The sequence below is a fragment of the Cellulomonas sp. RIT-PI-Y genome, from assembly GCF_025642745.1.
In the GTDB taxonomy this organism is placed as follows: domain Bacteria; phylum Actinomycetota; class Actinomycetes; order Actinomycetales; family Cellulomonadaceae; genus Cellulomonas.
The window spans coordinates 57,672-112,329 of record NZ_JANZKP010000005.1; the positions used below are offsets into that span (position 1 = coordinate 57,672).

49 protein-coding genes and 1 riboswitch (1 of these 50 running past the window's edge) are annotated in these 54,658 nt (G+C 73.4%); of the genes, 16 read left to right on the forward strand and 33 right to left on the reverse strand.

The window, feature by feature from the left end; translation table 11 throughout:
- Positions 1–1,647, forward strand: the end of a protein-coding gene (locus OGL89_RS03155; protein ID WP_263118416.1) for a LamG-like jellyroll fold domain-containing protein. The gene continues 2,247 nt to the left of window position 1, outside the view; 1,647 of the gene's 3,894 nt are visible here — the last part of the coding sequence; its start codon lies off the left edge, out of view; the stop codon is at positions 1,645–1,647.
- A gap of 49 nt (positions 1,648–1,696) precedes the next feature.
- Here the strand turns inward: OGL89_RS03155 and OGL89_RS03160 are convergent, their stop codons facing one another.
- On the reverse strand, positions 1,697–3,061 hold the full coding sequence (locus tag OGL89_RS03160; RefSeq protein ID WP_263118417.1) for a glycoside hydrolase family 30 beta sandwich domain-containing protein: 1,365 nt from the start codon (positions 3,059–3,061) through the stop codon (positions 1,697–1,699).
- A 113-nt stretch (positions 3,062–3,174) separates the two neighbouring features.
- Here OGL89_RS03160 and OGL89_RS03165 point away from each other — a divergent pair, with 113 nt between their 5' ends.
- The gene (locus tag OGL89_RS03165) at positions 3,175–4,368 is read left to right on the forward strand and encodes an MFS transporter (protein ID WP_263118418.1); all 1,194 of its coding nucleotides are present in this window, start codon (positions 3,175–3,177) and stop codon (positions 4,366–4,368) included.
- Here OGL89_RS03165 and OGL89_RS03170 read toward each other — a convergent pair.
- The 4 genes from OGL89_RS03170 to OGL89_RS03185 all read right to left on the reverse strand — a co-directional run bounded on the left by OGL89_RS03170 (position 4,365) and on the right by OGL89_RS03185 (position 7,229).
- Positions 4,365–4,709, reverse strand: coding sequence for a YciI family protein (locus OGL89_RS03170; RefSeq protein ID WP_263118419.1), 345 nt, complete (start codon positions 4,707–4,709; stop codon positions 4,365–4,367). The genes OGL89_RS03165 and OGL89_RS03170 overlap by 4 nt on opposite strands.
- Positions 4,710–4,726: 17 nt before the next feature.
- The gene (locus tag OGL89_RS03175; protein ID WP_263118420.1) at positions 4,727–5,431 is read right to left on the reverse strand and encodes a DUF1361 domain-containing protein; all 705 of its coding nucleotides are present in this window, start codon (positions 5,429–5,431) and stop codon (positions 4,727–4,729) included.
- A gap of 25 nt (positions 5,432–5,456) precedes the next feature.
- Complete coding sequence (locus OGL89_RS03180; protein WP_263118421.1) at positions 5,457–5,867, reverse strand: ATP-binding protein; 411 nt, start codon at positions 5,865–5,867, stop codon at positions 5,457–5,459.
- A gap of 75 nt (positions 5,868–5,942) precedes the next feature.
- Entirely contained in the window at positions 5,943–7,229 is a 1,287-nt protein-coding gene (locus OGL89_RS03185; RefSeq protein WP_263118422.1) for a hemolysin family protein, read from the reverse strand.
- A 191-nt stretch (positions 7,230–7,420) separates the two neighbouring features.
- Between OGL89_RS03185 and OGL89_RS03190 the strand changes: the two genes are divergently transcribed.
- Entirely contained in the window at positions 7,421–9,277 is a 1,857-nt protein-coding gene (locus OGL89_RS03190) for a penicillin-binding transpeptidase domain-containing protein (RefSeq protein ID WP_263118423.1), read from the forward strand.
- A gap of 85 nt (positions 9,278–9,362) precedes the next feature.
- Positions 9,363–9,437: riboswitch (cyclic di-GMP riboswitch) on the forward strand.
- Between the two features lie 15 nt (positions 9,438–9,452).
- On the forward strand, positions 9,453–9,587 hold the full coding sequence (locus OGL89_RS03195; protein ID WP_263118424.1) for a hypothetical protein: 135 nt from the start codon (positions 9,453–9,455) through the stop codon (positions 9,585–9,587).
- A gap of 1 nt (position 9,588) precedes the next feature.
- Here the strand turns inward: OGL89_RS03195 and OGL89_RS03200 are convergent, their stop codons facing one another.
- Entirely contained in the window at positions 9,589–12,096 is a 2,508-nt protein-coding gene (locus tag OGL89_RS03200; RefSeq protein ID WP_263118425.1) for a lysylphosphatidylglycerol synthase transmembrane domain-containing protein, read from the reverse strand.
- A gap of 200 nt (positions 12,097–12,296) precedes the next feature.
- On the opposite strand from OGL89_RS03200, the gene OGL89_RS03205 reads away from it, so the two are divergent.
- Positions 12,297–12,899, forward strand: coding sequence for a DUF308 domain-containing protein (locus OGL89_RS03205; protein WP_263118426.1), 603 nt, complete (start codon positions 12,297–12,299; stop codon positions 12,897–12,899).
- Here OGL89_RS03205 and OGL89_RS03210 read toward each other — a convergent pair.
- The 11 genes from OGL89_RS03210 to OGL89_RS03260 all read right to left on the reverse strand — a co-directional run bounded on the left by OGL89_RS03210 (position 12,892) and on the right by OGL89_RS03260 (position 23,778).
- The gene (locus OGL89_RS03210; RefSeq protein ID WP_263118460.1) at positions 12,892–13,683 is read right to left on the reverse strand and encodes a CPBP family intramembrane glutamic endopeptidase; all 792 of its coding nucleotides are present in this window, start codon (positions 13,681–13,683) and stop codon (positions 12,892–12,894) included. The two genes, OGL89_RS03205 and OGL89_RS03210, sit on opposite strands and share 8 nt — an antisense overlap.
- An 86-nt stretch (positions 13,684–13,769) precedes the next feature.
- Complete coding sequence (locus OGL89_RS03215) at positions 13,770–14,510, reverse strand: copper homeostasis protein CutC (RefSeq protein WP_263118427.1); 741 nt, start codon at positions 14,508–14,510, stop codon at positions 13,770–13,772.
- A 69-nt stretch (positions 14,511–14,579) separates the two neighbouring features.
- On the reverse strand, positions 14,580–16,991 hold the full coding sequence (locus tag OGL89_RS03220) for a heavy metal translocating P-type ATPase (protein WP_263118428.1): 2,412 nt from the start codon (positions 16,989–16,991) through the stop codon (positions 14,580–14,582).
- Positions 16,988–17,218, reverse strand: coding sequence for a heavy-metal-associated domain-containing protein (locus OGL89_RS03225; RefSeq protein WP_263118429.1), 231 nt, complete (start codon positions 17,216–17,218; stop codon positions 16,988–16,990). The genes OGL89_RS03220 and OGL89_RS03225 overlap by 4 nt, the downstream gene beginning before the upstream one ends.
- Before the next feature lie 25 nt (positions 17,219–17,243).
- On the reverse strand, positions 17,244–17,525 hold the full coding sequence (locus tag OGL89_RS03230) for a metal-sensitive transcriptional regulator (RefSeq protein WP_263118430.1): 282 nt from the start codon (positions 17,523–17,525) through the stop codon (positions 17,244–17,246).
- Between the two features lie 45 nt (positions 17,526–17,570).
- A complete protein-coding gene (locus OGL89_RS03235; RefSeq protein WP_263118431.1) occupies positions 17,571–19,286 on the reverse strand; it encodes an ATP-binding protein in 1,716 nt (571 codons plus the stop codon).
- Positions 19,283–19,531 (reverse strand): hypothetical protein, encoded by a 249-nt coding sequence (locus OGL89_RS03240; RefSeq protein WP_263118432.1) that lies wholly within the window; start codon positions 19,529–19,531, stop codon positions 19,283–19,285. Before OGL89_RS03240 ends, OGL89_RS03235 begins: the two co-directional genes overlap by 4 nt.
- Positions 19,528–21,024 (reverse strand): glycosyltransferase, encoded by a 1,497-nt coding sequence (locus OGL89_RS03245; protein WP_263118433.1) that lies wholly within the window; start codon positions 21,022–21,024, stop codon positions 19,528–19,530. The genes OGL89_RS03240 and OGL89_RS03245 overlap by 4 nt, the downstream gene beginning before the upstream one ends.
- A complete protein-coding gene (locus OGL89_RS03250; protein WP_263118434.1) occupies positions 21,021–21,743 on the reverse strand; it encodes a PHP domain-containing protein in 723 nt (240 codons plus the stop codon). The genes OGL89_RS03245 and OGL89_RS03250 overlap by 4 nt, the downstream gene beginning before the upstream one ends.
- Positions 21,740–22,732, reverse strand: coding sequence for an ATP-grasp domain-containing protein (locus OGL89_RS03255; RefSeq protein WP_263118435.1), 993 nt, complete (start codon positions 22,730–22,732; stop codon positions 21,740–21,742). The genes OGL89_RS03250 and OGL89_RS03255 overlap by 4 nt, the downstream gene beginning before the upstream one ends.
- Positions 22,729–23,778: a response regulator gene (locus OGL89_RS03260; protein ID WP_346770664.1), complete on the reverse strand. Its 1,050-nt coding sequence runs from the start codon at positions 23,776–23,778 to the stop codon at positions 22,729–22,731. The genes OGL89_RS03255 and OGL89_RS03260 overlap by 4 nt, the downstream gene beginning before the upstream one ends.
- A gap of 244 nt (positions 23,779–24,022) precedes the next feature.
- Between OGL89_RS03260 and OGL89_RS03265 the strand changes: the two genes are divergently transcribed.
- Positions 24,023–24,700 carry an excalibur calcium-binding domain-containing protein gene (locus OGL89_RS03265; RefSeq protein WP_263118437.1) on the forward strand — a complete coding sequence of 226 codons (678 nt, stop codon included), beginning with the start codon at positions 24,023–24,025 and terminating at the stop codon, positions 24,698–24,700.
- Positions 24,701–24,737: 37 nt separating this feature from the next.
- Here OGL89_RS03265 and OGL89_RS03270 read toward each other — a convergent pair whose 3' ends face one another.
- The 14 genes from OGL89_RS03270 to hemE all read right to left on the reverse strand — a co-directional run bounded on the left by OGL89_RS03270 (position 24,738) and on the right by hemE (position 42,051).
- On the reverse strand, positions 24,738–26,420 hold the full coding sequence (locus tag OGL89_RS03270) for an ABC transporter ATP-binding protein (protein WP_263118438.1): 1,683 nt from the start codon (positions 26,418–26,420) through the stop codon (positions 24,738–24,740).
- The gene (locus tag OGL89_RS03275) at positions 26,417–27,427 is read right to left on the reverse strand and encodes an ABC transporter permease (protein ID WP_263118439.1); all 1,011 of its coding nucleotides are present in this window, start codon (positions 27,425–27,427) and stop codon (positions 26,417–26,419) included. Before OGL89_RS03275 ends, OGL89_RS03270 begins: the two co-directional genes overlap by 4 nt.
- Positions 27,427–28,515: an ABC transporter permease gene (locus OGL89_RS03280; RefSeq protein WP_263118440.1), complete on the reverse strand. Its 1,089-nt coding sequence runs from the start codon at positions 28,513–28,515 to the stop codon at positions 27,427–27,429. The genes OGL89_RS03275 and OGL89_RS03280 overlap by 1 nt, the downstream gene beginning before the upstream one ends.
- A gap of 63 nt (positions 28,516–28,578) precedes the next feature.
- Complete coding sequence (locus tag OGL89_RS03285) at positions 28,579–30,240, reverse strand: ABC transporter substrate-binding protein (RefSeq protein WP_263118441.1); 1,662 nt, start codon at positions 30,238–30,240, stop codon at positions 28,579–28,581.
- 193 nt (positions 30,241–30,433) lie between these two features.
- The gene (locus OGL89_RS03290; protein WP_263118442.1) at positions 30,434–32,170 is read right to left on the reverse strand and encodes a choice-of-anchor G family protein; all 1,737 of its coding nucleotides are present in this window, start codon (positions 32,168–32,170) and stop codon (positions 30,434–30,436) included.
- The gene (locus OGL89_RS03295) at positions 32,167–33,522 is read right to left on the reverse strand and encodes a signal peptidase I (RefSeq protein WP_263118443.1); all 1,356 of its coding nucleotides are present in this window, start codon (positions 33,520–33,522) and stop codon (positions 32,167–32,169) included. The genes OGL89_RS03290 and OGL89_RS03295 overlap by 4 nt, the downstream gene beginning before the upstream one ends.
- A gap of 7 nt (positions 33,523–33,529) precedes the next feature.
- Positions 33,530–34,225, reverse strand: coding sequence for a SipW-dependent-type signal peptide-containing protein (locus OGL89_RS03300; protein WP_263118444.1), 696 nt, complete (start codon positions 34,223–34,225; stop codon positions 33,530–33,532).
- Positions 34,226–34,451: 226 nt separating this feature from the next.
- Complete coding sequence (locus tag OGL89_RS03305) at positions 34,452–35,042, reverse strand: sigma-70 family RNA polymerase sigma factor (protein WP_263118445.1); 591 nt, start codon at positions 35,040–35,042, stop codon at positions 34,452–34,454.
- A gap of 190 nt (positions 35,043–35,232) precedes the next feature.
- Entirely contained in the window at positions 35,233–36,546 is a 1,314-nt protein-coding gene (gene hemL / locus OGL89_RS03310) for a glutamate-1-semialdehyde 2,1-aminomutase (protein WP_263118446.1), read from the reverse strand.
- Positions 36,543–37,583: a porphobilinogen synthase gene (hemB, locus tag OGL89_RS03315; protein WP_263118447.1), complete on the reverse strand. Its 1,041-nt coding sequence runs from the start codon at positions 37,581–37,583 to the stop codon at positions 36,543–36,545. The genes hemL and hemB overlap by 4 nt, the downstream gene beginning before the upstream one ends.
- Entirely contained in the window at positions 37,580–38,407 is an 828-nt protein-coding gene (locus tag OGL89_RS03320) for a uroporphyrinogen-III synthase (RefSeq protein ID WP_263118448.1), read from the reverse strand. Before OGL89_RS03320 ends, hemB begins: the two co-directional genes overlap by 4 nt.
- Positions 38,404–39,396, reverse strand: a complete 993-nt coding sequence (gene hemC / locus OGL89_RS03325; RefSeq protein ID WP_263118449.1) for a hydroxymethylbilane synthase — start codon at positions 39,394–39,396, stop codon at positions 38,404–38,406. Before hemC ends, OGL89_RS03320 begins: the two co-directional genes overlap by 4 nt.
- Positions 39,397–39,410: 14 nt before the next feature.
- Entirely contained in the window at positions 39,411–40,844 is a 1,434-nt protein-coding gene (locus tag OGL89_RS03330) for an FAD-dependent oxidoreductase (protein WP_263118450.1), read from the reverse strand.
- Between the two features lie 85 nt (positions 40,845–40,929).
- Positions 40,930–42,051, reverse strand: coding sequence for a uroporphyrinogen decarboxylase (gene hemE, locus OGL89_RS03335; protein ID WP_263118461.1), 1,122 nt, complete (start codon positions 42,049–42,051; stop codon positions 40,930–40,932).
- Between the two features lie 46 nt (positions 42,052–42,097).
- On the opposite strand from hemE, the gene OGL89_RS03340 reads away from it, so the two are divergent.
- The gene (locus OGL89_RS03340) at positions 42,098–43,360 is read left to right on the forward strand and encodes a glutamyl-tRNA reductase (RefSeq protein ID WP_263118451.1); all 1,263 of its coding nucleotides are present in this window, start codon (positions 42,098–42,100) and stop codon (positions 43,358–43,360) included.
- Positions 43,361–43,479: 119 nt separating this feature from the next.
- On the opposite strand, the gene purB is transcribed toward OGL89_RS03340, so the two are convergent.
- Positions 43,480–44,910: an adenylosuccinate lyase gene (gene purB, locus OGL89_RS03345; RefSeq protein ID WP_263118452.1), complete on the reverse strand. Its 1,431-nt coding sequence runs from the start codon at positions 44,908–44,910 to the stop codon at positions 43,480–43,482.
- A gap of 157 nt (positions 44,911–45,067) precedes the next feature.
- On the opposite strand from purB, the gene OGL89_RS03350 reads away from it, so the two are divergent.
- Entirely contained in the window at positions 45,068–46,630 is a 1,563-nt protein-coding gene (locus OGL89_RS03350; RefSeq protein WP_276581906.1) for a GAF domain-containing protein, read from the forward strand.
- A 24-nt stretch (positions 46,631–46,654) separates the two neighbouring features.
- On the opposite strand, the gene OGL89_RS03360 is transcribed toward OGL89_RS03350, so the two are convergent.
- Positions 46,655–47,038 (reverse strand): phage holin family protein, encoded by a 384-nt coding sequence (locus tag OGL89_RS03360; RefSeq protein WP_263118453.1) that lies wholly within the window; start codon positions 47,036–47,038, stop codon positions 46,655–46,657.
- A gap of 26 nt (positions 47,039–47,064) precedes the next feature.
- Here OGL89_RS03360 and hisC point away from each other — a divergent pair, with 26 nt between their 5' ends.
- From hisC to OGL89_RS03400, 8 genes are all read left to right on the forward strand, one after another.
- On the forward strand, positions 47,065–48,129 hold the full coding sequence (gene hisC / locus OGL89_RS03365) for a histidinol-phosphate transaminase (RefSeq protein WP_263118454.1): 1,065 nt from the start codon (positions 47,065–47,067) through the stop codon (positions 48,127–48,129).
- A gap of 116 nt (positions 48,130–48,245) precedes the next feature.
- Entirely contained in the window at positions 48,246–49,463 is a 1,218-nt protein-coding gene (locus tag OGL89_RS03370; protein ID WP_263118455.1) for a SpoIIE family protein phosphatase, read from the forward strand.
- Positions 49,460–51,034 (forward strand): ATP-binding protein, encoded by a 1,575-nt coding sequence (locus tag OGL89_RS03375; protein WP_263118456.1) that lies wholly within the window; start codon positions 49,460–49,462, stop codon positions 51,032–51,034. Before OGL89_RS03370 ends, OGL89_RS03375 begins: the two co-directional genes overlap by 4 nt.
- 2 nt (positions 51,035–51,036) lie before the next feature.
- Complete coding sequence (locus OGL89_RS03380) at positions 51,037–51,471, forward strand: response regulator (protein WP_263118457.1); 435 nt, start codon at positions 51,037–51,039, stop codon at positions 51,469–51,471.
- Between the two features lie 26 nt (positions 51,472–51,497).
- The gene (locus tag OGL89_RS03385) at positions 51,498–51,761 is read left to right on the forward strand and encodes a DUF805 domain-containing protein (protein WP_263118458.1); all 264 of its coding nucleotides are present in this window, start codon (positions 51,498–51,500) and stop codon (positions 51,759–51,761) included.
- Positions 51,762–51,953: 192 nt separating this feature from the next.
- Complete coding sequence (locus OGL89_RS03390) at positions 51,954–53,081, forward strand: thiamine pyrophosphate-dependent dehydrogenase E1 component subunit alpha (protein WP_263118459.1); 1,128 nt, start codon at positions 51,954–51,956, stop codon at positions 53,079–53,081.
- Positions 53,082–53,143: 62 nt separating this feature from the next.
- The gene (locus OGL89_RS03395; protein WP_263118463.1) at positions 53,144–54,085 is read left to right on the forward strand and encodes an alpha-ketoacid dehydrogenase subunit beta; all 942 of its coding nucleotides are present in this window, start codon (positions 53,144–53,146) and stop codon (positions 54,083–54,085) included.
- 27 nt (positions 54,086–54,112) lie between these two features.
- A partial coding sequence (locus OGL89_RS03400) for a biotin/lipoyl-containing protein (protein WP_346770665.1) occupies positions 54,113–54,658 on the forward strand: 546 nt, incomplete at its 3' end.

The following is a 54,658-nucleotide window of genomic DNA, read 5'->3' on the forward strand; positions in this document are numbered from 1 at the left end:
CTGGTGGTCACCCCGGCGGGCTCCGGCGCGACCACCACGGCCACCCCCGACCTGTGGGAGGCCAGCTACGAGGCGGAGGACGCCGCGCACTCCGGCACCGGCTACAGCCGGAACGGCCCGGAGGGCTCCCCGCAGGACGTCGGCAAGTTCTACACCTCCGGCGGCTACGACGTCGGCGGGCTGCGGACCGGGTCGGACGTGGTGCTGGACTTCACCGTGGACGTGCCGCAGGACGGCAGCTACGACCTGTCGGTGTTCGCGAACAGCCTGAACACCTACGGGCTGGTGCAGGACCAGGGGCCGACCAACGTCTTCCTCCGGGTGGACGGCGCGGCCGAGCAGGAGCTGTTCCTGCCCCTGGGCTACAAGTGGGTGGTCTGGGACCACACCGACACCACGGTCGACCTGACCGCCGGGACGCACACGATCAGCCTGGCCGCCCGGGGTCTGGACGGCGGGGCCACCGTGGGCGACGCCATCGTGGACCGGATCACGCTCGCGCTGGCGAACCCCGACGCGGGCACCTCGGTGTACGAGGGCGAGCTGGCCCAGCTGGCCGACGCGCGCACCGACTACACGGTGGGCGACTCCGGTGCCGGTGTGGCCGACCTGGCCGCGGGTGGGACGGCGACGTTCTGGGTCTACGGCCCGGAGGACGCCGAGGCCGCCCTCGGGGTCGACCTGGCCGGGGACGGTGCGGGCACCCTCGCGGTGAACGGCTACGACGTCCTGGACCTGGCCACCGGGGACACCGTGGCCGCGCACCTGCGCGGCGGGGTCAACAAGGTCACCGTCACGGCGGGGGCGGACGGGCTGCGGCTCGACCGGCTCACCGTCGGCGCCGGCGAGGGCCTGCTGACCGGCACCGAGTACCAGGCGGAGGACGCCGCGCTGTCCGGGGAGGCCCAGGTCGTCGACCTGTCCCTGGCGGAGGGCGGCCAGGCGGTCGCGGGCATCGGCGGGGAGCCGGGCAACGACTCCACGCTCACGTTCACCGTGGCGGCCGAGGAGTCCGGTCCGCACGCGGTGGTGGTGCGGTTCTCCAACCCGGAGCAGGTGGACGGGACGCACTACAACCCGAACCCGGTCGCCCGGCACGCCGACATCTCGGTCAACGGGGGCGAGGCGCAGCGCGAGCTGTTCGTGCCGACCTTCCACCAGAACAACTTCTGGGAACGGACGATCGTGCTGGACCTGGACGCGGGGGAGAACACGATCGCCCTGCGCTCCGAGGAGGCCACCAACTGGGACGGCGTGACCTACGCGTCGCAGACCTGGCTCGCGGACTACAACCTGCGCGCGGACGAGGCCCCGATCGTCGACCGGATCACCGTCTCCCCGCTGGCCGCGACCCCGATCGTCGTCGAGGCGTGGCAGTCCGGCACGGTCTACGACCGGGGCGACACCGTGCGCCATGCCGGGGCGACCTGGCTGGCGAGCTGGTGGACGCAGGGCCAGACCCCGGGGGACCCCTGGGGGCCGTGGCAGGAGATCGCGGCGACCGGTGACGGCACCGCGGTGTGGACGGCGTCCCGGATCTTCACCGGCGGCGAGATCGTCGAGCACGACGGCCAGCGCTACACCGCCCGGTGGTGGACCCGGAACCAGGTGCCCGGGGACCCGAACGGCCCCTGGGCGCCGCAGTAGGGCGGACGGCGGTGGGGACGGTCGTCGCGGCGGCCGTCCCCACCGGCGCTCACACCTCGATCACGAAGCTGTTCAGCGAGTCCGCGGGCAGCACCGGCTCCACCACCTGATCGCCGACCGTGATCTGCACCGGCATCTCCTCGGAGGTGTCGTTCTGCATCACGACCACCAGGGAGCCGTCCGGGTTCCGGAACGCCAGCTGGTTCTCGTAGCCGGAGTAGCTCAGGGTCGGCACCAGGCGGGCGCCCGGCTGCACGTAGTGGCTGACGTGCTTGAGCACGACGTACTCGTGCGTGTACTCAAAGCTCGCGGTGGCCGGGTCGACCACGATCAGGGAGTTCTGCGACCAGCCCCACCGGCTGACCCCGCCGCTCTCGAGCGACAGGTTCCAGTACTGGTAGGCGCTGGCGCCGTTGTTCAGGAAGTCACGCATCAGACGCCAGGAGTAGCGGGCGTAGCGCCAGTCGTTCCTGCCGTCGCCGCACTCCTGTTCGGTCTGGTAGATCCGCAGTTCGGGGTGGTCGCGGCGCAGGAACGGCACGATCGACTTGCCGTGCCACTGCACGCCGATGCCGGTGATCGCCGCGGCGGCCTCGGGGTCGGCCAGCACACCGTCGACCAGGTCGACGTCCGGGCGTTCGACGGTGCCGAGGAAGACCTCGACGTCGCGCTCGCGCATCCTCGGCCCGAGGTGGCGGATGAAGGCGGCCAGGCCGGCGGGGGTCCAGGTGCACGACGGGTAGGGCTGCGCCGAGTTGAACTCGTTCTGCGGCATCACCATCCGGATGTCGATGCCGAGCGCGGCGTAGGCGTCCACGAACCGGGCGAAGTACTCCGCGTAGGTGGCCAGGTGCCGCTCGTCCTGGATGAAGGAGTCGGTGCCCTCCTGCTGGACCTGGTCGGCGCGCAGCCCGTTCTCGACCCCGTCGACCCACGGCTGGGCGGAGGCGTAGTGCCCGTTGGTCTTCATCCACTGCGGCGGCACCCACGGCGAGGCCCACAGCCTGAGGTCGCCCTGCTCGGCCTGCGCGGACCGGATGAACGGGATCAGGGTCTCCCGGTCGTTCTCGATGCTGAAGTGCTCCAGTGCGAAGTCACCCGGCACGTCGTCGTAGGAGTAGTAGTCCCGGGCGAAGTCGTTGGCGCCGATCGGCATCCGGCCGATCGTGAAGTTGCCGCCGACACCCGGCGCGTAGAGCTCGCGGAAGATCCCGGAGCGCTGCTCGTCGTCCAGGTGCGCGAGCGAGGTCCAGCCCAGCTCGTTGAAGGTGGCGCCGAAGCCCTCGATCTCCTGGCGTTCGTCGTCGAGCTGGACGAAGACGTCCGGGATGCGGGTGATCGGCCCGGGGTCGACCGTGCCGAGGTCCCGCCAGCGCTCGCGCTCGGTCGTGCTGGTCCAGCTGGTGATCTTCATCGAACACTCCCACGTCGTCGTCGGACCCCTGCTACCTACTGGTCGATAGGTAACGGTAGCCCCGATCCCGACCAGGCGGAAACCTGCTCACGGGCATGTGTACGCTCGTACACATGTCCGTGACGACCTCCCCGGCCACCGTCGACCGCCGGGCCCGCGCCGCCGTCGCCGCGCTGTTCCTCACCAACGGCGCCCTGTTCGCCAACCTGATCCCGCGCTACCCGCAGATCAAGGCGGAACTCGGCCTTGGCAACGCCGCGTACGGGTTGGCGGTCGCGGCGTTCCCCACCGGGGCGATCGTGGCCGGCCTCGGTGCGGCGTGGGCGATCCGGCGTCTCGGCTCCGCCCGGGCCGCGGTGCTCGGCACCCTGGTCACCGCGCTGGGGGTGTGCGCCGCCGCCGTCGCACCGACCGTCGGACTGTTGATGGCCGCCCTGTTCCTGGCCGGGGCGATGGACGCGATCACGGATGTGGCGCAGAACGCCCACGGTCTCCGGGTCCAGCGCCGGTACGGCCGGTCGATCATCAACTCCTTCCACGCGGTGTGGTCGATCGGCGCCGTGATCGGCGGGTCGATGGCCGCCGGTGCGATCGCGCTGGACGTCCCGCGCGGAGTGCACCTGGCCGTCTCGGGCGCGCTGTTCTCCGTGGTCGCCCTGGTCGCGCTCCGGTTCTGCCTGCCCGGCACGGACGGCGACGACGACGCGACGGCCGGTCCCGGCCAGCACGGCGATCGGGTCGGGGCGTCGCGGGGCAGGATCGTGCTGGTCCTCGCGGCACTGGTGCTGATCGCGACCGCCGGGACCCTGGTCGAGGACTCCGGCAACTCCTGGGCCGCGATCTACCTCTCCGGCTCGCTGGGCGCCGCCGCCGCGGTGGCCGCGACCGGCTACATCGCGCTGACCGGCGCGCAGTTCATCGGCCGACTGCTCGGCGACCGGTTGGTCGACCGGTTCGGTCAGCGTGCGGTCGCCCGGACCGGCGGCGTCCTGGTCGCGCTCGGCATGGGCTCCGCACTGGCGTTCCCGTCCGTGCCCGGCACCGTCGCCGGGTTCGCGGTCGCGGGGTTCGGTGTCGCGACCCTGGTCCCGGCCGCCATGCACGAGGCGGACGAGCTCCCCGGGTTGAAGCCCGGCACCGGACTGACCGTGGTGTCCTGGCTGATGCGGCTCGGGTTCCTGGCGTCACCGCCGCTGGTCGGACTGGTGGCGGACGCGAGCAGCGTCCGGGTCGGACTGCTGGTGGTGCCGATCGCCGGACTGATCGTGGTGCTGACCGCGGGGGTGTTGCAGGGCCGTCGCCGCTAGCGGCTCTCCGGGTCGTCGCCGAAGGCGCGGACCTCCTGCTTGCAGCGGCAGGAGTCGGCGATCCGCGCCGCCCAGTGCAGCGCGGTCTCCCGGTCCGGGACGTCGAGCACGGTGTACCCGCCCTCGAGTCGTGCGGTCTGCGGGTAGGTCCCCTCGGTGACCACGCCGTCCTTGTCGACCAGCACGGGTGGGATGCTCTCGTCGATGCCCCCGCCGAACACCCAGACGCCGGCCGCCTTCGCCTCCCGCACCACGGCGTGCGACGCGTCGACGACCGCCTGGAACTCGCCGTCCGGGATGTCCATCTCCCCGCTCGGGAAGGAGATCAGGTAATGGGTCATGCGCCCATCGTGCTCCGCTACGCCAGGATCTGCACCGCGCGGATCAACGGCCCGATCACGACCAGGTACATCAGCCCGAAGAACACCCCTGCCGTCACCGTGTATCCCGCCGCGGTCGCCGGTGCACCGGGCTGCCGCAGGTGGGCCACCAGCTTCAGGACGATCCGCCACGGCCGCAGCACGTCCCAGCTGTTCAGGCGCAGATTCCGCCCGAGGTAGATCCCGAACGCGGCCAGGAGCAGCACCAAGCCGGTGACGATCCGCACCTCCGCGCTGGTCAGGGGTTCCACCGCGTCGAACCGCACGGCGACGTAGCCCAGCTGCACCAGGAACACGTTGAACAGCATGTTCAGCACGCCGGACATCGCCAGCGACAGCACCAGCAGCAGGTCGAACCACTCCGGCACCCGCTCGCCCGGTCGGCGATGGTTGAGGTTCAGCTCGGTGATCAGGTAGCCGGCATTCGGCAGGAGCAGCAGCCAGACGCCGAGCAGGATCGCGCCCAGGACCACGATCAGCGCCGGCGGCGCACTCGCGGCGAGCAGCACCGCCAGCACCAGCACGGCCGCCAGCAGGACCAGCACCGGGGCCACCGACAGACCGACGTTCAGGAGCATCGGGCGGTAGAGCCGGGTGCGGAACAGCCAGGATCGCAGCAGGACCAACGCCACGGCCAGCACGTTCATCCCGACGATCCCGACGATGCTGTCGTTGAGGAGCATCCGGCCATCGTGCCGGAGGGCGGGACTACGCGCTCAGCAGCGCCGCGCCCGCGCGGCTGCCCACCAACGCCTCGAACCACACGGTCTTCCCCACGCCGGGATGCAGGTCCACACCCCAGGTCGACGACAGCATGTCCACGATCCGCATCCCGTTCCCGCCGGGTCGCCCCGGACTGGTGGGCCGGACCACCGGGAGCGTGGTGTCCGTGTCGGTGACCGCGACGCGCAAGGCGTCGTCGTGCATCCGGGCGCAGACCGAGATCGGCGCATGGTTGCCGGTGTGCACCACAGCATTGGTGAGGAGCTCACTGGTGAGCAGCTCGACGGTGTGCTCGGTGGCGGGGCCTGCGTGCACCCGACGGGCGAGGGAGGCGGCCCAGTGCCGGGCACGTGCGATCGAGGAAGGGTCTGCGGGCAACAGCAGTCGCTCGGACATTCTGGCTCCTTTCGCGGTCGCAGTGCTCTCCCAGGGTGACGCCGATCCGTCGGGTGTGCATCCCGGCGCCCGGGCTCAGAACCCTTCGGGGGGCGGGGCGACCCGGATCCGCGTGATCCGACGCCCGTCGACCTGCACGATCTCCAGTCGGTGACCGTCGATCGGCACGCTGTCGCCGATCTGTCCGAGTCGGCCGAGCCGGGCGATCAGGAACCCCGCGACGGTCTCGTAGGGGCCGTCCGCCAGGGCGACGCCGGTGAGCTCGGCGAACTCCTCGATGCTGAGCCCGGCGTCGTAGGTGCCCGGGGCGCCCTCGTGGTGCTCGGGGCCGGAGGACCCCGCGATGTCGTACTCGTCCCGGATCTCCCCGACCAGCTCCTCGACCAGGTCCTCCAGGGTGACGATGCCGTCCGTGCCCCCGTACTCGTCGACCACCACCGCGATGTGCACGCCCTCGCGGCGCATCCGGGACAGCGACGGGAGGATCTTGTTCGTGCCGGGCAGCGCGACGATCTCCCGCATCGCGTCCCGGACGGTCCGTGCGGGGTCGCGGGCGTCGATCAGGTCCCGGATGTGCAGGAAGCCGAGCACGTCGTCGAAGTCCTCACCGATGACCGGGTAGCGGGACCACGGCTGGTCGCGGACCTCGTCCAGGGCGTCGCCGAGCGTGAGGCCGCCGTCCAGGAACCGGACCTCGCCACGGGGCCGCATCACCTCGGCGACGGAGCGGTCGCTGGCCTCGAACACATCGCCGAGGATCCGCCGCTCGTCCTCGGGCAGGCCCTGATGGGCGATCACCAGGTCGCGGAGCTCGGCCTCGGACATCTCCTCGCTGGTGGCGGAGGGGTCGCCGCCGAACAACCGGACCAGCAGATTGGTGGACCGGGACAGCAGCCAGATCACCGGGCGCATCAGGGTCGCGAACCGGTCCAGCGGTGGTGCGACGGCCAGGGCGACCTTGGCCGACGACTGCAGGGCGATCCGCTTGGGCACCAGCTCGCCGAGCACCAGGGACAGATAGGCGATCACCAGGGTCAGCAGCACCAGGGCGATCGTGGCCGCGGGTCCGGCCGGGACGCCCAGCGACTCGATCACCGGGGCGAAGTCGGGCGCGATCGTGGAGGCGCCGTACGCGGCGGAGAAGAAGCCCGCGACCGTGACGCCGATCTGCACGGCGGCCAGGAAGCGGTTCGGGTCCCGCGCCACGGCGGCCACCCGTGCGCCACGGGTGCTCTGCCGCTCCATCCGGTTGATCTGGCTCTCCCGGAGCGAGACCAGCGCGATCTCCGTCCCGGCGAACACGCCGCCGATCAGGATGAAGAGCAGGACCAGGGCGATGTTCGCCCATGTCTCGGAGTCCATCAGCGGTGCGCTCCCCCCGGTCGGGCGGCGCACCGCACGGGACTGAGAGGCGGTGAGGTCGACATGCACCGATCCAAGACGGTCCGCACCGGATCTGCACGCCGAATCACCCCCGTGCGACACAGCCGGTTCCTAGGCTGCGGATGTCGGCGACGCCATCGGTGGCGGCGCCCCGGTCGTCAGGGGTCTGGATGCGGTCTCGGGTGGTGGCGGTGCTGGTGGCCGTCGTTCTGGTGGGGTCGGTCGCTGCGTGCGGCGGGGACGACGGCGACGACCGGCAGCAGGTCGCCGAGGCGCTCGCGGCGGCGCTCACCGACGGGGACTTCTCCGACGTGCCGCTGGCGGGTGCGACCGGGCAGGAGGCCGCCGAGCGCCGGGAGGCCGTGATCGGCGGGATGACCCCGTGGCAGCCGACGGTCACGGCCGGGACGGTCGTCGACGGTCAGGACGACGACAGCGCGGGTGTCACGCTCCGCTACACCTGGGACCTGGACGGAGCGGCCTGGACCTACGACACCCACGCCGGGCTGACCCGGGTCGACGACGAGTGGCGGGCCACCTGGAGCTCCATGCTGCTGGCCCCGGACCTCAGCGACGCCGAGGTGCTGACCGTGCAGCGGGCCTACCCGGAGCGGGCGCAGGTGCTCGGGGCCGGGGACGCCGTCATCGTGGAGAACCGCCCGGTGAACCGGGTCGGGATCGACAAGACCCGGCTGACCGCCGACCAGTGGGACGGCGCCGCCCGCCAGCTCGCCACCGCCCTGGAGATGGACCCGGACGCCTACGCCGCCCAGGTGGCGGCCGCCGGGGAGAAGGCGTTCGTCGAGGCGATCGTGATCCGGGACGGCGACCCGGACTACTCGACCGGTGAGCTGACCACGCTGCCCGGGGTGATCGCCACCACCGACACCCTGCCGCTGGCGCCCAGCCGGACGTTCGCGCGGCCGGTGCTCGGATCGGTGGGCCAGGCGACCGCCGAGCTGATCGAGCAGTCGGAGGGCGCGCTGGCCGCCGGGGACCTCACCGGGCTGAGCGGGCTGCAGCGGCAGTACGACGACCAGGTGCGCGGCACCCCCGGCGTGACCGTGCTCGCGGGCGAGCGGCTGCTGTTCAGCACTGAGCCGCAGGCCGGCGAACCGCTGCGCGTGACCCTCGACCCGACCGTGCAGACCATCGCGGAGAACGTGCTGTCCTCGACGACCGAGGGCGCCTCGGCGCTGGTCGCGATCCGGCCGTCCACCGGGGAGATCGTCGCGGTGGCCAGCGGCCCGGGCGGGGACGGCACCTCGACCGCGACGCTCGGGCTGTACGCGCCGGGATCGACCTTCAAGGTGGCGAGCTCGCTGGCCCTGCTACGGGCGGGGCTGACACCGGACAGCCCACTGGAGTGCCCCGCCACGCTCACCGTCGACGGGCGTGAGTTCCAGAACGTGCCCGGCTACCCGACCGACCGGCTGGGCACCGTCACGCTGCGCACCGCGGTGGCGAACTCCTGCAACACCGCGTTCCTCGGCGCCCGGGACACCGTGGACCAGGCGGCGCTCGCGAGTGCCGCGCAGTCGCTCGGGATCACCGAGGCCGACCTCGGGTTCGCGGCCACCCTCGGGTCGGTGCCCACCGAGTCCGACGGGACGGATCACGCCGCGTCGCTGATCGGGCAGGGCCGGGTGCAGGCCACGCCGCTGGGGATGGCGACGGTCGCGGCGTCGGTGGTGGCCGGGCACCGGGTGGTGCCGCAGCTGGTGGTGGGTGCGGGCACCGCGCCGGCCGACTCCGCCCCGCCGCTGACCGCGGAGGAGGCCGAGGCGCTGCGGTCGATGATGCGGTCGGTGGTGACCGAGGGCGGGTCGACCTTCCTGCAGGACGTGCCGGGCGCCGAGGTGATCGCGAAGTCCGGCACCGCGCAGTACGGCGACGGCGAGCAGGCGCACGCCTGGATGATCGCGGGCCAGGGCGACCTCGCGGTGGCGGTGTTCGTGGAGACCGGCACGTCCGGCGTGGACACCGCGGGGCCGCTGCTGGAGGCGTTCCTGACCGCGATCGCGTGAGGATCGGCGCCGGTCACGCGGCGAGCGGGTGAAATCGGCGCCGACCCCTCCCGTCCGGCCCGGCCCGCTCCTACAGTCAGATCCGTCAGCGACAAGGCAAACCCTCCGCAAGGCGGGGACGCAAAGCCACGGGACCCACGGGGTCAGCCGGGCTGCCGAACGAAGGATGTGCCCCATGGACCCGCGCGGATACTCCGAGCCGATCGACGGCGACCTGACCGAGCGTCTGGCCTCGCGCCTCGGCTCCTGGAGCCGCCTGGCCGCCGGTCGCCTGGCCGAGGTCCCGGCCCAGGGCCCCGCCCGCGCCTGAACTAGAGCTCGCCGACCTTGCGCAGGTAGCGCATCGCGGCCCAGCCCACCGGGATGCGCAGCCAGTAGGTCAGCACCCGGAACAGCACCGCCACCGACGTGGCCACACCGGGGTTGACCCCGACCACCGCCAGCGCACCGCCGAGCGCGAGCTCGGTCGTCCCCACACCACCCGGGGTCGGGGCGACCGACCCTGCCGTGTTGCCGACCAGGAACACGATCGCGACCTGCACCAGCGACAGGTTCTGCCCGAACGCCCGCAGGCAGACCTCGAAGGCGAGGACGTAGCCCAGCGTGGTGAGGGCGTTCCCGGCGATGCCGAGCAGCAGGCGGCTGGGCTGGCCGACGACCTCGATCAGGCGCGGCCAGGTCTGCTGCAGGGTGGGCACCGTCTTGGCCGCCACCCACTGCCGGACCCGGGGCACCAGCATCAGCGCGGCGATCAGGCCGACCAGGATCCCGATCGCCAGCACCACGGTCGGGGAGATCGTGAACCGCTCCAGCTGGTTGGTGCCCGACGCCACCGACAGCACCAGCAGCATCAGCAGCGTCACCACGAACTGGGAGACCTGCACCAGCGCCACGGTCGCGGTGGCCAGCGCGCCGGACACCCCGCGCTTGGTCAGCAGGCGCAGGTTGAGCGCCGCCGGACCGATGCCCGCCGGTGCCGCCAGGGCGACGAAGGTCGCGGCGGACTGGGTCACCGTCGCGCGCCAGAGCGGGATCTTCTGCGGGGCGAACGCGACCAGGGTCAGCGCTGCGCCGAACAGCGTGCTCATCCCGAACGCGAACGCGAGCAGGCTCAGCCGCCAGTCGGTCTCCGCCAGCGCGTCCAGGATGGTCTGCAGGTTGATCGTGGTGAGCAGCACGATGACCGCGGCCACGGTCAGCAGGATGGTGATCAGGGTGCGCGCCCCGAAGCGGTTCAGCGCGACCGGCTCCACGTCGGCCTGCGGCAGCCGGGCGACCAGGGCGGACCGCAGCTCGGCCAGCACCTGCTTGTGCGCGCGCAGCTCCTCCCGGGTGCGCTGGGGCAGCGCCACGGTCTGCAGCAGGGGGCCGATCGCGGCGATGTCGCCCTCGTCCAGCACCGCGACCGCGGACTCCAGCGCCCGTGCCGGGCCGACCCGGAGTGCGAGCAGCGCGACCATCTGGGTCCGGTCCATCCGCTGGGCCAGCTCGGAGGAGGCGACGTCGCCCTGCTCCCAGCCGATCAGCCAGACCTGGGGCGCGCCGTCGGCGTCCCGTCCGAGCAGCACCACGTCACTGGTCAGCGCGCGGTGCGCCAGCCCGGCCTCGTGCGCGGTGCCGAGCTGCGCCCAGATCGCGCGCAGCGCCTCGTCGTCGATCGCGTCCGGATCCAGGTCGGCCAGCGGCACCGCGTCCGCGACCCGGTCCTGGACCAGGATCATCGACGCGTCGGCCTCGGAGACCGCGTGCAGCTGCGGTGCCCGGACCCCGGCGGCGGAGGCGGTGTAGCTCAGCAGCGCCGAGCGCTCGGCGGCCTGGCGCAGGGAGACCGTCGACCGGCCGTCCAGCCCGCGCAGCCGGATCGAGCGCCACAGCCGGGACAGGAAGCCGATCACCTGACGGTCGCCGTCGTAGATCAGCACGTCGTACTGCGACCCGGTGACGGTGGTCATCTCGTACACGCGATGGTCGGAGTACCGGGCCATGCCGCGGGCCGCCGGGGTGCCCGGCTCGTCGTCCGGCACCGGGGAGTCGTCGGTGGGCACGGCGTCCGGCACCCGCACCAGGAGCTCCGGGTCGAACCCGGCCCGGCGGATACCGGCGACGAGACTGCTGCCGTACGCGCGCTCGGACCGGACCCCGGACACGTACCGGGTGGCGAGGCCGCCGGCCCGGCCGATCAGCAGCGAGAGGCCGATCCCGGTGATCGACACCGACCCGGTGATCACCATGATCCCGATCGCGACCCACACCAGGTTCCACGACCACAACACGGTCCGGCGGCGGGTGCGCGGCCCGGTCGCGGTCAACAGTCCGGCGATCAGGGCGATGTAGCCCGGGACGGTCACGGTCCAGGTGCCGCCGAGCCGCACCGACAGCCCCGCGACCAGCTCGTCCGATCCCAGGTGCTCGACCAGCCAGAGCACGGTGGAGGACGCCAGCACGGAGGCCACCGCGGCGGCCACGCCCTCCAGCATCTGCCGGCCGAGCCGCCGGAACGCCAGCTCGATCAGCACCGCCGTCGGCACGAAGAACGTGACGACGCTCTCCAGCAGCGCGGTCGGTACCACCAGCAGGTCCTGCAGCAGTGAGGCGACGCCCTCGACGTCCTCGGCGACGCCGGAGGTGGTGTTGTGCGCGTAGGTCGCCAGCACCATCACCAGCACCGCACCGACCAGGCTGAGCACCACGCCCAGCAGGTCACTGGGATGGTGGACCCGGTTCTCCGGGGTGTCGACGATGCGTGTGTGCGACGCCGGGGCGGCCTCGCCGTCGGACCGCCCGGGCGCCGCCGGCGCGCTGGTCGGTGCGTCGGACATGGTTCGGAGTGTAGGCAGCCGTCGGCCGCGGCGAGGGGAGGACGGTCCGCTCGCGCGCGATTCCGTCCTTGCGACGGAGTTCCCGCCCCGCCGGGGTCATCCCCGAGGAGGATGCGCCGTCCCCGTGGTGCCCGGAACCGTCCCGGGCTAGCGTGACCAGCGCAGGGAGCGCCCGCTCCCGGCGGACAGGAGGCACTCAGGTGGACGTGAACGGACGGATCGCGACCCTGCTCGGCCGGGTCTGGTGGATGCCGGTCCTGCGCGGGGTGCTCCTGGTCGTGCTCGGTCTGCTGATGCTGGTCGAGCCGCTGCGCACGCTGAGCGCCCTCGGCTGGATCTACGGCATCTTCGCGGTGGCCGACGGCCTGGTGGTGCTGGCCCAGGCGTTCCTGGTCCGCCGCCGTCCCGGCCTCGGCTGGTGGGTGGCGGAGGCCCTCGTGTCGATCGCCTTCGGCCTCCTGATCATGGCGTGGCCCGGCCTGACCGCCCTGGTGCTGTTCTACCTGCTCGCGCTCTGGGCGCTGGTGGTCGGCGTGATGGCGCTGATCGTCGCGGCCACCCAGTTCCGCGCCCGCGACCTCGGCTGGGTCGGCACCCTGATGTTCGGGCTGATCGCCTTCCTGTTCGGGGCGATGCTGGCGATCCAGCCGCAGGAGTCGCTGACCGTGGTGGTCGCGATGTTCGGGCTGTTCGCCCTGGTCGGCGGCGCGGTGATGATCGTGGCGGGGTTCGTGACGCGGTCCTTCGGCCGGCAGCTGCGGGCGTTCACCGAGTCCGCGGAGTCGGCGGGGACGGTCAGCTGATCCCGAGCGCCGCCAACCACGCCGCGGGGATCAGCGCGTAGCCCACGAAGGCGACCACGTCGAGCAGCGTGTGCGCCACCACCAGCGGCATCACCCGCCGTCGGCGCCGGTAGTACTCGGCGAACACCACACCCATCACGGCGTTCCCGATGAACGGCCCGATGCCCTGGTACAGGTGGTACGAACCGCGCAGCAGCGCACTCGCGGCGATGATCGCCACCGGCCCCCAGCGGAGGTCGCGCAGCCGCTCCATCAGGTAGCCGACCACGATCACCTCCTCCAGCAGCGCGTTCTGCAGGGCGGAGAGCAGCAGCACCGGAACGGTCCACCAGGCGCTGTTCAGGGCCGAGGCCTGCACCTCCACCGTGATCCCGATCGCGCGGCCGATCGCGTACAGCGCGAGGCCGGGGATGCCGATCACGGCGGCCAACCCGACGCCGACCCCCAGGTCGCGCAGCGGGCGCGCCCGGTCCAGTCCGATCCGGCGCAGCGAGCTCCGGCCGTTCTGGGACAGCAGGTACAGCGCGAGGGCGACCGGGATCAGCGCGAAGCCGATCGACAGCAGCTGGTAGGTCAGGTCCAGGTACGGACGGGACGACTGGCTGGTGTTCAACGCGGTCGACTGCTCGCGCAGCGACGTGTCCGCGGTCAGCCGCGCGACGATGTTGACCAGGGCGTAGACCCCGGACTTGCCGAGCGACAGACCCAGGACGATCCAGATCTCCACCCCGATCCGGCGTCGGCGGGCGCGCTCGGAGGGCTGCGGGACGGCGGTGGTCGTCACGGCCGGTGCGACGGCGTCGGGCTGGGACACCTGGGCAGGGTACGACCGGATGCTCGGAGTTCGCTGGACGGACGCCGGAAGGCCGCTCAGCCGCGCAGCGCCGCCGCGGCCGCCTGCACCAGCGCCGGATCGGTGACCGTGTACCCGGCGTCCCCACCGCCACCGGGACCGCCGTCGGCCTGCACCGACCGGCTCGCCGACAGGTGCACCGCGTGCACCCCCGCCCCGACCAGCGCGGGGACGTCCCCCGGCCGCACGCCGCCCCCGGCCATGATCTGCACCCGGCCGGCCGCGTGCGCCACCAGTGCGGCCAGTCGGTCGATCCCGTCGGCGGCACGGGCGGCGCCGCCGGAGGTCAGCACCCGGGTCACGCCGGCCTCGGCCAGCAGGTCCAGGGCGGTCAGCGGGTCGGCGACGGTGTCGATGGCGCGATGGAAAGTGACCGGGAGTCCGTCGGCGGCCTCGGTCAGCCGGCTGAGCAGCGGGAGGTCGATCTGCCCGTCGGCGGTGAGTCCGCCGACCACGACGCCGTCGGCCCCGGAGGTGCTCACCAGACGGATGTCCCGGATCAGCACCTCGGCCTCGTGCTCGGCGTAGGTGAAGTCGCCCGGTCGGGTCCGGATCAGGACGTGGATCTCCGGGGCGGGGCGGGCGGCACCGCGCAGGAACCCGCGTTCGCCGAGCACCGTGCCGAGCATGCCGGCTGAGGGGGTGAGCCCCCCGGTGGCGGCCAGCCCCGCGCACAGCTCGACCCGGTCGGCCGCGGACTCGGCGGCGATCCGGTAGCCGACGGGGTCCTGTACGGCGATCTCCAGGGCAACGGTCACGGGGGTCCTCCAGCAGCGGGTCGACGTCGACTGTTCGACATCATGCCGCAGCGGGAGGACCCCGTGGGGTCAGCGGAACCGGCGCAGCCGCAGCGAGTTCGTGACCACCAGCACCGAGGAGAAGGCCATCGCGGCCCCCGCGATCATCGGGTTCAGCAGTCCCAGCGCGGCCAGCGGGATCGCCGCCACGTTGTAGGCGAAGGCCCAGAACAGGTTCTGCTTGATGATCCGGAGCGTGCGCCGGGACAGCCGGATCGACTGGGCCGCCGAGCGCAGGTCACCGCGGACCAGGGTGACGTCGGCGGCCTCGATCGCCACGTCGGTGCCGGTGCCCATCGCCAGGCCGAGGTCGGCCGTGGCCAGGGCGGCGGCGTCGTTCACGCCGTCGCCGACCATCGCGACCCGGGCGCCCGCACGCTGGAGGGCGGTGACCCGGTCGACCTTGTCGGCGGGCAGCACCTGGGCGATCACGTCGGTGTCGTCGATGCCGACCTCGGCGGCGACCCGGCGGGCGGCACCGGCGTTGTCGCCGGTGAGCAGGACCGGGCGCAGGCCGAGCGCCCGCAGGTCATCGACCGCCTGCGCGGAGGTCGGCTTGAGCGGGTCGCGCAGCACCAGGGCCGCGCGGGCGGCACCGTCCCACGCCGCCATCACCGCGGTGGCGCCGTCCTGTTCCGCGGCGGCGAACCCTGCGGCCAGGCCGTCATCCACGGTGATGCCCTGCTCGGACAGCCAGCCCGGCCGGCCGACCAGCACCCGGCGGCCGAGCGTGATACCGGTGTGCGGCGCGCGCACGACGCCCTCGACGCCACGGCCGGCGTGGTTGGCGAACTCGTGCACGTCCAGATCGGCGGTGTCCGCGGCGCGGGCGATCGCCTGCGCGATCGGGTGCTCCGACCGCGACTCGACGGCCGCGGCGAGGCGCAGGAACTCGTCGCGGTGCTCGTGGCCGCCGACCGCGATCACGTCCACCAGCTCCATCCGGCCCTCGGTGAGGGTGCCGGTCTTGTCCAGCACGACGGTGTCGATGGTGCGGGTCTGCTCCAGTGTCTCCGGGCCCTTGATCAGGATGCCCAGCTGGGCGCCGCGCCCGGTGCCGACCAGGAGGGCGGTCGGGGTGGCCAGGCCGAGGGCGCACGGGCAGGCGATGATCAGCACGGCGACCGCCGCGGTGAACGCCGCCTGGGCCGAGCCGCCGGACAGCAGCCAGACGGCCAGCGTCCCGACGGCCAGCACCAGCACCACCGGCACGAAGACCGCGGAGATCCGGTCCGCCAGTCGCTGCACCGGCGCCTTGCCGGTCTGGGCCCGGGTGACCAGGCGGCCGATCTGGGCCAACCGGGTGTCCTCGCCGACCCGGGTCGCCCGGACGACCAGATGGCCCGAGGTGTTGAGGGTGGCCCCGGTGACCTCGTCGCCGGGGGAGACGTCCACCGGCACCGGCTCACCGGTCAGCAGGCTGGTGTCCACCGCGCTGCTGCCCTCGACCACGATCCCGTCGGTGGCGACCTTCTCCCCGGGCCGGACCGCGAACTCGTCGCCGGCGGACAGCTGCCCGATCGGGACCCGGCGTTCGGTGCGCCGGCCGTCCGCGCCGGTGACCAGCAGGGCGACCTCCTTCGCGCCCAGGTCGAGGAGCGCACGCAGCGCGTCCCCGGCCCGGCGGCGCGAGCGGTGCTCGGCGTACCGGCCGGCCAGCAGGAAGGTGGTGACCACGGCCGCCACCTCGAAGTACAGCTCCGGCATCCCGCCGTGCGAGTCGGCGGCGGGCCAGAGCGTCGGGGTCATGGTCATGCCGAGCATCCCGGCGCCGCCGAACAGCAGCGCCCACAGCGACCAGCCGACCGCCGCGATGATCCCGATCGACACCAGGGTGTCCATGGTCGAGGCCCCGTGGCGTGCGGCCCGGGCGGCGGCACGGTGGAACGGCCAGGCCGCCCAGGTCGCCACCGGGAGCGCCAGCACGGTGACCAGCCACTGCCATCCGGTGAACTGCAGCGCCGGGATCATGCTGAGCAGCACCACCGGCACCGACAGCACGGTCGCGACCCGCAGCCGGCGGCGCAGGTCCGTGCCGCGCTCGTCGGTGGGGGCGGAGGTGTCCTCGTCCGGGTCCATCTCGTGACCCGGGGCCATGGTGTGACCGGACAGCGCGTGCTCGGCCGGGTCCATCCCGGGCATGGCTCCGTCGTGGTGGCCGTCGTGCGCGGGGGCCGCCGAGCCGGTGCCCCCGGTGACGGTGGCCTCGTAGCCCGCCTTGCGGACCGCCTCGACCAGCGCCTCGGCGTCCGGCGTCTCGCCGTCGACCGGACGCAGCTCGACGTGGGCCGACTCCAGCGCCAGGTTCACCGTGGCCTGTGCGCCCGGCACCCGGTTGAGCCGCTTCTCCACCCGGGCCACGCAGGACGCGCAGGTCATGCCCTGCACCGCCAGGTCGACGGTCCCCGTCGGTGCGACGGGGAAGGGTGTCCCGGCTGTCACAGCAACGATCCCTTCGGGGTGACGGCGTAGCCCGCCTCGTCGACCGCCGCGGCGATCGCGGCGTCGTCCAGCGGGCCCTCGGACGTGACGGTGACCGGCGACGAGCCGCCCGCGACCAGGTCGACCCGGACGTCCTGCACGCCGGGCAGCGCGGTCAGCTCCTCGGTCACGTGCTTCACGCAGTTGCCGCAGGTCATGCCGTCGACGGAGAAAGTGGTGGTGGTCATCTCGATGTCCTCTCGGGGTGGGATGTCAGCTGCGGACCAGGCGGGCGATGGCATCGGCGGCCTCCTTGACCTTGGCCTCGCCCTCCTCGGGCGACGTCCGCGCCGCGTCCACCACGCAGTGGCCGAGGTGGTCCTCGACCAGCGCGATGCTCACGGACTGCAGCGCCTTGGTCACGGCGGCGACCTGGGTCAGGACGTCGATGCAGTAGACGTCCTCGTCGATCATCCGGGCGATGCCGCGGACCTGGCCCTCGATCCGGCGCATCCGCTTGGCGTAGTCGTCCTTGTTCGGGGTGTAGCCGTGCATGGGTGCCTCCTGGCTGCCGGGTCGACAGCAGGAACGCTATACCCCCTAGGGGTATTCCGGCACCCCGCCGGCGGAGGTCACCGGCAGGTGCAGCGTGAACGTGGTGCCGACGCCTTCGGCGCTGGTCACCGTGACCCCGCCGCCGTGTGCCCGGACGATCGCCCGGGTGATGGTGAGCCCCAGACCGACCCCCGGCACCGCGTGGCGGACCGCCGTGGACGCGCGGAAGAACCGCCCGAACAGGCGATCCAGCTCCTCGGCCGGGACACCGATCCCGGTGTCGGCGACCGCCACGGTCACCTCGTGGTCGCCGGAGTCGTGTGCGGGGCCGGCCGACAGCGTGACCGTGACCGAGCCCCCGGACGGAGTGAACTTGACCGCGTTGGAGATCAGGTTGTCCACCGCCTGCCCGAGCCGGCCGGTGTCGCCCCGGACCAGCGGCACCCGCTCCGGCACGTCCGCGACGATCGCGACCCCGGCCCGTCGACCGGCCGGTGCGGCCGATTCCACCGAGGCGGCGATCACGGTCCGGAGGTCGACGTCGCTCAGGTCGAGCGGCACACCGCCCGCGTCCACCTGCGCGGTGAACAGCAGGTCGTTGACCAGGCGCAGCAGGCGGCGGGCATTGCGCTCGGCCACGTCGATGTACCGGTCCTGATCCTCGGTGAGCGGGTCGTCCCGCAGCAGGTCGAGGTGGCCGAGGACGGCACTGACCGGGGTCCTGAGCTCGTGGGAGACTGTGCCGACGAATTCGTTCTTCACCCGCTCGGCCTCGTGGACCTGGGTCTGGTCGGCCGCGACGAACAGGTATCCGACCACCCGCTCGTCCTCGTCCTGCCGGGCGGTGCACGCCACGAGCACGGGCACCGTCGAGCCGTCCTGCCGCAGCCAGGTCCACTCGCGCACCTCGGCCCGCCCCGGCCCGACCGCACCGATCAGCGCGTCGAACGCGGTGCCGCCCGCCGGGCGGGGGCGTGCGGCGATCTCCTGCGGGTCGATGAACTCCAGCACCGAGCGCCGGCCCTGGGTCTCGGCCGGGGCCGGTCCGAGCAGAGCGGCCGCGCCGGGGTTCCAGACCTGGATCAGGCCGGAGCCGTCGGTGCCGATGACGGCCTGCTCGGTGACGGCGTCGAGCACGCTGCGGGTCAGGCGATCGGCCGCCCGGAGCCGGGCCTCGCCGGCACGCAGCGACACCACCGTCGACCGGACCTGGCGGGCGACCTCGTTGATCGCCAGTGCTGCGAGCGCGTAGACGAACGGGCCGAAGATCGTGCGCCACACCTCCCGGCCGCCCGGCTCGGCGCGCCCGAGGAGGAAGGGCAACGCCAGGGCGAGCGAGGTGGCCAGCGCGGCGACCGCGGCGAACCGGCGGCCGGGCTCGGTCGCGATCCACACCACGGGCAGGACGAGCATGGGCGTGAAGACCGAGGTCGCCCCGCCGGTGCCCACCCGGAAGAACCCGATCGCGAGGACCGACAGCAGCGGCACGACCAGCACCCAGGAATCCCCGTCCAGGGCCGGGTCGTGCCGCGGATGGCGGCGGGTGGACCACGCGGCGATCACGGTCGCGACGACCTCGATGCCGACCCCCGCCAGCAGCGAGGGGGTGTGATCCAGGTGGGTCCCGGGTGCGGCCGCCACGATCGTGGTCGCTGCGGCGAAGGCGATGACCGTGGGCAGGTGACGGGTCATCACCGACAGCGTGAGCCCCGCGGTCGACCCGGTGGCCGCGGATCCTGCGGCCTCGGCGCGGCCGCTCATGACAGCACGCGGCCCACCAGCACCACCAGCGCGGTGGCCAGCGCCGCCACGAGCGCCTGGACCGGCAGCCGTCGCTCCAGGCGCCGGTCGCGGTCGAGCTCCCGCTGGAGCTCGAGGTCGAGCTCGGGAGCGGGCGCGGGGGCGAGCGGGCCGGCCGTCGTCGGACGGGTGGGTCCCGGCCGGGGCTCGGGGTCGGTCCCGGCCGGCGTGACCCGGACGTGCCGTCCGGTGTGCGGTGTGGTCATCCCAGTACCCTCCCGATCTTCTCGGTCTTCTCCCAGGCGGTCGACGCGCCCCGGATCTCCCGGTAGAACGCGTCCACCGCGACGGCGCACTGCAACGGCCCGTACCCCACCAGGTAGACCAGGACCGGGGTCAGGAAGCGGCCCACCCGGGTCGGCTCGATCAGACGTGCGATCCAGGCGCCCACCATCGCCAGCGAGACCCACAGGTAGACCACCACTGTCCAGATCACGTGCCCGGCCGGCGTGAGCTGCAGGCCGAAGACGCCGGGAAGCCGCTCCTCCAGCAGTCCGGGGAAGAACGCGGTGACCATCACGGCCACCGACAGCAGCCCGGGGAAGAGCAGCGCCTGCCACCAGCTCGCGCGGGCGACCACCGGGTCGAGCTGCAGGCTGAAGACCACCGCGAACAGGTAGAGACAGGCGGCGCTGATCCACAGCGCGCGGAAGGCGACCTGCGCCAGGGGGTGGTCGAGGGCGAACAGTCCCAGGAAGGCCAGCGGCACGACCACCATGACCAGCGGGAGCACCAGAATGCTGAACCACTGCAGGGCGAAGGTGGCGCGGCCGAGCCCGGGGTGCTTGCCGTGCCGGAACCACAGCCACCGGTAGCGCCGGGTGACCTGGAGGTTGCCGCGGGCCCAGCGCAGACGCTGTCGCCACAGCGCGTCCACCCCCTGGGGTTCCTCGGCGAGGACGACGGCGTGCGGCTCGAACACCGCCCGCCGGCCGTGCAGCTGGGTTTCGAAGGTCGTGATCGTGTCCTCGGCGAGGGTGTCGGTGTCGATCAGGCCGCCCAACGCCTCCAAATTCGCGCGGGAGTGCAGTTGAGCGCCTCCGGCCAGGCAGGCCATCGCCGACACGACGTTCTGCGCGCGCCGGGCGGCCAGCTGGCCCAGGACGTATTCGAAGGCGATGAACCGGGTCAGGTAGTTCTTGTCCCGGCTGCCCTCCCGGATGTAGGCGGTGACCGCACCCACGGCGGGATCGGCCAGGTGCCGGGTCATCTTGCGCAGGGCGTCGCGCTCGTAGATCACGTCGGCGTCCATGACCAGCACCGCCTGCATCCAGTCGTCCTCCAGGGCGGTGCGCAGGCCGTGGTTGAGGGTGTGCGCCTTGCCCTCACCGCCGTTCTCGCGCCGGAGGTGGCGGACCGAGCCGGGGTAGAGCCGCTCGCGGTCGCGCACCACGTGCGGGGTGTCGTCGGTGCTCGCGTCGTCCACCACGTAGATCCGGAGCGCCTCGCGCGGGTACTCCAGCTGCATCAGCCGGTCGATGGACGCTCCGACCACGGCGCCCTCGTTCCACGCCGGGATCAGCACCACCACCCGGGGGAAGAACGGCGCGGCCTTCCGGTAGTGGTTGACCCGGCTGTGCAGGGCGACGAGCACGAACTGCACCGCGGTCGACACCACCGGGATCAATCCGGCCGCGATCACGGCGAGCAGCAGCACCGCCAGGATGGTGCGGAGCGTCTCTGTGGTCCCGGGGCTCACGCCAGCACCTCCGTCAGCGTGCGCCGCACCCAGGCGTAGCGTCCGACGTCGGTGGCGATGTGACTGTCCGTCGCCGCCACCAGCGCGATCCCCGCGGCATCGGCGATCCGGAGGGCACGGGGTGCCGGGCAGCGCCACTTCTCGTTCACCTCGAGCACGGCACCGGAACGCGCCAGGGACGACGCCCAGCGGTCGAGCTGCGCGTCGTCGAGATCCGCCTCGGACAGGCCGACCTTGGGCAGGATCGAGAAGCAGTGCGCGACCTGCACGTGGGCGGCCCGTCCAGCCGCGTGCACGACCGCCCGGTCCAGGGCGTCCAGCAGCCGGTCGAGCAGGCGGTGCGGGTCGCCGCCCTCGGCCAGGTGGCGTGCCGTCCGGTGCGGCGTCCAGGGGCCGTCCGGGCCGGGGAACTGGTGGTCGGCCACCAGGACCGCGTCCACCCCGAGGTCGCCGGCTGGGAGGCCCAGGGTCCCGCGCTCGTCCAGGATCTTGGTCTCCACCCCCGTGGACACCCGCAGTCCCTCGGGTGGGTCCAGCTCCCGGACCGCCCGGACGAACCCGGGCAGCCAGGTGGTGGTCGCGCGGACGTGCTCGACCATCCGCAGCTCGGTCAGACCGAGCGCGGCCGCGGCCGCGAGGTTCCCGGCCGGCGTGCTGTGCGCGTCGTCGGAGAAGGTCGAGTGCACGTGGTGGTCACCGGTCAGCAGGTCGGCGCTCACGGCTCCTCCTGGTGGGCGGCGTACGCCGAGCGCAGGATCTCGCCCGGCGGGCAGAACACGTCCTCGAGGAAGCGGACGCCGGCGATCTCGTGGAACGGGAGCCGGGCGGGCAGCGGACGACCCAGGGCGAGGTCCAGCGCGAGGGCCGGCAGATCGGCGCCGGCCGCGATCGTCAGGGGCAGCGCACCCGGGAACCTCGGGTTGACCTCGAGCAGCGCAGGTCGGCCGGCGACGTCCCGCCGCAGCTGGACGTTCGCGACCCCGACCAGCCCGATCGCCTCGGCCGTGGCAGAGGCGGCCTGTTCCAGGTCGTGGTCGCGCACGGTCATCCCCGCGATCGAGACGCCCGAGTCCACCCGGGAGCGGGTGCGGGGCACGGCGGTCACGACCCGACCCGAGGCGTCGGCCAGGACGTCCACCGAGTACTCCTCGCCCGGCAGCAGCTCCTGGACGATCAGGGTGGGATCGGGGGCCAGGGCACGCAGGGTGTCGCGGTCGGGCACCTGGCGGACCCCCCGGGAGCCCGATCCGCTGCGCGGTTTCACGATCACCGGGAACCGCCAGTCGGCCTCCGCCGCCGACCCGTCCAGCACCCGGGTCTCCGGCACCCGCACCGAGGGCGCACACCGCGCGGCGAGTGCGGCCTTGTCCAGGCAGAGCCGCAACGTCTCGGTGGCCGGCGCGGCCAGGGTGGTGCCCGCCGTCCGGAGGTCCTCCCGGGTGTCGGCGAGCGGGAGCAGTTCGGCGTCGACGGTCGAGAACAGCACGTCGATCCGGTCCACGGCGCAGAGCTCGCCGATCGCCTGCGCGAAGCCGGGCTCGGCACCGGGCGGCACGAGCCGGCGGCGGTCGGTCGGCACCAGGTAGAGCCCGGCGGCCCAGCCGTCCATGTCCGCCGCGTACACCTCGACCCCGGGCCGTCGCAGCAGCGAGCGCAGCACCGCCACCCCGGCCGGCCCGCCGACGCCGGTGACCAGGACGCGGGTCATCCCCGGTCCTCCAGCTCGGCCCGCCGGCTCGCACCGGTGGCCTGGCTGCCCTCGGCGCGCGCGACCTCCACGGCGTCCCGGACGATCTCCAGGGGCTCGACCGACGTCCCCTCCCCGAACCGCGACCAGTAGCGCGCCGTGGCCAGGACGAAGTCGGGCGCCAGGTAGCCGCGGATGCCGGACTGGGTCGCGAAGCAGTCCAGGAGGGCGAGCTTCGCGTCGGTGAAGCCGTCGATCGGCACGAAGCGGCTCGGCCGGAAGTCGACCGTGGCCGACGGACTCTGATAGCACGCCACCGTCCGCACCCGCCGGGTGGCCACCATGGTCGCGTCGTGCACCGCCCGGTGGTCCTGATGACGGTCGTGGTGGCTGTGGGTGTAGACGATCCCGGGCTCCACCTCCGCGACCACCCGTTCGATGATGCCGACCGTCGGCTCCGCCCCGGGGATCTCGGTGTCGGTCAGGTCCTCCAGGAACAGCCGCGCCCCGAGCTGCTCGGCGGCCGCCAGGGATTCGTGCTGGCGATCGGCGGCCGCACCGCCGCGTGCGCCGTGGGACAGGGTGAGCAGCACCAGGGCGTCCCCGGCGGCGTGGTGCGCGGACAGGATCCCGCCGACGCCGATCTCCACGTCGTCGGGATGCGCCCCGATCGCCAGCACGACCTGTCGCGGGCTGGCGGAACGGGCGGCACGGCTGCGGAGCGCCAGACGCTGCACCACGTCGACCAGGTCCGCGCCGGGCACCGGTTTGGTCAGGAACTCGTCAGCCTGCTGCCGGAGCGCGGCGACGGCGTAGTCCACCGAGACGTGGGCGGTCATCACCACGACGGCCAGCGCGGGACTGCGGGAGCGCAGCAGGGCCAGCAGCTCCAGCCCGGTCATCCCGGGCATCTGGATGTCGGTGACCACCACGTCCGGGTCGAACCGCGTGACAAGGTCGGGCGCCTCGGCGGGATCGCCCAGCGCCACCACCTCGCATCCGGCGCGCTTGCGCAGGACCGTCGCGGTGTACGACAGGACGTCCGGGTCGTCGTCGATGACGACCACGCGTACTGGATCCATCATTCCCCCTGCACCGCCGGGTACGGCCGACGGTCGTCTCGACCGGCAGCGGACGGAGCCGATCGATGTGGCGTCATCGTGGCCCGATGCGGCGTGGACCGCATCCGGGGTGCTCTGCGCCGAAGGGGTGGACCTCGGCGCCCCGGGCTCACGCGACAGTCCCGGATGCCGATGTCACGGGCGGAGCCGGACACCCGGTCCGCCGCACCCGGACGAAGGAACTTCTGCGATGACGCTGCGTCGAGGCGCTCCCCCCGTCGGCACGACCCCGCCGCCCGCCGCCCGGGAGAACGTGGTGGCCGCCCAGTTCCGTCCCGAGCGCCGGGGCGTGACCTTCGGCCTGCTGGGGATCGGGGCGGCCGCGGGCCTGCTGGTCGGCGCCGTCTGCGGGGTCGGCAGTGCCACGGCCGCCCAACGGGCCGACCGGGACGCCGTGCACGCGGAGAGCGTGCGGGTGGCCGAGCTGGACAGCGCGGTCGGCGAACGCGCCGATCGGCTGGACGACCGGGAGGCCGACCTGGACGCACGCGAATCCGATCTGACCGAGCGGGAGACGACGGCCCAGACCGCCGAGGACGCGGTGAGGGCCGCCCAGCAGCAGGTCGACGAGCAGCAGGCGACCGTGGACGCGGCCACCGCCGCCGTGACCACCCGGGAGAACGACGTCACCGTGCGGGAGGACGACGTGACCGCCCGGGAGGCCGCCGTGGCCGCCGCGTCGACCCGGACCGGGAGCGGCGCGTCCACCACGACGACGACCCAGGCGGCCGCACCGGCGGCCGGGGCGTCGACCTACTACAAGAACTGCGACGCGGCACGGGCCGCCGGTGCGGCTCCGGTCCACAGCGGCGACCCCGGATACCGCGCCGGGCTGGACCGGGACGGCGACGGGATCGGCTGCGAGTAGGGCCACGACCGGCGCAGGACCGGCCTCGGCCCACGGCTCAGGCCAGCGCCCGCCACTCCTCGCGCCGCCGCTCCTGCTCCGCCGGGTCCGGCACCGGCAACGAGGCCAGCAACCGCCGGGTGTAGTCCTCCCGGGGCGCGCCGAGCACCTGCGCCCCGGTGCCCTCCTCGACCAGCCGGCCGTGGTGCAGCACCGCGATCCGGTCGGCCAGCAGGTCCACCACGGCCAGGTCGTGGCTGATGAACAGGCAGGCGAAGCCGAGCGACTCCTGGAGCTCGGCGAACAGCTCCAGCACCCGGGCCTGCACCGACACGTCCAGCGCACTGGTCGGCTCGTCGGCGATCAGCAGCTCCGGGTCGAGGGCGAGCGCCCGGGCCAGGGAGGCGCGTTGCCGCTGTCCGCCGGACAGCTCGTGCGGGAAACGGTCGCCGTAGGAGCGGGGCAGCTGCACCGACTCGAGCAGATCGTCCACGGTGGACCGCGCCTCGTCGACCGTGCGGGCCCGGCCGTGCACGATCAGCGGCTCGGCGACGCACTGGGCGATGGTGAGCAGCGGGTTGAAGCTGGTCGCCGGGTCCTGGAACACGAAGCCGATCCGGCGGCGGATCGGCCGGAACGTGCGCTCGCGGACCCCGTTCATCTCGGTGCCGAGCACCCGGAGCGAGCCGCCGGACACCGGGGTGAGCCCGGCGATGGCGCGACCGATGGTGGTCTTGCCGGAGCCGGACTCGCCGACCAGGCCGAGCACCTCGCCGGGCCGGATGGCCAGGGAGACGCCGTCGACCGCGCGGAATCCGGGCCGACGGAACCGGCCGGGGTAGACGATCTCCAGGTCGGCCGCCTCGACCACCGGGGTGCTCGCCGCCCAGTCGGCGGGCCGGGCGGCGGCGCGGGCCTCGGCGTGCGCGGTGCCGGTGCCGATCCGGGGGACCGCGTCCAGCAGGCGGCGGGTGTACTCGTGCGCGGGGGCGCTGAACAGCTGCCGGACCGGCGCCTGCTCGACGATCTCGCCCTGGTACATCACCGCGACCCGGTCGGCCAGGTCCGCGACCACGCCCATGTTGTGGGTGATCAGCACGATCGCGGTGCCGAACTCGTCCCGGCAGCGGCGCAGCAGGTCGAGGATCTCCGCCTGCACGGTGACGTCCAACGCGGTGGTCGGCTCGTCGGCGACGATCACGCCGGGGTCGAGCACCAGGGCCTGGGCGATCACGATCCGCTGCTTCTGCCCGCCGGAGAACTCGTGCGGGTACTGGTCGATCCGGTGCTCCGGGTCGGGGATGCCCACCCGGCGCAGGATGTCGATCGCGGCGGCCCGGGCCGCCTGGCGGCCGAGCTTCCGGTGGGCGCGCAACCCCTCGATGATCTGCCAGCCGACGGTGAACACCGGGTTCAGGGCGGTGGACGGCTCCTGGAAGACCATCGCGGCGTCCCGGCCGCGCACCTGGCGCAGCGCGCCGCCGCGCAGGCTGACCACGTCGTGCTCGCTGGAGCCGTCCTTGCTGGTCAGCACGACCGCGCCCCGCGTGGTGGCGGTGGACGGCAGCAGGCCGAGGATGGTCTTGCTGGTGACGGTCTTGCCGGAGCCGGACTCGCCGACCACGGCCAGCACCTCCCCGGCACCCACCTGCAGGCTGACGTCGTCGACGGCGCGGACCGTCCCGGCGTCGGTGGCGAAGGAGACCGACAGGTTCTCGATCCGGACCACGGGGCCGCTCATCGGGCTCCCCCTTCCAGTTCGGCCGCGTGCCCGGGCAGCGCACCGCCGGGGACGACGGAGGTCTGTGCCGTGCTCGCGGTGTCCCCGGACACCTCGGCGGCGCGGCGGCGGGTGCGCAGTCGCGGGTCCGCCAGGTCGTTCAGCGATTCGCCGACCAGGGTCATGCCGAGCACCACCAGCACGATCGCGATGCCCGGGAAGGTCGCGGTCCACCAGACGCCGGAGCTGACGTCGGAGATCGCCTTGTTCAGGTCGTAGCCCCACTCGGCGGCGGCGGTGGCCTCGATGCCGAAGCCGAGGAACCCGAGCCCGGCCAGGGTGAGGATCGCCTCGGAGGCGTTCAGCGTGATGATCAGCGGCAGGGTGCGGGTGGCGTTGCGCAGCACGTGCCGGAACATGATCCGGCGGTGACCGGCGCCGATCACCCGGGCCGATTCCACGAAGGCCTCCGCCTTGACCCGCACCGTCTCGGCCCGCACCACCCGGAAGTACTGCGGGGTGAACACCACGGTGATGGACAGGGCGGCCGCCAGGACCCCGCCGATCATCGACGACTGGCCGCCGCTGATCACGATCGCCAGCACGATGGCCAGCAGCAGGGACGGGAAGGCGTAGACCGCGTCCGCGATCACGACCAGCACCCGGTCCAGCCAGCCGCCGAAGTAGCCGGAGACCAGGCCGAGCAGCACGCCGATGAACAGCGACGCGGTCACCGCGATCACGATCACCAGCAGTGCGGTGCGCGATCCCCAGATCACCCGGGACAGCACGTCGTAGCCGCCGACCGTGGTGCCGAGCAGGTGCTCCGACGACGGCGGCTGGGTGGCGCCGAACAGGCCGGTGTCCGGACTGCGCAGCTGGCCGTAGCCGTAGGGCGCGAGCAGCGGGGCGAACAGCGCGGCCAGCAGGAAGATGCCGGTCAGGATCAGCCCGGCGACCAGCATGCCGCGCTGCAGGCCGACGCTCTGCCGCAGCTGATGGACGACGGGAAGCTTGTTCCAGCGCATCAGTACCTCACCCTCGGGTCGATCAGCGCGGCGATCACGTCGACCACGAAGTTGCTCAGCGCGACCACGATCGCGAGCATCACGACGATGCCCTGCACGGCCACGAAGTCGCGGGCCTGGAGGTACTGCGACAGCTGGAACCCCAGACCGCGCCACTCGAAGGTGGTCTCGGTCAGCACCGCGCCGACCAGCAGCATCGCCACCTGCATGCCGACCACGGTGATGATCGGGATCAGCGCCGGGCGGTAGGCGTGCTTGCGCAGCAGCCGGGACTCCCTGACGCCGCGGGACCGGGCGGCCTCCACGTAGCCGGAGCCGAGGGTGCCGATCACGTTGGTGCGCACCAGCCGCAGGAACACCCCGGCGGTCAGCAGGCCGAGGGCGATGGCGGGCAGCACCGCATGCTGGAGCACGTCGGCGACGATCTCCCCGTTCCCGGTGCGGAGGGCGTCGATCAGGTAGATGCCGGTGGGGTGGTCCAGGCGCCGCATGGCGAGCTCGGAGCGGTTGGACGCCCGCCCGGCGACCGGGAGCCAGTCCAGCTGCACCGCGAAGATCAGCTTGAGCAGCAGTCCGGCGAAGAACACCGGGGTGGCGTAGCAGGCGATCGCGAACACCCGGAGCAGCGCGTCCGGCACCTTGTCCCGGAAGTACGCGGCGACCAGGCCGAGCGGGATGCCGACCAGGAAGGCGACGATCAGCGCGTAGAACGCCAGCTCCAGCGTCGCGGTGCCGAAGGTGGTCAGCACCTCGGTCACCGGGCGGCTGTCCGAGAGCGTGGTGCCCAGGTCGCCGCGGAACAGGTCGCCGAGGTACTCGACGTACTGGGTGAGGATCGGCCGGTCGTAGCCCGCGGCGTGGATGCGTTCCGCGAGCTGGTCGGCGGGCAGTCGTCCGCCCTGGGCTGCGGTGATCGGGTCGCCGGTGGCCCGCATCAGGAAGAAGACCGTGGTCACCAGGATGAACACGGTGGGGATGATCAGCAGGAAGCGGATCAGGATGTAGCGCCCGAGACCGCCGCCGGAACGCTTGGGCGGGCCGGACTTCGGGACATCGACCGTCGTGGGGTCGAGGGTGGTGGACGTCATGTCACTCCTGACAACGCCCCGGGGCGGGCCGCACCGTGTGCGGCCCGCCCCGGGACTGAGGGATCAGCTACGGCTCAGCGCGCCGTAGCGGAACTTGAAGGACGCGTCGAGCGTGTTCTCGGCACCGGAGATGTCGGTGCCGGTCACGGCGACCTGCGCGCCCTGCAGGTAGGGCACCGTGGACAGGTCCTGGGCGACCAGGCCCTGGATCTGCTCGATCAGCGCGGTGCGCTCGTCGGCGTCCGGGGTGACCGCCTGCTGCAGGATCAGGTCGTTCACCGTCGGGTTGTCGTAGTGGTTGCCCAGGAAGTTGTCGGTCAGGAAGAACGGGGTCAGGTAGTTGTCCGCGTCCGAGTAGTCCGGGAACCAGCCGAGCTGGTACGCCGGGTAGACGTCCGAGGTGCGGTCCTTGGCGTACTGCACCCACTCGGTGGTCTGCAGGTTCACCGTGAACAGGCCGCTGGACTCCAGCTGGTCCTTGATCAGCGCGTACTCCTCGCCGGAGGACGGGCCGTAGTGGTCGTTCGAGTACTGCAGGTTCAGCGTGACCGGGGTCTCGACGCCCGCGGCCTCCAGGGCTGCCGTCGCCGCGTCCGCGTCCGGGCCGCCCTCGTGGTCGCCGTACAGGTCCTTCAGCGACTCGGTGGCGCCGGTCAGGCCCTCCGGCACGTAGGAGTACAACGGGGTGTAGGTGTCCTTGTAGACCTGCGAGGCGATCTCCTCGCGGTCGATCAGGTCGGCCACCGCCTGCCGCACCGCCAGCGCCTTGGCCGGGTCGGCCTCCGCGGTCGTGTTGCCGAACGGCTGGGTGTCGAAGTTGAAGACGATGTACCGGATCTCACCGCCCGGGCCGTCGACCACCTGGACGTCGTCGTTGCCCCGCAGGTCCTCGATGTCGGTGGCGGACAGCGAGCGGAACGCCACGTCGATGTTCCCCTCCTGGATGTCCAGCTTCAGGTTCGAGGCGTCGGTGAAGTACTGCACGTCCACCGCGTCGTTCTCCGGCGCGCCGAGCAGGCCCTGGTAGTCCGGGTTGGCGGCGTAGCTGACCAGGTCGTTCTGGCTGTAGTCGGTGATCGTGTACGGACCGGCGAACGCCTGCCCGTCGACGATGTCCTGGTCCGGCGTCAGCGCGTCGGGGGAGAACACGTCCTCGTCGACGATCGGGCCGGCCGGGCTGGACAGGATCTGCGGGAAGACCTGGTCGTTCTCGGTCTTCAGGTGGAAGACGACGGTGGTGTCGTCCGGGGCGTCCACGCTGTCCAGGTTGTAGAGCAGCGAGCCGGGGCCGTTGCCGTCGTCCGCGCCGGACTCGAAGATCGACAGCTGCCGGTCGAAGGTGAACTTCACGTCCGAGCTGGTCAGGTCGTTGCCGTTCGCGAACGTCAGGCCGTCCTTCAGCGTGACCGTGTACTCGGTGGGGCTGGTGAACTCCGCCGACTCGGCGATGTCCGGCTCCACCTCCGGGCTGCCGAACGGGGTGTTCATCAGGAACGGGTACACCTGGTTCATCACCGCGAAGGACCCGTTGTCGTAGGAGCCGGCCGGGTCGATGGTGGTGATCTTGTCGGTGGTGCCGATCAGGATCGAGTCGCCCCCGCCGCCTCCGCCCCCGGTGCTGTCGTCGTCGCTGCCGCCACTGCCGCAGGCAGCGAGCAGGAGACCGGCGACCGCCAGACCGGCGGTCGGGGCGATCAGGCGTCGGCGCGGGTGGTGCGCTGTCATGGTGGTCCTCGATTTCCGTGTCGTATCCCCTGGACCGTCGACGGCCGGGTCCGACAGCGGTGCCGGTCGGACGACGACGGGTGACGCACGTGTCACACAGATGCCTGTGACGTGGGGCACAGGAAAGCACAGCGAGCCGCGGATTGGTACATCCCTGTGTTAACGGGATGTTTCGGGATCATCCGGGCGCAGGTCAGGTGCCGGTGACCGGTGAGTAGCCGGTGGGGCCGGACGAGGAGGTCGCGAAGGCCAGCCAGCCCAGTCGGGTGACCGGGACCAGGCCGACCCGGATCGCGGACACCGCGAGCTCACCGGGTGCCAGCGGCACTGTCGGTGTCCGGGCACCGGGCTGGTCCGGCTGCGCGTTCACGTGCACCGACACCACGTTCGGCAGCGCGTTGATGCCGGTCCCGACGAGTGAGGTCGCCGTGTCGACCGCCGAGGTCACCGTGCCGATGAACGCCGCCTCCGCGCCGCTGAGTCCATAGAGCGTGCTGGTCAGCGAGGTGGCGAGGGCGGTGCGGATCAGCGGCACCAGGGTGGGCATCAGGGTGTTCACCGCGGTGCAGACCGCGGCGGTGGTGACGCCGCAGGAGTTCAGACCCGACCAGGTGACGGTCCCGGTCCCGGCCGCCAGCGTCGCCAGGGTGCCGGACGCGGTGATCTGCAGTGTTCCCAGACTCACGGCTGAGTTGAGCAGGGTGAGCGGCACCGTGACGACCAGGGTCGCGCTGGCGGAGTCCAGCGCGCTGCGGGCCGTCGAGAGCACCTCCGTCCGCTGGCCGGCGAGCAGGGTGCCGACCGAGGAGACCGCCGACCCGAGCGTGGCGGTCGTGAGGACCTCGCTGTTCGGCGGCCGGCCGTTGAGCCCGGTGGTCGGATCGGTGAGGGCGGCGAGGTCGACCACCGTCGTCCCGGTGGCGAGGTCCAGCGTCACGGGGGTGCCGGTCCCGAGGGTGCGGCCGGTCAGGGCGCTCACCGCCTGCGGGAGGTTCGCCGAGGTGGTCAGCGTGGCGGTCGGCGTGCCGACGCCCACCAGGGTGAGCAGGCCGCCGGGGCCGGTCAGGACACCCAGCGTCGCGTTGCGCAGGCCCGTGACCACCGACCCGCCGGCCGACAGCGCGGACTGCAGTGTCGCGGCCGCAGAGTTCATCCCGGTCGACACCGCAGCGAGTGCTGTCGACCGCTCCTCCAGCCGGAGGTGCGCGACGCCGTAGTCGCGGGTCACGGTCCCCGCACTGAGGCAGCCGTCCTGCACGATGCTGGATCCCACCGCCCCGATCCGCAGCCGGATGTCGGTCAGGTCCGCCGCGGCGCCGCTGCCGAGTCCGCCGGCCAGCAGCGTGCTGCCGGCCAGGGTGCGGACGTCCACCGAGGCGACCTCCGGCAGTCCCGACCCCGGCGTCCGGGTGCCGGCGCTGACCACGCCGGAGTCGGAGACCGCCCCGGCCGCCCCGGCCGACACGCCGGTGCTGGTGGCGCGCGCGTACTGGGACAGCAGACCCGCCGCCGCGCCGTCCGCCAGCGGGACGGTCAGCGGGGACCCGAGGTCCAGGGCCGCGGTGCGCAGCGCGGAGACCGCGACCGGGTTCGCGTAGGCGTGGTCGCCGAGCGAGGTCGCGGTGGCGGGGGAGGGCAGCGACCCCGAACCGGGGTTCCGGACCAGGAGCGGCACCAGGGAGGCGGTGGCGTCGGTGGACCTGCCGAGCAGGGCCCCGGTGAAGAACTGGCCGCGCGCGCTGGTCCGGTAGAGCCCGGTGTCGCACCAGGTGGTCCGGGTGGACATCGCGGTGTGCACGTACTCCCCGTCGGTCCAGGCCGCATCGGTCAGCTCGGCCCGGGCCGGTCCGGATCGCAGTCCCCACACCGCCACCAGCAGGGACACCAGCCCCAGCACGACCGCGACGGACGCGGACCGGGTGCGGATCACGACCGCGTCCCGCCCACGCGGGGCGACCGGTGGCGGCGCGCGCGGCTGCGGTCGAGCAGGACGGCGCCGAGCAGCACGGCCAGCACGGCCCAGGCACCCGGTCGCAGGTCTGCTCCGGTGGTCGCCAGCCCCGGCGATCCCACCCCGCCGCCGGTGGTGCCGGTGGCGGTGGTCGTGCCGCCGGGCAGCTCGGCGGCGACCTCGTCGATCACGGCCGAGTCGCCGAACGCGTCGAACCGCAGGCCCAGGGACATCGTCTGGCCCTGTGCCTCGTCCGGCAGGTCCTCCGTGACGTCGATCCGCACCTCGACGTCCTGCGGGGCGTCGACGCTCAGCCGGCCCACCGCCTCGCGGTCGTGCCAGATGGCCCCCTCGACCGGAGGCAGCCGGATCTCACGGGCTCCTCCCGGGCAGCCGCCCGCGCCGTCCCAGCCCGCGTCGCACAGCACCAGGGTGATCCGGACCGCGTCGTCGAGCTCGACCAGCGCGCCACCGGCGATCACGCTGACCCAGAGCCAGCCGTCGGCGGAGTCCGCGCCCTGCGGCGGTTGTGCGCTCGTGGTCACGCGCCAGGTCAGGCTGGTGCCGGGGGAGAGCGGCCACGGACGGTCCGTCGGGAGCGACGACGTGACCCGCAGGACGTCGTCGCCCACGGAGTAGCCGTTCCGGGGCGGCATCGCCGGCGGTGCCGGGGACGGAGCGGCGGAGGCGGGGCCCGGCGTCGGCAGCACCACCACCGCGACCGCCAGCAGGGCGATCGCCGCCACCGAGCGCGCGGACCGCCCGGACCTCCCTGACCGCCCGGCCGGCATCCGGTGCCCCCGCGTCGAACGGGGCCACAGCGCCCACAGCACCAGGCCCGCGATCAGGCCGGTCAGCGCGGCCATCGTCGTCGGCTGTTGCAGGCGCACCAGGGCATACCCCACCCCCGGGGCGGCCGCGATCACGCGGCGGACCTCCGTCACGTCGTACGGGAACGGGTCCTCGGCGTCGTTCGCGTCCCCGCGCAGGTGCAGCCGGACCGTGCCCGGCCCCAGCGGTTCCACCGAGGTCACCCGGTGCGTCACCGGCAGCGGACCGAGCGGCGAGGCGACGGTCACCACGTCACCCACCCGGACCTCGGACGCGGGAACGGTCCGGACCAGGGCCGCGGCGCCGGTCGGGATGGTCGGCGTCATCGAGCCGGTCCGGAACACGATCACGCCCAGGTCGAACACGATCACCAGCACGATCGCCAGGGCGCAGATCGCGCCGAACGCCGCCGCGACGGTCAACAGCACCTCGCGGGTCAGATCGGCGACGCGCCGCCATCCGTTCCCGGGCAGGGCGGTGGCGCAGTGCGAGCCAGACATCTCCCGGTCACGAGCTCGTGGTCACGACGTTCCAGACCGGCGTGACCGTCTGGCCCTGGAGCGTCGCGGCGGTCGACGTGTCCGGCATCGTGATCTGGAAGCACAGGTCGACCGGGGTACCGCCGGTGGTGTCGTCCGGTGCGGCCAGGATCGTGATGCCCTCGGTGCCGTTCGCGGTGAGCGCCGAGGCGACCGGGACGATCTCCGTCCCGGTCCCGGCCGCGATGCCGGCGTCGTTGCAGGACGCCTGCGGCACGCCCGATCGGACGTGGTAGGTCAGGACGTCGAACAGCTCGGTGCTGGTCCCGGCCCCGGCCACCGCTCCGTTGAGCACCGCCGTCCCGCCGATCGAGCCGGGTGCCGCCCGCAACTGCATGGGCGCGTAGATGACCGCGCCGGGTGACAGCGACGCCGCGGCGACCGTGAAGTCGAGTCGCCCGGCCGAGGCGGCGGTCTCCCGGTTCTGGAAGCTCTCCCCGTCGTAGACGTTCTGCTCGACCTCGAAGACCGAGGTCCCGATCGGGGTGTCCCCGTCGGCTCCGCCGAAGATCCACTCGGTGTCGGTCCAGGCCGCCAGGGTGACGGCGGCGCCGACCCCGAGGACCCCGGCTGCGGCGAGCCCGGCGCGCAGCCGGCTCCCGGAGCGTCGTCTGCGGTCGCGGTGATCGACCGTGGTGATGGTGGACGCGTCGTCTGTACGCATGGATACCCCCGGATCCATCGGCGCATGCCCCCTGCATCCGCCGTCCACCGGGATGACGTCATCGTCCTCCCGGAGGCGCCACAGCACCCCCTGCTCGCTGTGACGCCCGGTCAGCATCGACCACGACCGGGCCGTTGTGCAATCACACAATGACGATTGCCCGCTTTGTGCATTTCTCCTCGGCGTGTCGGAGGAAAGCGCTTGCCGCGAGCGCGGCGGCGTCGGGTCACGAGCCGGAGTCGTGGTTCGCCCTGCGGTCCGCCCCGCGTCGCTCGGACCCGTCCTCGGCCACCCGCGCGCGCAGCCGTGCCCGGGCCCGGCTGACCCGGCTGGTCATCGCGGACACCGAGCACGCCAGGACCTCAGCCGCCTCGGTGCAGGTCAACCCGGCCACGACGGTCAGCAGCATCGCGTCGCGCTCGGCCCGCGGCAGCGCCGCCAGGAGGTCCTGCACCTGTCCGGCGGCCACCAGCGACTCGGCCGGGTCGTCGGTCTCCTCCCGGCTCGTGAGCGCCGCCCTGACGGCCAGCCGATCGCGCCGGGCGGCGGAGCGCCGCGCGTCACGGAGCTTGTTGCGCGCCACGCCGAACACCCAGGCGCGACGGCCGTCCAGGTCCCGGGGAATGTCCGCCCACCGCTGCCAGACGGTGGCGAAGGTCTCCGCGACGACGTCCTCGGCCGCGACGGCACCGATCCGGCGCGCGGCGAAGGCGCGCAGCTCGGCGTGGCAGGAGCGGAAGCACCGTGCGAACGCCTCGGCGGCGTCCTCCTCCGGGGCGCGACCGGGACCGGGTGCCGCCTTCCCTGGTCGCTGCATCCCGTGCCACCCCGCGTCCCCCGCGTCCCCCGCGACCCGTCGGACGCGTGGGACCCGTTCTGCCAGCTGCTCCGGGGGCGCGCCCGGAAAGCGGCGGACGATGAGTGGTCAGCCTGGTTCTTTGAGGGGTGCGGACCCGGCGGTGAGTGGTCGGGCCCGGAGGATGAGCGGCTGGACTGGGTGCCGGCGCTCAGGCCGGCGGGGTCGCCTCCGCGGCCGCCCGTGCCGCCCGGGGCAGCGCCGACAGCACCCGGTCCAGTGCCGCGTCGTCATGGGCCGCGGACAGGAACCAGGCCTCGAACGCCGACGGCGCCGCGTACACCCCGTCGGCCAGCAGGCTGTGGAAGAACGCGGGGTAGCGCCAGGACTCGGACGCGAGCATGCCGGCGTAGTCCCGGACCCCGCCGTCGACGCCGAACACCGTGCTGAACAGGTTGCCCGCCACCTGCACGGTGTGGGCGACCCCGGCGGTCGACAGCGCCTCGTGCACGGCCGAACGCACGGTGGCGGAGGCGGCGTCGACCCGGGCGTAGACGTCGGCGTCGGCGGCGCGCAGCGTGGCCAGACCCGCGGCGGTGGCCACCGGGTTCCCGGACAGCGTGCCCGCCTGGTAGACCGGGCCGACCGGGGCCAGGTGGTCCATGATCGCGGCCGGACCGCCCAGCCCGGCGACCGGCAGCCCGCCGCCGATCACCTTGCCGAACGTGAGCAGGTCGGGGTTCCAGCCCTCGGGCCGGGACTCCAGGCCCCACCAGCCCGCGGGGCCGACCCGGAAGCCGGTCAGCACCTCGTCCTGGATCAGCAGGGCGCCGTGCGCGTGCGCGATCCGGGACAGACCGGCGTTGAAGCCGGGGTCCGGCGGGACCACCCCCATGTTGGCCGGGGCGGCCTCGGTGATGATCGCGGCGATGCTCGGGCCGTGCTCGGCGAACGCGGCCTCGACCGCGGCCAGGTCGTTGTACGGCAGCACGATCGTCTCGGCGGCGACCGCGGCGGTGACCCCGGCGGATCCGGGCAGCGCCAGGGTGGCCACCCCGGAGCCGGCGGCGGCGAGCAGCGAGTCGACGTGCCCGTGGTAGCACCCGGCGAACTTGATCACCCGGTCGCGGCCGGTGACCCCGCGGGCCAGCCGGATCGCGGTCATGGTGGCCTCGGTGCCGGTCGACACCAGGCGCAGGCGCTCCACGGCGGGGACGCGCTCGCGGACGGCCTCGGCCAGCTCGATCTCGGTCCGGGTCGGCGCCCCGAAGCTCAGCCCGCGGTCGGCGGCGGCGTGCACCGCGTCCAGCACGGCCGGGTGGGCGTGGCCGAGCAGGGCCGGGCCCCAGGAGCCGACCAGGTCGACGTACTCGCGGCCGTCCTCGTCGGTGACGTACGCGCCGGTCGCCGAGGCCAGGAACCGCGGGGCACCGCCGACCGAGCCGTAGGCCCGCACCGGGGAGTTCACCCCACCGGGGACGACCCCCCGCGCACGCTCGAACAGCTCCTCGTTCGTGCCGGTCATCGCCACTCCTCCCGCAGCCAGTGGGCGAGCTCGACCGCCCAGTAGGTCAGCACCTGGTCCGCCCCGGCCCGCCGGATGCCGAGCACCGACTCGGTGATCGCCCGCCGCCGGTCGATCCAGCCGTTCGCCGCGGCGGCCTCGACCATCGCGTACTCACCGGAGACCTGGTAGGCGGCGACCGGCACCGTGCTCATCGCGGCCACCTCGGCCAGCACGTCCAGGTAGGGCCCGGCGGGCTTGACCATCACGACGTCCGCGCCCTCGGCGATGTCCAGCTCGACCTCGCGCAGCGCCTCGCGCCGGTTGGCCGAGTCCATCTGGTACGTGCGGCGGTCGCCCTCCAGCGTGGACTCCACCGCGTCCCGGAACGGGCCGTAGAACGCGGAGGCGAACTTCGCGGAGTAGGCCAGGATGCCGACGTCCGGGCGTCCGGCGGCGTCCAGGGTGTCCCGGATGACCGCGATCTGGCCGTCCATCATCCCGCTGGGCGCGACCATGTGCGCCCCCGCCTCGGCCTGGACCAGCGCCATCTCCGCGTAGCGCAGGAGACTGGCGTCGTTGTCCACGCTGCCGTCCGCGGCCAGCACGCCGCAGTGGCCGTGATCGGTGAACTCGTCCAGGCAGAGGTCCGCCTGGACCACCAGCGCGTCGCCGACCTCGGCCCGCACGTCCGCGATCGCGCGGTTCAGCACGCCGTCCGGGTCGGTGGCGCCGGAACCGACCGCGTCCCGCACCGCGGGCACGCCGAACAGGTTCACCGCGCTGATCCCGGCCGCGGCGGCCTCGGCCACCGCGCGGCGCAGCGAGTCGCGGGTGTGCTGGAGCACGCCCGGCATGGACACGATCTCGGTGGGCTCGGTCAGCCCCTCCTTCACGAACACCGGGAGGATCAGGTCCGCCGGGTGCAGCCGGGTCTCGGCGACCGAGCGTCGCATCGCGGGGGTGGCCCGGATCCGGCGGGGGCGGACCCGGCCGGGCTGCGCGGCGACTCCCGCGGCCAGCGCGGCAGCGTCGGGACGGGTGGGGTCGATGGTCATGACGGCTCTTCCTCGGCGGAAACGGTGGCGATCAGAGCGGCGACCAGGCCGCTCGGCGACTGCTCGGCGGCGACGGCGGACACGGTGAGCCCGGCCCGGGTCGCCTCGGCGGCGGTGGAGTCGCCGATGCCGATCAGCCGGACGCCGTCCGGGACCGGGCCGAGCATGTCGACCAGGTTGCGGGCGGTGCTGCCGGAGGTGAGCAGGACGGCGTCGATCCGCCCGTCCGCCCACTCCCGGCGGGTCTCCGGCTCGGGCATCGGGCCCGGCACGGTGCGGTAGGTGGTGACCACGTCGACCGCCCAGCCGTGGGCGCGCAGCCCCTCGGCCAGGGTGTCCGCGGCCAGGTCGCCGAGCGGCAGCAGCACCCGGCGCGGTTCGGGCTGGGAGTCGACCGCCGGCCAGGCGCGCAGCAGCGTGCGGGCCGAGGACTGCCCGGTCGGCACCACGTCGACCCGCACTCCGGCGGAGCGCAGCGCCCGGGCGGTGGAGCCGCCGACCGCGGCCACCCGCACCGCGGACAGCAGCTCGACCAGGTCGGTGCCGGTCTCGTCCGCGCGGTCGACCAGCACCGGCACGGCGGCGGCGCTGGTCACGCCCACCCAGCCGTAGTAGCCGGCCTGGATCGCGAGCAGGGTGTCGTCCAGCTCGGTCGGGTCCTCCGGCGGGACGGTCTGGATCAAGGGGACGACCACCGGCTGGGCCCCGGCGGCCAGCAGCGCGATCACCAACGGGTCGGGGCCGTCGGTCTCCCGCGGGACCAGGACGCGCAGCCCGGTCAGCGGACCCTGCGGGGCGGGCACCAGGCCGGTCTCCGGGATCATGCGCTCAGTCCGGTCAGCTCGGCGGCCCCGCGGGCGAGCAGGTCCTCGGCGACGCGTTCACCGAGGGCGGTGGCCTCGGCCGCGTCCACCACCGGGTCACCGGTGAGCGGGGTGCGGTCGGTGTGCCGCAGCCGCTCGGCGCCGTCCGGGCGCAGGGCGACGGCGGACAGGGTCAGGGACGAGGCCGCACCGTCGGCCGCCGGGTCGGCGGTCGTCAGCGGCTCCAGGTGGGCGTAGGCCCCGATCGGCGCCGCGCACCCCGCCTCCAGCCGGGCCAGCAGTGCCCGCTCCGCGAACGCCGCGAGCCGGGACGCCGGGTCGTCCAGCAGGGAGAGTGCCAGCGCCAGCGGACTGCCCGACCCGACCTCCTCGGACCGGACCTCCACCGCCAGTGCGCCCTGCGCGGGCGCCGGGGTCATCACGTCGGTGGCCAGGGTGTCGCTGATCGCGTCCAGACGACCCAGCCGGGCCAGGCCGGCGCGGGCCAGCACCACCGCGTCCAGGTCGGCGGCCTCGCCCAGCGCCCGGGCCAACCGGGTGTCGACGTTCCCGCGGATGTCGACCACCCGCAGATCCGGCCGGGCGGCCAGCAGCTGCGCGGCGCGGCGCGGCGACCCGGTGCCGACGGTCGCGCCCTCGGGCAGGGTGAGCAGGGTCAGGCCGTCCCGGGCGCACAGCGCGTCCCGGGGGTCCTCGCGCACCGGCACCGCCGCCACGGCCAGACCGTCGGCGGCGGCGGTCGGCAGGTCCTTGAACGAGTGCACCGCGACGTCGCAGCGGTCGGACAGCAGGGCGTCGCGCAGCGCGGTGACGAACACACCGGTGCCGCCCAGGCTGGTCAGCGAGCCGGTCAGCCGGTCGCCGTCGGTGCGGATCCGGACCAGCTCGTGCGGCCCGGCGCCGAGCCGGGTGAGCGCGTCGGCCACCTGACCGGTCTGCGTCAGGGCGAGCTGGCTCGCACGGGTTCCGACCCGGACCGGTTGGGGCATGGGGCCAGTCTCGGTCACCGATTCGTCCTTGTCGAAGCCGGGGTCTCCGCCAGCGCCGCCGCCACGCGCCGAGCGTCGGGGACCACCGAGGCGAGTCCGTTGCCGGAGACCCAGGCGCCGACCACCGCCAGCCCGGGCACCTCGGAGACGGCGTCGCGGACCCGGCGCACCGTCTCCCGGTGGGCCGCGCTCGGCACCGGCAGCCCCTGCCGCCAGGTCACCCGGGCCGAGTCCCGCAGCCGGTCGCGGTCCAGCGGCACCCCCAGGATCGACGACGCGTCGCGCAGGGCGACGTCGGTCAGGCCGTCCAGGTCCTCCGGCACCGCGGGGGCGCCCTCGCCGGCCCGGCCGTAGGACAGCCGCACCACGTGACGGCCGGGACCGGCCAGCCGTGCCAGCCAGCCCCACTTCGCGGTCGCGTGGGTCAGCGCCTTGGCCGTCACCTCCGGCACGTCCTTGGCGACCAGGACACCGGTGCCGCGCGGGTGGCCGTCCAGCTCGGGGGCGTCCAGCACCAGGGTCGCCAGCACGATGTCCGCGCCGGGGTCGGTGTGCAGCCCGGCCAGCTCGGGGGCGACGTCGGTCAGCAGGTCGGTGGCGTGCGGGGTCGCGACCACCAGCCGGAGCGCGGTCAGGGTGCGGCCACCGGCCTCGACCCGGAACCGCGCGGCGCCTGCGGCCCGGTGCACCGCGGTCACCGGCACCTCGCAGCGCAGCTCGCCGCCGTGCGCCCGGAGGTCGTCGACCAGCGCGTCCACCAGGGTGTGCAGGCCGCCCTCGATCGAGTGCACGGCGGACCCGGCGGGGGCGTTCGCCCGCAGCGCGCGGACGGCGAGGCTCAGCGCGCCCTCGGCCCGGGTGGACGCGACGAGTCCGGGGGCCACGGCGTCGGCGGCGATCGACTCCGGTTCGGCGGCGTGCACCCCGGCCACCACCGGACGGACCAGGCGGTCCAGCACGCGGCGGCCCATCCGGGCACGGACCAGGTCGCCGAGCGTGGTCACCTCGCCCTCCGGACGGATGCCGTGGGCGGCGGGCAGCAGCCGGTCCAGCGCGGCACGCAGCGACCCGGACCAGCCGATCGTGCGGCGGACGTCGGCCGCGAACGGATGGGCGGGGATGCCGAGCAGTCCGGTGCGGGGCAGCGGACCGGCGCCGCCGGACAGCCGGACCCAGGCGCCGTAGGGCTCCGGCGACACGACCCGCGCGGTCAGGCCCAGCTCACCGGCCAGGTCGGCGACCGCACCGCCGCGCGTGGCGAAGGACTCGGCGCCCGCGTCCAGGGTCAGGCCGTCGACCTCGTGCCGGCCGACCACACCGCCGGGGGACGCCCAGGCCTCCAGCACCACCGTGCGCAGACCCGTAGTGGCCAGCTCGCGGGCGGCGACCAGACCGGCCACCCCACCGCCGACCACGATCGCGTCCCAGTCGTCGGTGACCTGCGTCATCACGTCCTTCTTCCTCGTCCTCCGTGGCCCGTGCGGGCCCTGCTCTCCCGTGCCGGCCGGTGCGGCGGGAGGGACTCACGGCCCGTCAGCGCCCGATCGCGTGCACCAGGGCGACGACGCGGGTCAGCACGTCGGGATCGGTGGTCGGCGGTACGCCGTGACCGAGGTTCACCACGTGCCCGGGGGCGGTGGCCCCACGGGCGACGACGTCCCGGACATGCGCCTCCAGCACCGGCCACGGCGCCGCGAGCAGGGCGGGATCGATATTCCCCTGCACCGGGACGTCGCCGCCGAGCCGGTGCAGCGCCTCGTCCAGCGGGATCCGGTCGTCCACGCCGACCACGTCCGCGCCGACGTCGCGCATCGCGGCCAGCAGCTCGCCGGTGCCGGTGCCGAAGTGCACCCGGGGCACGCCCAGGTCCGCGACACGGGTCAGGGTGCGGTGCGAGGCCGGGGCCACCGACCGGGTGTAGTTCTGCAGCGACAGCGACCCGGCCCAGGAGTCGAAGAGCTGCATCGCGCTCGCCCCGGCCAGGATCTGCGCCCGCAGGAACCGTCCGGCGACGTCGGCCGCCCAGCCGGTCAGCCGGGCCCAGGTCTCCGGGTCGCCGTGCATCAGGGTGCGCGCGGCCAGGTGGTCGCGGGACGGGCGCCCCTCGACCAGGTATGCGGCCAGGGTGAACGGCGCACCCGCGAACCCGATCAGCGGGGTCCCGCCGAGCTCGGCCACGGTCAGCGACACCGCCTCGGAGATCGGGCGCAGCGCGGCCTCGTCCAGGGACTCGGCGGGGTGGTCGGCCAGCAGGCGGTCCACCTCCGCGGCGGTCCGGACCGGTGCGCCGAACACCGGTCCCACCCCGGGCTCGATCCGCACGTCCACGCCGGCCAGCTTCAGCGGGACGACGATGTCGGAGAAGAAGATCCCGGCGTCCACGTCGTGCCGGCGGACCGGCTGGAGGGTGATCTCCGCGGCCAGCGCGGGCGTCAGGCAGGCCTCCAGCATCTCGGTCCCCGCCCGCGACGCGCGGTACTCGGGCAGCGAACGACCGGCCTGGCGCATGAACCACACCGGGCGCCGCGAGGGCGTCCGGCCCCGGTAGGCGTCGATCAGCGGGGCGGAGCCGGTGCGGCCGTCGACCAGCGGGTGGCCGGCGGGCAGACCGGTCCCGTCGGGCAGGCTGGGTAGCGGACGTGACGGAGTCGACAGCGCGGAGATTGGTCCGGTCCTTTCCTGGAGTGATTCAATCGTAGCCGTGGTGCTGCTCTCGCTGGCAGCGAGCCATCAGGATCTCGATCTGTCCGTGCTGGAGCGGTTGTCCGCCGAGGCGCACGCGGTCGGACGGGATGTCGTGAGTGGACTCGCGCCCATCTCCGGTGCTGTCGTCCTCGCGACGTGCAACCGGTTCGAGGTGTACCTGGATGTCGACGACGCCGCCGACCCCGACGCGATCGACGCCGCAGCCGTCGCGGCCACCCGGGTGGTCGCAGAGCGTTCCGGCTACTCCGCTGATCACGTCGCCGGGGTGCTCTCCCCGGTCAGCGGCACCGGCGTCGCCGAGCACCTGTTCGCCGTGGCCTCCGGGCTGGAGTCGATGGTGGTGGGGGAGCGGGAGATCGCCGGGCAGGTCCGCCGGGCGCTGAGCTCCGCCCGCCGGGACGGCACCACCACCTCCGGGTTGGAGGGACTGTTCCAGGCCGCCAGCCGGACCTCCCGCGCGGTCGGGTCGCAGACCGGACTCGGGGCGGCCGGCCGTTCGGTGGTCGGGGTCGCCCTGGATCTGGTGGAGCCGGCGCTGCCGGACTGGTCCACGGTCCGCTGCCTGCTGATCGGCACCGGGTCTTACGCCGGGGCCAGCCTCGCCGCGGTCAAGGCGCGTGGCTGCACCGACATCACCGTGTACTCCGCCAGCGGCCGCGCCGGGCAGTTCGCCGCGGACCGGGGCGTGGACGCCGCGATCAGCGACCTGGCCGGAGCGCTGCCGGGCATCGATCTGGTGGTGGCGTGCTCGGGTGCGGCCGGATCACTGCTGGACGCCGACACGGTGCGCCGCGGTGCGTCCGGTCCGCTCGCGGTGGTCGACCTGGCCCTGCAGCACGACGTCGACCCCGAGGTGGGCACGCTGCCGGGCGTGACGCTGGTCGGCCTGGCCACCGTCGCCGAGCACGCCCCGGACGGCACCTCCGCCACGGTCGCCGAGGCCCGCCGGATCGTCGCCGAGGAGGTGCACACCTTCGAGGCCGAGCTGCGCACCCGGGAGTGGGACCCGCCGGTGGTCGCCGAACGCCGCCGGGTGATCGCCGAGCTCGCCTCGGTCAGCGCGGGCCTGCCTCCCCGGTCCGCACGAGTCCTGCGCCGACGGGTCCGCACCGCGCTGCACAAGCCCACCGTCCGGGCGCGGACCGCCGCCCGGTCCGGGGACACCGCGAGCTATGCCGCGGGCCTCGCGGAGCTCGCCGCGATCGACGTGGTCGCCCTCGTCAGCGGCGCCGGCGCAGGAGCCGCCGTCCTCGGCTGACCGCCGCCCCGCCCCGCTCCCGCCCCCGCCGATTGCGGAGAAGTCGTCGCCCAAATCGCCCGAAAGGCCACACGTTCTTCGCACTCGACCTGGCGGGACGGGCCCGCGTGGGGGACCGGTCAGTCGTCGAGGTGCCGGACCAGGTCGGCCGCGAGGCCGGTGTAGGCGCCGGGGGTGAGGGCCGACAGGCGCTCCGCGACGTCGGCGGGCAGACCCAGTCCGGCGATGAACCCGAGCATGTCCGCCGCCGTCAGCCGACGACCGCGGGTGAGCTCCTTCAGCCGCTCGTAGGGGTTCTCCATCCCGGTCACCCCGGCGACGGCGGCGGCGCGCATCGCGGACTGCACCGGCTCGCCGAGCACCTCCCAGTTCTGGTCCAGCTCGGTGGCCAGCAGCTCGGTGTTCACCGACAGCGCGGACAGGCCGCGGCGGACGTTGTCGACGGCGAGCAGCGAGTGCCCGAACGCCGGACCGATGTTGCGCTGGGTGGTGGAGTCGGTGAGGTCGCGCTGCAGCCTGCTGGTGACCAGGGTCGCGGACAGGGTGTCCAGCAGGGCGCAGGACAGCTCCAGGTTCGCCTCGGCGTTCTCGAACCGGATCGGGTTCACCTTGTGCGGCATCGTCGAGGACCCGGTCGCACCGGCCACCGGGATCTGCACGAAGACGCCGCGGGAGATGTAGGTCCACACGTCGGTGGCCAGGTTGTGCAGCACCCGGTTGAACCGGGCGAGGTCCGCGTAGAGCTCGGCCTGCCAGTCGTGCGACTCGATCTGGGTGGTGAGCGGGTTCCAGGTCAGTCCCAGGTGCTCGACGAAGGTTCGCGACACCTCGGGCCAGTCGGCACCGGGGACCGCCACCACATGCGCGCCGTAGGTGCCGGTGGCCCCGTTGAGCTTGCCCAGGTACTCGGCGCGCTCGATCCGGCGCAGCTGCCGGCCCAGGCGGTGGGCCAGCACGGCCAGCTCCTTGCCGAGGGTGGTCGGGGTGGCGGGCTGACCGTGGGTGAGCGCGAGCATCGGGACGTCGGCGTGCTCACGGGCCAGGTCGGCGACCTGCGCGACCAGGGCGGAGGCGGCGGGGAGCCACACGTCGCGGACCGCGCCGCGCACCATCAGGGCGTAGGACAGGTTGTTGATGTCCTCGCTGGTGCAGCAGAAGTGCACCAGCTCGCCGAGGGCGGGCAGCGCGGTGCCGGCGGCCGCCGCCAGCCGGCGCTTGAGGAAGTACTCGACGGCCTTCACGTCGTGCACGGTGGTGCGCTCGATCTCGGCCAGCTCCGCGATCTCCGCGGCGCCGAAGCCGGTGACGACGGCACGGAGGTAGGCCCGCTCGTCGTCGGTGAGGGCGGGGGCGCCCGGCACGACCTGGTGCGTGGTCAGGTGGATCAGCCACTCGACCTCCACGTGCACCCGCTCGCGGTTCAGCGCACCCTCGGACAGGTGGTCCACCAGCGGGGCGACCGCCGGTCGGTACCGGCCGTCCAGCGGGCCGAGGGCGAGCGGCGGGGTGACCTCCGCGAGGGTCACGCGGGCGGCGGGCTCCTGAGGCATGGTCCGCATCTTTCCATGCCGGTGACCGGCGACCGGTCCTGCGTGCGGGGGCGGTTTCACCCGCACTCCTCACGTCGGTGGCCGATCGGACGATGAGCACGGCACGCCCGGGGTCGTGACGGTGCCACGCGGGCAGTACCACGAGGGGGGACATCTGATGGTGGGACTGTTGCGACGGCGGACGACGGTCGAGGACGAGCGCGACGCCGCGGGGCACGGTGTGGACCGTGAGCTGCACGCGCTGGACGCGGTCGTCCGCGCGCTCGGCGAGCACGCGAGCACCGGCGGCACCCGTGAGCTGCTGGACGCGATCCGGACCGGGCTCGACTTCGAGTACGCCTCGGTCTGGCGCGTCGACGAGTCGGTGCAGGCGCTCGTGTTCGAGGACCAGTGCGGGGAACTGTCCGCCGAGCTGACCCGGATGTCGCCGTCGTTCCAGATGCCCAAGGGCGTCGGGCTGTGCGGGGTCGCCTGGGAACGCGACACCGTGCTGCCGATCGCGGACCTCACCCAGGTCGAGCCCAACTGCTCCCGCGGCCAGGTCTTCCTGCGCGCGGGCGCCCGGGGTGCCATGACCATGCCGCTGTGGCGCGAGGGCACGGTGATCGCGGTGGTCGAGCTGCTGTCGCGTCGCCCGCGCGCCGAAGGCCCGGACCAGGTCGCCGTGCTGAACATCCTCACCCGCACCGTCTCCCAGGTGCTGGCCGCCCGGTTCGCCGAGCGGGAGATCGCCCAGGTCGCACGGGATCAGAAGGCGGTCACCACGTCGGTGACCCGGGTCGGCGCCTGCCAGGACGAGGAGTCCGCGCTGCGCACCGCGCTGGACACCGTCCGGGAGGAGTTCGGCTGGGAGTACGGGTCCTACTGGGCGGTCGACCCCGAGTCCCGCGTGCTGCGGTTCGGGGTGGAGTCCGGCACCGCCGGTGCCGAGTTCCGCGCGGTGACCCTGTCGGCGAGCTTCGCGGAGGGGGTCGGCCTGGCCGGTCGCGCCTGGCGGGCTCGGGACCTGGTGTTCGTCCGCGACCTCGGTGAGCTGACCGACTGCGTCCGGGCGCCGGCGGCACAGCGTGCCGGTGTCCGCTCCGGGGTGTGCCTGCCCGTGGTGGTCGGCGGCGAGGTGGTCGGGACGATGGACTTCTTCACCACCGAGACCATCGATCTGAGCGAGAGCCGCCGGGGATCGCTGCGGAACGTGGCGAAGCTGGTCTCCCAGCGGCTGGACATCCTCCGGGCCTCGATGCGGGACCGCGGCGCCGCCGACGCCCTGCTCACCAGCGTGGCGCGGCTGTCCGAGAGCGCCGGTGAGGCGCTCGCCGTGGCGGAGGAGGCCGTGCAGCAGACCGCGGCGATGGCCGATCAGGTCCGGGTGCTGGAGGCCTCGTCGGCCGCGGTCGGGGACGTGATCCGGGTGATCTCCACCATCGCCGACCAGACCAACCTGCTGGCGCTGAACGCGACCATCGAGGCGGCCCGGGCCGGTCAGGCGGGTCGCGGCTTCGCGGTCGTCGCCACCGAGGTCAAGGAGCTGGCCGGTGGCACCTCGGTGGCCACCAGCCGGGTGGAGCAGCAGGTCGCGGACATCCAGGCGAACACCACCGCGGTGGCGGAGGGGATCGAGTCGGTCAGCAGCACCATCCGCCGGATGGACGAGGTCCAGGCCCGGATCGGCGAGGTGCTGGACGAGCAGCGGCAGATGGCGCGCAGCTTCCAGATGGCCTGAGCGGGCCCGGAGAGGCCGGGGCCGTCAGTCCTTGCGCGACTCGGGGATCAGCACCGACAGCACGAAGCTGACGATCGAGACGATCAGCGCCCCGATCACCGCCGTGCCGAAGCTGTCGATCCGCAGGCCCCAGTCGGTCTGCTCGGTGATCCACGCCGTCAGCATCAGCATCAGGGCGTTGACCACCAGGGTGAACAGGCCGAGCGTGAGGATGTAGAGCGGGATGCTCACCACCTGCACGATCGGCTTGACGATGGCGTTCACGATCCCGAACACCAGCGCCACCAGCAGGATGATCCCGATCCGGCCACCGGTGGTGGTGGCCCCGACGATCTCCATCCCGGACAGCAGGATCTCGGCCAGCCAGAGGGCCACACCGCTGATCAGCACGCGCACGATGAATCTCATGGCCCGATGGTGCCATTCTGTCGGTCGTGAAGCACGTGCCACTGCGCCCCGCCCTGTCCACGCTGCCGCCCTACGTGCCCGGTGCCCGGGTCCCGGTCGGGGCCGCGGCCTACAAGCTGTCCTCGAACGAGAACCCGTATCCGCCGCTGCCGTCGGTGGTGGCCGCGATCGCGGACGGCGCGGTGGACGTGAACCGCTACCCGGACATGTACGCCACCGAGCTGACCGACGCGGTGGCCGTGCACCTGGGCGTGCAGCCGGACCAGGTGGTGGCGGGCTGCGGGTCGGTGGCGGTGCTCGGGCACATCCTGGCGGCGTTCTGCGACGCGGGTGACCAGGTGGTCTACCCGTGGCGGTCCTTCGAGGCCTACCCGATCGCGGTGACGCTGGCCGGGGCGGAGTCGGTGCAGGTGCCGACCGGCGACGACGGGCGGCTCGACCTGCCCGCGATGGCCGCCGCGGTGACCGAGCGGACCCGCGTGGTGCTGGTCTGCACGCCGAACAACCCGACCGGCCCGGCGGTGCACGCGGCCGAGCTGGACGCGTTCCTGGCGGCGGTGCCCCGGAACGTGCTGGTGGTGCTGGACGAGGCCTACGTGGAGTTCGTCCGGGACCCGCAGGCGCCCGACGGGCTGGCGGTGCTGGCCGCGCACCCGAACGTGGTGCTGCTGCGGACCTTCTCCAAGGCGTACGGCCTGGCCGGGCTGCGGGTCGGCTTCGCGGTGGCGGACGCACGCCTGGCGGCGGGGATCCGGTCCGCGTCCACCCCGTTCGGGGTCTCGCACCTGGCTCAGCTCGCCGGGGTGGCCTCTTTGCGCGCCGCGGACGAGCTGCTCGACCGGGTCGACCGGATCGTCCTGGAGCGGGCCCGGCTGCTGGACGGGCTGCGCGCGCAGGGCTGGGACGTGCCGGACTCGCAGGCGAACTTCGTCTGGCTGCCGCTCGGCGACGCGTCCGCCCGGTTCGCCCAGGAGGCCACCGAGGCCGGGGTCCTGGTGCGGCCGTTCGCCGCGGACGGCGTGCGGATCAGCGTGGGCGAGCCGGAGGCCACCGACCTGGTGCTGCAGGTCGCCGGGCAGTTCCGTCGTTAGCTGTCGGGTGGGACCGTTACGCTGCCCACCACCAGGGCGATTCTCCGGTCGAGCCGCAGTGCCGCGATCGCCCTCTCGCGCGGTCACGCCGCCGGGACAGCACGAAGGGTGGTCCTTTGACCGACAGCGCTGACTGGCCCGCGCCTCCGCACGACTTCGGGGACCCCGCCGACGGCGAGCTGATCCGGCTGCTGCTGGTCGAGGACGACGACGCCGACGCCGTGCTCGTGGCCGAACACCTGGACGACGCCGGGCTCTCGGTGCGGACGGAGCGGGCACGCTCGCTGACCGAGGCGGTCGACCGTCTGGACGTCGACTGCGTCCTGCTGGACCTGGGCCTTCCGGACGCGCACGGGCTGGACGCGCTGAGCACCCTGCTGCACGCCGGAGCGCCGGCGATCGTCGTGCTCACCGGGGACATCGACAGCGACACCGGCCTGCAGGCGGTGGCCGCCGGGGCGCAGGACTACCTGGTCAAGGGCGAGGTGGACGGGGAGCTGCTGAGCCGGTCGATCCGCTACGCCGTGCAGCGCCGTCAGCTGCAGGCCGCCGACCGCGAGCTGTACCGCTCCCGGATCCAGGCCGAGGAGACCGTGCGGTTCGAGCGCGCGCTGCTGCCGCGTCCGGCGGTCCGGGACCGGCATCTGGAGGTGCAGGTCGGCTACCGCGCGGGCCGCGCCGGGGTGCTGGGCGGCGACTTCTACGACGTGGTGGAGCTGGCCGACGGCAGCGTGCTCGCGCTGGTCGGCGACGTGTGCGGCCACGGACCGGACGAGGCGGCGCTCGGCGCGGTGCTCCGGACCGCCTGGCGCACCCTGGTGCTGGCCGACACACCGGTCGATCAGCTCTTCCCCATGGTCGAGCGGGTCCTGATCTCCGAGCGCAGCCGCCCGGAGATCTTCACCACCGCGTCCATGGTGCGGATCTCCCCGGACCGCCGGGCCGTCGACCTGTACCTCGCCGGGCACCCGGTGCCGCTCTGCCTGGGCGACCCGGCCACGGGTCAGCCCTCGGAGCTGCTGCCGAACGACCGCCGCGGCCGGGCGTGGGGCATCCCGCTCGACGGCGCCTGGGAGCCGGCCCGGCTGGAGCTGGGCGACCGCTGGCGGCTGATGATGTACACCGACGGCGTGCTGGAGGCGACCATCGCCGGGCGCGGTTCGGAGCGGCTCGGCAAGGACGGGCTGCTGACGGTGGTGGACGAGGCCCTGGCCGCGGGCTCGCGCGATCTGGTGGAGGTCGTGCTGCACGAGGTCCGCGCCCGGCACGGCGGTGAGCTGGTGGACGACACGGCGCTGGTCGTCGTCGGCTGGGACGGGGTGACCACGGCGTGACCACCACCACGCTGCGCAGCCGGCTGTTCCGCGCCCTGACCGCGGGCGGCATCGTGCTGGCGCTGATCGTCGCGGGCGCCGGTGTCGCGGTCTGGAAGATGATCGACCGGCAGACCCAGGTCGCCGACCGGTACTTCGCGGTCATCACCGCGGCCGACAGCGCTTACACCCGCCTGGTCGACGCGGAGACCGCGGTGCGCGGCTACGCGATCACCGGGTCGGAGGTCACCCTCGAGCCCTACCAGCGGGTCGACGACGCCCTGGACGCGTTCGCGGCGGTGGCCGAGAACCGCAGCGGCCGGATCTCCCCGCAGGTGCAGGAGGCCGCGCAGGCGGCGATCGACGCCGCCGAGTCGTGGAACGAGGAGTTCGCCGAGCCGATCATCGCCCAGGTGGCCGCGGAGGGCCCCGCGGCGGTCGGCGCGGACGAGATCAACTCCGGGCAGGTCGAGTTCGACCGGACCCGCGCCGCGGTGCAGGACTACCTGGACCTGCTGCGCGAGCGGCGGGACATCGCCTCCGGCGAGCTGGACCAGTGGACCCAGCTGGTGGTGCTGGCGCTGTCGCTGCTGGCGGTCGCGGCGGTGGTCGCCGCGGGCCTGCTGTGGCAGACCCTGCGGCGCTGGATCACCGCACCGCTGAACGCCCTGGCCGAGGACAGCCGCGCGGTGGCCTCCGGCGATCTGCACCACCGGGTCGAGACGACCGGCCCGGGCGAGATCGCCGCCCTGGCGGCGGACGTCGAGCGGATGCGGCTGAGCCTGGTCGAGCAGCTGCAGGCGATCGAGGCGTCCCGGGCCGAGGTGGCGGACGCCCACGAGCAGCTGACCGAGCAGGCCGAAGAGCTGCGCCGGTCCAACCGGGACCTGGAGCAGTTCGCCTACGTCGCCTCGCACGACCTGCAGGAGCCGCTGCGCAAGGTCGCGAGCTTCACCCAGCTGCTGCAGAAGCGCTACGGCGGGCAGCTGGACGAGCGCGCGGACCAGTACATCGGCTTCGCGGTGGACGGGGCCAAGCGGATGCAGGCGCTGATCCAGGACCTGCTCGGTTTCTCCCGGGTGGGCCGGCTGGGCGGTGAGGTGGTGGACGTGCCGATGGGCGCCGCGCTCGCGGACGCGCTGGACAACCTGGGCGTCCTGGTCGAGGACAGCGGCGCGACGGTCCAGGCCGAGGACCTGCCGGTGGTCAGCGGTGAGCGCGGGCTGTTGGTCCAGCTGCTGCAGAACCTGGTCGGCAACGCGATCAAGTTCCGCGACCAGGACCGCGACCCGGTGGTGCGCCTGACCGCGCGCCGGGTCGGCGACGACTGGGAGTTCGAGTGCCGGGACAACGGCATCGGCATCGACGCGCAGTACGCGGAGCGGGTGTTCGTCATCTTCCAGCGGCTGCACCCCAAGGACGTGTACGGCGGCACCGGCATCGGGCTGGCGCTGTGCAAGAAGATCGTCGAGTACCACGGCGGTCGGATCTGGCTCGGGGAACCCGACGGACCGGGCACCAGCATCCGCTGGACGCTGCCCGCGGCGGGGCCCGACGAGGCGCCGGCACTGCCCGGCGCGACGGAGGAGTGAACATGGCGGGCAAGGTCATCGACGTGCTGCTGGTGGAGGACGACCCGGGCGACGTCCTCATGACGCAGGAGGCGTTCGAGCACAACAAGGTCGCCAACCGACTGTCCGTCGTCCCCGACGGGGTCAGCGCCATGGAGTTCCTGCGCAAGGAGGGCGAGCACGCCGACGCCCCGACTCCGGACCTGATCCTGCTGGACCTCAACCTGCCCAAGATGGACGGCCGCGAGGTGCTGGAGGCGCTCAAGGGTGACGAGGCGCTGCGGCGGATCCCGGTCGTGGTGCTCACCACCTCCGAGGCCGAGGAGGACGTGGTGCGCTCGTACTCCCTGCACGCCAACGCCTACGTGACCAAGCCGGTCGACTTCGACCGGTTCATCGAGGTCGTCCGGCAGATCGACGAGTTCTTCGTCGAGGTGGTGCGTCTTCCCCAGCGCTGAGCCGCCGTTCGCGGGATGCTGGCCCCATGGACGACAGTTCGCGCAATGAGGTGCTCGCCTGGCTGGGCAGCGGGATCGGCATCACGATCGCGGTCGTGGTGTGGCTGGTGTTCTTCATCGCCTACGTCCGGATCATCCAGAAGGCGGGGTACTCCGGCTGGTGGATCCTGATCGGCCTGGTCCCGGTGGTGAACGTGATCATGTTCCTGGTGTTCGCGTACTCCCGGTGGCCGGTGCAGCGGGAGAACGACGAGCTGCGTGCCCGCCTCGGGGTTCCCCCCGGGTACTGACCGGATTCCCGGATCCCACGACCGCGCCGCGCCCATCAGGCTGGGTGTCGCGCGGTTGTGGGATCCGCACAACGTGTCCACGGGAGTCTTGACGACCCCTTGGCCCACGGACCTACGGTTGCGTAGCCTACGGTGGCGTAGGTTGGACGACGTCCCGGACCCGGGGCGCCGACGCAGGCGAAGGAGAACCGCGTGCACGACAGCGGACCGCTGACCGACGACGGGCTCGTCCAGTTGCTCACCCCCATCGGGGAGCGGGTCGAGCACCCCGACTACAGCCCGCGGGTGGCACACCTGGACGCGGACGCGCTGCGCGGCATGTGGCGCGACATGGTGCTGGTGCGCCGCTTCGACACCGAGGCGACCTCGCTGCAGCGCCAGGGCGAGCTCGGGCTCTGGGTGCAGAGCCTGGGCCAGGAGGCGGCGCAGATCGGCTCCGGTCGCGCGCTGGCCCCGCAGGACTTCGTCTTCCCGTCCTACCGCGAGCACGGCGTGGCCCACACCCGCGGCCTCGACCTGACCCAGCTGCTGCGGCTGTTCCGCGGCATCGACCACGGCGGCTGGAACCCGGACGACTACAACTTCCACCTCTACACGCTGGTCATCGGCTCGCACACCCTGCATGCCACCGGCTATGCGATGGGGGTGCAGCGCGACGGAGCCGTCGGCACCGGCGACCCCGAGCGGGACACCGCGGTGGTGACCTACTTCGGCGACGGCGCGACCGCCCAGGGCGACGTGAACGAGGCCCTGGTGTTCTCCGCGGTGAACAACGCGCCGCTGGTGCTGTTCTGCCAGAACAACCAGTGGGCGATTTCCGAGTCCACCGTCCGGCAGGCCCGGGTGCCGCTGGCCGACCGCGGTCTCGGCTTCGGCGTCCCCAGCGTGCGGGTCGACGGCAACGACGTCCTGGCCTGCTACGCGGTGACCGCCGAGGCGCTGGAGCGGGCCCGGTCCGGCGGCGGCCCGACCTTCATCGAGGCGTTCACCTACCGGATGGGTGCCCACACCACCTCCGACGACCCGACCCGCTACCGGTCGGCCGCCGAGGAGGACTACTGGCGTCAGCGCGATCCGATCGACCGCCTGACCGCCTACCTGACCGCCGCGGGCGAGCTGCCCGACGACTTCCGGACCGCGGTCCAGGCCGAGGCCGACGCGCTGGGCGAGCGCACCCGGGAGTTCACCCGGTCCCTGGGCCGCCCGGGCACCGGCACGATGTTCGAGCACGTCTACGCCACTCCCCACGCCATCGTCGACGCGGAGCGCCAGTGGTTCGAGCGCTACGAGTCGTCCTTCATCGGAGGTGCAGCAGAGTGAACGCGCCGAGACCGCAGAAGATCACCTTCGCCAAGGCCATCAACACCGGCCTGCGCCGCGCGATGGACCGCGACCCCAAGGTCATGCTGATGGGCGAGGACATCGGCGCGCTCGGTGGCGTGTTCCGGGTCACCGACGGACTGGCCAAGGACTTCGGCAGCGATCGGGTGGTCGACACCCCGCTCGCCGAGTCCGGCATCATCGGCACCGCGATCGGCCTGGCGCTGCGCGGCTACCGCCCGGTGTGCGAGATCCAGTTCGACGGCTTCATCTTCCCGGGCTTCGACCAGATCACCACCCAGCTGGCCAAGATGCACTACCGCTCCCGCGGGCGCCTGAACCTGCCGGTCGTGATCCGGGTGCCGTTCGGCGGCGGGATCGGTGCGGTGGAGCACCACAGCGAGTCCCCGGAGGTGCTGTTCGCGCACACCGCCGGTCTGCGGATCGTCAGCCCGTCCAGCCCGGCGGACGCGCACGTGATGATCCAGCAGGCGATCGCCAGCCCGGACCCGGTGATGTTCTTCGAGCCCAAGGGCCGGTACTGGGAGAAGGGCGAGGTCGACACCGAGGCCGACCCGCTCGCCCCCGCCGCCGGTGCCCTGCTGGACTCCGCCCGCGTCCTGCGCGCCGGCACCGAGGTCACCCTGGTCGCGCACGGTCCGACCGTCGCCACCGCGCTCAAGGTCGCCGAGTCGGCCGCCGCCGAGGGTCGCAGCATCGAGGTGGTCGACCTGCGCGCGATCTCCCCGCTGGACGTGACCACGGTGGCCGAGTCGGTCCGCCGCACCGGTCGCTGCGTCGTCGTGCACGAGGCCCCGGTGCTGTACGGCACCGGCGCCGAGGTCGCCGCGCGGATCACCGAGGAGTGCTTCTACCACCTCCAGGCCCCCGTGCTGCGGGTCGGCGGCTTCCACTCGCCCTACCCGGTGGCCAAGCTGGAGCACGAGTACCTGCCCGGCCTCGACCGGGTGCTGGACGCCGTCGACCGCGTCCTCGCCCACTGAGCTGCTCGTTTCCGACAAGGAGAACCTGTGCCGTCCTACCAGCAGTTCAACCTCCCCGACGCCGGTGAGGGCCTGACCGAGGCCGAGATCGCCGCCTGGCACGTCGCCGTCGGTGACACGGTCGAGATCAACCAGACCATCGTCGAGGTCGAGACCGCCAAGTCCCTGGTGGACCTGCCCAGCCCGTACGCGGGCGTGGTGGTCGACCTGCTGGTCAGCGAAGGCGAGACCGTCGAGGTCGGTGTGCCGATCATCGTGGTGGACACCGACCCGCAGGGCGCGGGGCAGCCGTACGTGCGCGGGGGAGGCACGGCCTCCGCCGGACCGGTGACGCCCGCGCCGCAGTCCACCGCCCCGACGGCCGAGACCGCTGCTGCCGAGACCGCCGCGTCCGGCACTGCTGAGTCCGGCACCGCTGCGTCCGGCACTGCTGTCGAGTCCGAGGCCGCCGGGGGTGCGGTGCTGGTCGGCTACGGGACCGCCGAGGCCCCCAGTCGCCGTCGCGTGCGGTTCACCTCCGCCGAGGGGGACCCTGCCGTCGCCGCCCCGGCCTCCGGCACCGGCACCACCGGT

Excerpts from the sequence above, each read along its gene's own strand:
- OGL89_RS03160 (WP_263118417.1), bottom strand. The coding sequence starts at position 3,061 with ATGAAGATCACCAGCTGGACCAGCACGACCGAGCGCGAGCGCTGGCGG.
- OGL89_RS03165 (WP_263118418.1), top strand. The coding sequence starts at position 3,175 with ATGTCCGTGACGACCTCCCCGGCCACCGTCGACCGCCGGGCCCGCGCC.
- OGL89_RS03170 (WP_263118419.1), bottom strand. The coding sequence starts at position 4,709 with ATGACCCATTACCTGATCTCCTTCCCGAGCGGGGAGATGGACATCCCG.
- OGL89_RS03175 (WP_263118420.1), bottom strand. The coding sequence starts at position 5,431 with ATGCTCCTCAACGACAGCATCGTCGGGATCGTCGGGATGAACGTGCTG.
- OGL89_RS03180 (WP_263118421.1), bottom strand. The coding sequence starts at position 5,867 with ATGTCCGAGCGACTGCTGTTGCCCGCAGACCCTTCCTCGATCGCACGT.
- OGL89_RS03185 (WP_263118422.1), bottom strand. The coding sequence starts at position 7,229 with ATGGACTCCGAGACATGGGCGAACATCGCCCTGGTCCTGCTCTTCATC.
- OGL89_RS03190 (WP_263118423.1), top strand. The coding sequence starts at position 7,421 with ATGCGGTCTCGGGTGGTGGCGGTGCTGGTGGCCGTCGTTCTGGTGGGG.
- OGL89_RS03195 (WP_263118424.1), top strand. The coding sequence starts at position 9,453 with ATGGACCCGCGCGGATACTCCGAGCCGATCGACGGCGACCTGACCGAG.
- OGL89_RS03200 (WP_263118425.1), bottom strand. The coding sequence starts at position 12,096 with ATGTCCGACGCACCGACCAGCGCGCCGGCGGCGCCCGGGCGGTCCGAC.
- OGL89_RS03225 (WP_263118429.1), bottom strand. The coding sequence starts at position 17,218 with ATGACCACCACCACTTTCTCCGTCGACGGCATGACCTGCGGCAACTGC.
- OGL89_RS03230 (WP_263118430.1), bottom strand. The coding sequence starts at position 17,525 with ATGCACGGCTACACCCCGAACAAGGACGACTACGCCAAGCGGATGCGC.
- OGL89_RS03235 (WP_263118431.1), bottom strand. The coding sequence starts at position 19,286 with ATGAGCGGCCGCGCCGAGGCCGCAGGATCCGCGGCCACCGGGTCGACC.
- OGL89_RS03240 (WP_263118432.1), bottom strand. The coding sequence starts at position 19,531 with ATGACCACACCGCACACCGGACGGCACGTCCGGGTCACGCCGGCCGGG.
- OGL89_RS03255 (WP_263118435.1), bottom strand. The coding sequence starts at position 22,732 with ATGACCCGCGTCCTGGTCACCGGCGTCGGCGGGCCGGCCGGGGTGGCG.
- OGL89_RS03265 (WP_263118437.1), top strand. The coding sequence starts at position 24,023 with ATGACGCTGCGTCGAGGCGCTCCCCCCGTCGGCACGACCCCGCCGCCC.
- OGL89_RS03270 (WP_263118438.1), bottom strand. The coding sequence starts at position 26,420 with ATGAGCGGCCCCGTGGTCCGGATCGAGAACCTGTCGGTCTCCTTCGCC.
- OGL89_RS03275 (WP_263118439.1), bottom strand. The coding sequence starts at position 27,427 with ATGCGCTGGAACAAGCTTCCCGTCGTCCATCAGCTGCGGCAGAGCGTC.
- OGL89_RS03280 (WP_263118440.1), bottom strand. The coding sequence starts at position 28,515 with ATGACGTCCACCACCCTCGACCCCACGACGGTCGATGTCCCGAAGTCC.
- OGL89_RS03285 (WP_263118441.1), bottom strand. The coding sequence starts at position 30,240 with ATGACAGCGCACCACCCGCGCCGACGCCTGATCGCCCCGACCGCCGGT.
- OGL89_RS03295 (WP_263118443.1), bottom strand. The coding sequence starts at position 33,522 with ATGTCTGGCTCGCACTGCGCCACCGCCCTGCCCGGGAACGGATGGCGG.
- OGL89_RS03300 (WP_263118444.1), bottom strand. The coding sequence starts at position 34,225 with ATGCGTACAGACGACGCGTCCACCATCACCACGGTCGATCACCGCGAC.
- OGL89_RS03305 (WP_263118445.1), bottom strand. The coding sequence starts at position 35,042 with ATGCAGCGACCAGGGAAGGCGGCACCCGGTCCCGGTCGCGCCCCGGAG.
- hemL (WP_263118446.1), bottom strand. The coding sequence starts at position 36,546 with ATGACCGGCACGAACGAGGAGCTGTTCGAGCGTGCGCGGGGGGTCGTC.
- hemB (WP_263118447.1), bottom strand. The coding sequence starts at position 37,583 with ATGACCATCGACCCCACCCGTCCCGACGCTGCCGCGCTGGCCGCGGGA.
- OGL89_RS03320 (WP_263118448.1), bottom strand. The coding sequence starts at position 38,407 with ATGATCCCGGAGACCGGCCTGGTGCCCGCCCCGCAGGGTCCGCTGACC.
- hemC (WP_263118449.1), bottom strand. The coding sequence starts at position 39,396 with ATGCCCCAACCGGTCCGGGTCGGAACCCGTGCGAGCCAGCTCGCCCTG.
- OGL89_RS03330 (WP_263118450.1), bottom strand. The coding sequence starts at position 40,844 with ATGACGCAGGTCACCGACGACTGGGACGCGATCGTGGTCGGCGGTGGG.
- purB (WP_263118452.1), bottom strand. The coding sequence starts at position 44,910 with ATGCCTCAGGAGCCCGCCGCCCGCGTGACCCTCGCGGAGGTCACCCCG.
- OGL89_RS03350 (WP_276581906.1), top strand. The coding sequence starts at position 45,068 with ATGGTGGGACTGTTGCGACGGCGGACGACGGTCGAGGACGAGCGCGAC.
- OGL89_RS03360 (WP_263118453.1), bottom strand. The coding sequence starts at position 47,038 with ATGAGATTCATCGTGCGCGTGCTGATCAGCGGTGTGGCCCTCTGGCTG.
- OGL89_RS03380 (WP_263118457.1), top strand. The coding sequence starts at position 51,037 with ATGGCGGGCAAGGTCATCGACGTGCTGCTGGTGGAGGACGACCCGGGC.
- OGL89_RS03385 (WP_263118458.1), top strand. The coding sequence starts at position 51,498 with ATGGACGACAGTTCGCGCAATGAGGTGCTCGCCTGGCTGGGCAGCGGG.
- OGL89_RS03395 (WP_263118463.1), top strand. The coding sequence starts at position 53,144 with ATGGACCGCGACCCCAAGGTCATGCTGATGGGCGAGGACATCGGCGCG.